The following is a 56,819-nucleotide window of genomic DNA, read 5'->3' as shown; positions in this document are numbered from 1 at the left end:
AGGCGATCGCGCCTTACGCCAGCCAGCCGGTGGTACGCCCGTCGTGGAACGACCCGGTCCAGATCAAACAGCTGCTGGACGTCGGGGCGCAAACCCTGCTGGTGCCGATGGTACAAAACGCCGATGAAGCCCGGCTGGCGGTGCACGCCACGCGTTATCCACCGACGGGGATCCGCGGCGTGGGCAGCGCGCTGGCTCGTGCCTCGCGCTGGAACCGCACGCCTGATTACCTGCAGCGCGCTAACGATGCCATGTGCGTGCTGGTGCAGATTGAAACGCGCGAGGCGCTGAAAAATCTGCCGCACATCCTCGATGTGGAAGGCGTGGACGGGGTGTTTATTGGCCCGGCGGATCTGAGCGCCGACATGGGCTTTGCCGGAAATCCGCAGCACCCGGAAGTCCAGGCCGCCATCGAGAAGGCCATTTCGCAGATCCGTGCGGCAGGCAAAGCGCCCGGCATCCTGATGGCTAACGAGCCGCTGGCAAAACGCTACCTCGAGCTTGGCGCGCTGTTTGTCGCCGTCGGGGTCGACACCACCCTGCTTGCACGCAGCGCCGAGGCGCTGGCGGCACGTTTTATCGATATCCCGGTTACGTCAGTAAATAACAATAAATCCGTCTACTAAACGTACGATGTGGAGCGCAACATGACGACCTCTACCCTGCAAACCCATGATAATAAAGCTGTAGAACACCGCGTTATTCAGAAGCTGTTTCGTCGTTTGATCGTGTTTCTCTTTATCCTGTTTGTCTTCTCGTTTCTTGACCGCATTAACATCGGCTTTGCCGGGCTGACGATGGGCAAAGATCTGGGCCTCACCTCGACCATGTTTGGCCTGGCCGCCACCCTGTTTTACGTCACCTACGTGATATGTGGGATCCCCAGCAACATCATGCTGGCGAAGGTCGGCGCCCGGCGCTGGATCGCCGGGATCATGGTGGTGTGGGGCATCGCTTCCACCTGCACCATGTTCGCCACCAGCCCGCACACGCTCTATGTGCTGCGCATGCTGGTGGGCATTGCCGAGGCCGGATTCCTGCCGGGGATCCTCGTCTATCTCACCTGGTGGTTCCCTGCTTACCACCGCGCCCGCGCCAATGCGTTGTTTATGATCGCCATGCCGGTGACCATGATGCTCGGCTCGATCCTCTCCGGTTATATTCTGGCCATGGACGGGCTGTGGGACCTGAAAGGCTGGCAATGGCTGTTCCTGCTGGAGGGGCTACCGTCCGTGGTGCTCGGCGTTGTGACGTGGTTCTACCTGAACGACACGCCGGATCAGGCCAGTTGGCTGGATGACGACGAAAAGCAGGCGCTTAAAACAATGATCGCCCGCGAGCAGGAGTCGGCCATCGCCCGCCCCGTCACTCCGCGTTCGACGCTGCGCGAAGTGTTTACCCCGGCCGTGCTGCTCTATACCCTGGCCTATTTCTGCCTCACGAACACCCTGAGCGCGATAAATATCTGGACGCCGCAGATCCTGCAGAGCTTCAACACCGGCAGCAGCAACATTGTGATTGGCCTGCTGGCGGCGATCCCGCAGTTTTGCACCATCCTCGGGATGATCTGGTGGAGCCGCCGCTCCGACAGGCTGAAAGAGCGAAAAAAGCACACCATTCTGCCGTACCTCTTTGCGGCGGCAGGATGGTTACTGGCCTCGGCGACCCACCACAGCCTGATCCAGCTGCTTGGCATCATCATGGCCTCAACCGGATCGTTTACCGCCATGGCGATCTTCTGGACCACGCCGGATCGGGTTATTAGCCTGCAGTCGCGGGCGGTCGCACTGGCGGTGATCAATGCCATCGGTAACGTCGGATCCGCCGTCAGCCCGCTGTTGATCGGCATTCTGCGTGACAGCACCGGCAGCTTCAGCTCCGGGTTGTGGTTTGTTGCCGGCTTGCTGGTGGTCGGCGCGCTGGTGCTGACACGTATCCCGATGACGCAGCGGGAGAGCCTTGAGCACGAGCCAGGTATGGCGGCGCAGAAAATCCCGTAAGGAGCGGCTATGTGCCAGAACCCGATCGCGAATATCGACATCAGCAAAGAGTACGACGAAAGTCTGGGAACGGATGATGTTCACTATCAGTCGTTCGCCCGCATGGCGGCCTTTTTTGGCCGCGACATGCAGGCTCACCGTCACGACCAGTATTTTCAGATGCACTTTCTGGATACCGGACAGATCGAACTGCAGCTCGACGATCACCGCTACTCGGTGCAGGCTCCGCTATTTGTGCTCACGCCCCCGTCGGTGCCGCACGCGTTTATTACCGAATCCGACAGCGACGGGCACGTTCTGACGGTGCGCGAGGATCTGATCTGGCCGCTGCTGGAAGTGCTCTACCCCGGCACGCGGGAAGCCTTTGGCCTGCCGGGGATCTGCCTGTCGCTGGCCGATAAGCCGGACGAACTGGCGGCGCTGAAGCACTACTGGCCGCTGATTGCCCGGGAATCGACGGAACAACTGCCCGGGCGCGAACACACGCTGGTTCTGCTAGCCCAGGCGGTGTTCACCCTGCTGCTGCGCAACGCGAAGCTCGACGATCACGCCGCCAGCGGCATGCGCGGCGAGCTGAAACTGTTCCAGCGCTTTACCCAGTTGATTGACGTCCATTTTCATGAGCACTGGACGGTACCGGAATATGCCAGCGAACTGCACCTGACCGAATCGCGTCTGACCGATATCTGCCGGCGCTTCGCCAACCGCCCGCCGAAGCGGCTGATTTTTGACCGTCAGCTGCGTGAAGCGAGGCGGATGCTGCTCTTCTCCGACAGCGCGGTCAGCGAAATCGCCTGGCAGCTGGGATTTAAAGACCCGGCCTATTTTGCCCGGTTTTTTAATCGGTTAGTGGGGTGTTCGCCGAGCGCGTATCGGGCACAAAAAGTACCGGTGTCGTCTGTTACCCCACCCCAGCCCTGACCCTCTCCCGGGTTCAGGGTGAGGGAAATCACACTCTGCGATCATATGCGAAAAGTACCAGCCGTTGTCCCAATCGTCCCTTCACGTTCACCCCCGCTCAGGCTTCAATTAAACAACAAAAACAAAACATAAATTTAACATCACTATTCCGATACGAGGTCCCTATGAAGCCTGAAGATTTCCGCGCTGATGCCAAACGTCCGTTAACCGGTGAAGAGTATTTAAAAAGCCTGCAGGATGGCCGTGAGATTTATATCTACGGCGAGCGCGTCAAAGACGTGACCACTCATCCGGCGTTTCGCAATGCGGCAGCCTCCATCGCGCAGATGTACGATGCGCTGCACAAGCCTGACATGCAGGACACGCTGTGCTGGGGCACCGATACCGGCAGCGGCGGCTACACCCATAAGTTTTTCCGCGTGGCGAAAAGCGCCGACGACCTGCGTCAACAGCGTGACGCCATCGCCGAGTGGTCGCGCCTGAGCTACGGCTGGATGGGCCGCACCCCGGACTACAAGGCGGCGTTTGGCTGCGCGCTCGGTGCCAATCCGGCGTTCTACGGCCAGTTCGAACAGAACGCCCGTAACTGGTACACCCGTATTCAGGAAACCGGGCTTTACTTCAACCACGCCATCGTTAACCCCCCCATCGACCGTCACAAACCGGCGGACGAAGTAAAAGACGTCTACATCAAGCTGGAAAAAGAGACCGACGCCGGGATCATCGTTAGCGGCGCAAAAGTGGTGGCAACCAACTCGGCGCTGACTCACTACAACATGATCGGTTTTGGCTCCGCGCAGGTCATGGGCGAAAACCCGGACTTCGCGCTGATGTTCGTTGCGCCAATGGACGCCGAAGGCGTGAAGCTGATCTCTCGCGCCTCTTACGAAATGGTGGCAGGTGCGACCGGCTCTCCATACGACTACCCGCTCTCCAGCCGTTTCGACGAAAACGACGCGATCCTGGTGATGGATCATGTGTTGATCCCCTGGGAAAACGTGCTGATCTACCGCGATTTCGATCGCTGCCGTCGCTGGACCATGGAAGGCGGTTTTGCCCGCATGTACCCGCTGCAGGCCTGCGTACGTCTGGCGGTGAAGCTCGATTTCATTACCGCGCTGCTGAAGAAATCGCTGGAGTGTACCGGCACCCTGGAGTTCCGCGGCGTGCAGGCGGATCTCGGGGAAGTGGTGGCCTGGCGCAACATGTTCTGGGCGCTGAGCGACTCCATGTGTTCTGAAGCCACACCGTGGGTGAATGGTGCGTACCTGCCGGATCACGCGGCACTGCAGACCTACCGCGTCATGGCCCCGATGGCCTATGCGAAGATCAAGAACATCATCGAGCGTAACGTCACCAGCGGCCTGATCTATCTGCCGTCCAGCGCGCGAGACCTGAACAATCCGCAGATCGACCAGTATCTGGCGAAATACGTGCGCGGCTCCAACGGCATGGATCACGTGGAACGCATTAAGATTTTGAAACTGATGTGGGATGCCATCGGCAGCGAGTTTGGTGGTCGTCACGAGCTGTATGAGATCAACTACTCCGGCAGCCAGGACGAAATCCGTCTGCAGTGTCTGCGTCAGGCACAGAGCTCTGGCAACATGGACAAAATGATGGCAATGGTCGACCGCTGCATGTCCGAGTACGACCAGCATGGCTGGACGGTGCCGCACCTGCACAATAATTCCGATATCAACATGCTGGATAAGCTGCTGAAATAACGCAGCGGGAGGTTTTAATGCATACAGAACAACGCCTGCGTTTTCGCGATGCGATGGCCAGCCTGTCGGCGGCGGTTAACGTTGTCACCACCGAGGGCGATGCAGGACGCTGCGGTATCACCGCCACCGCCGTCTGTTCAGTCACGGACACCCCGCCATCGCTGATGGTCTGCATCAATGCCAACAGCGCCATTAACCCGGTTTTCCAGGGTAACGGTAAGCTGTGCGTCAACGTGCTGAACCATGAGCAGGAGATCATGGCCCGCCACTTCGCCGGGATGACCGGCATGGCAATGGACGATCGCTTTGCCCTCTCCTGCTGGCAGAAAGGTCCGCAGGGGCAACCGGTGCTGAAGGGCGCGCTGGCAAGCCTTGAAGGCGAGATTAGCCAGGTGCAAACCATCGGCACCCATCTGGTTTATCTCGTTGAAATTAAAAACATCATTCTGAGCGAAGCGGGACACGGCCTGATCTATTTTAAACGCCGTTTCCACCCCGTCATGATGGAGGCTGAAGCCGCAGTGTGACCCCCTCCTGCGCTGGCCGTTTCCCGGCCAGCGCCAATTTCCACAAAAATTCCTAAGGTTTCCGCTTAATCACGCCGTTATATAGCCATAAGAGAAATTTTCTGTGTCTGAATACTGACAATACATGTCAGTGCGACCCGCATCATTCAGCGCATACCCTAATATACAGGAAGACCTTATGGCTAAATCGACGCGGAGCCGCTCGGCTGAACGTCTGGTCGATATTCTGGTTGAGTTACATTTAAATGGTGTGGTAAACCGCAGTGCGCTCATGGAAAAATTTAAAATTACCGAGCGCACCGTCTACCGGGATTTAAATGCGCTTTCACCTATTGTGGAACATACTGGTAACGGGCTGTATCGTCTGATCCACTCCGCACAATCTCCCGGTGGACAAGGATTACATCACACGATTGCTAACTTCCTGAATGCCGATAGCTTTTTCCCGGAAAGAAATACGGAATTCTGGCAGAAACTTGAAACACGCGTTGACGAAAATCATATTCTTATTCTTGGCAACGAAGCAGAGCACACGGTAGAACGTGATATTCGTCGCTATTTATCGAAAATCGAGAAATCGATTAAGAATCGTAATGTATGCCAGATCGTTTATAAGGGTAAAACCCGCCTGATTAATCCCTATAAACTCATTAACAATAAAAATATATGGTATTTACAAGCCACCGAGAATAGCCGGCTAAAATCCTTCTCGTTGAGTCAGATTAGCTGGTTTGATATTCAACAAAAAACCTTCACGCCGGAAGAAAATGCGCTCGGGCTGCTGGAAAAAAGCCGCGATCCGTGGGTGTCGGAAGACACTTTCGAAGTGAAAATATTCATTAAAGATACTATTTCACATTACTTTATGCGCCGCGACCTGCTGCCGGAACAGGAGCTTGTCGGTGAGCAGCACAACGGCGTCACGCTGCGCTGTCAGGCGGCACACGAGAACCAGATCCTGCCGCTGCTGTTCTACTGGCTGCCGAATATTCAAATTCTGGAGCCCAACTGGCTAAAAGAGAAGCTGCTTAAAACGCTGGAAAATTATCTGGCGGTAGAGCGCACAGCAGATAACCACGTGATCTCAATCACATAATTTCTCCCGGCGGCGGCGAGACGGAACCACTCGCCGCCCTCTTTGACCGCTCACCTGGTCCTTTCAACCGCTCATTCATTTACCTGTCTTTACACGCGCGTGGTTCTGGCACGATCGCTCCAGCATTAATCAATACCTCCTCATAACGAACCCTGACCCTTTTTCATTACATAAAAAACCAGGTCTTACTATGGATACGAAAAAACTACTGAAGCACGTGCCCTGGGCGTTACTCGGGATCCTCGGCGCTTTTTGTCTGGCGGTTGTCGCACTACGCCGGGGCGAACACGTAAGCGCCCTGTGGATCGTCGTTGCGTCTGTCTCCGTCTATCTTGTTGCTTATCGCTACTACAGCTTATACATCGCGCAGAAGGTCATGAAACTCGACCCGACGCGTGCCACTCCGGCGGTCATTAATAATGACGGCCTCAACTACGTGCCCACCAACCGCTACGTGTTGTTTGGTCACCACTTTGCCGCTATCGCCGGTGCGGGTCCGCTGGTCGGCCCGGTTCTGGCCGCGCAGATGGGCTACCTGCCTGGTACCCTGTGGCTGCTCGCGGGCGTAGTGCTGGCCGGGGCGGTGCAGGACTTTATGGTGCTGTTTATCTCTTCTCGCCGTAACGGCGCCTCTCTGGGTGAGATGGTCAAAGAGGAGATGGGCCGCGTGCCGGGGACCATCGCACTGTTCGGCTGCTTCCTGATTATGATCATCATCCTCGCGGTGCTGGCGTTAATCGTGGTGAAAGCGCTGGCCGAAAGTCCGTGGGGGGTCTTCACCGTCTGCTCTACCGTGCCGATTGCGCTGTTCATGGGTATCTACATGCGCTTTATCCGCCCGGGTCGCGTGGGTGAAGTGTCGGTGATTGGTATTGTGCTGCTGGTTGCATCCATCTACTTCGGTGGCGTGATTGCGCACGACCCGTACTGGGGCCCGGCGCTGACCTTCAAGGACACCACCATCACCTTCGCGCTGATTGGGTATGCGTTTGTCTCCGCTCTGCTGCCGGTCTGGCTGATCCTGGCACCGCGTGACTACCTGGCGACCTTCCTGAAAATCGGCGTTATCGTCGGTCTGGCGATCGGCATCCTGGTGATTAACCCGGATCTGAAAATGCCGGCAGTGACCCAGTACATCGACGGCACCGGTCCTCTGTGGAAAGGTGCGCTGTTCCCGTTCCTGTTTATCACCATTGCCTGCGGTGCGGTCTCTGGCTTCCACGCCCTGATTGCTTCCGGTACCACACCGAAGCTGCTGGCTAACGAAAAAGACGCGCGTCTGATTGGTTACGGCGCAATGCTGATGGAGTCTTTCGTGGCGATCATGGCGCTGGTTGCCGCGTCCATCATCGAACCGGGTCTCTACTTCGCGATGAACACCCCTCCGGCAGGCCTGGGCATTACCATGCCAAACCTGCATGAGATGGGCGGTGATAACGCGGCGCTGATCATGGCGCAGCTGAAAGATGCGAGCGCACATGCTGCCGCAACCGTCAGCTCCTGGGGCTTCGTGATTTCGCCTGAGCAGATCATGCAGACCGCGAAAGACATTGGCGAACCGTCAGTCCTGAACCGCGCCGGTGGCGCACCGACGCTGGCAGTGGGTATCGCACACGTGTTCCACAAAGTGCTGCCGTGGGCGGACATGGGCTTCTGGTACCACTTCGGTATTCTCTTTGAAGCGCTGTTCATCCTGACCGCGCTGGACGCCGGTACCCGTGCAGGACGCTTTATGCTGCAGGACCTGCTGGGTAACTTCGTGCCGTTCCTGAAGAAAACCGACTCTCTGGTGGCGGGTATTCTGGGAACCGCGGGCTGCGTGGGTCTGTGGGGCTACCTGCTGTATCAGGGCGTTGTCGACCCGCTGGGCGGCGTGAAGAGCCTGTGGCCGCTGTTCGGTATCTCTAACCAGATGCTGGCCGCTGTCGCCCTGGTTCTTGGCACCGTTGTACTGGTGAAGATGAAACGCACCAAATACATCTGGGTCACCGTGATCCCTGCGCTGTGGCTGCTGCTCTGCACCACCTGGGCGCTTGGTCTGAAACTGTTCAGCGCCAATCCGCAGCTGGAAGGCTTCTTCTTCATGGCTAACCAGTACAAAGAGAAAATTGCCGCAGGCGGCGCGGACCTCACTGCCCAGCAGATTGCCAACATGAACCACATCGTGGTGAACAACTACACCAACGCAGGTCTGAGCATTCTGTTCCTGGTGGTGGTGTACAGCATCATCTTCTACGGCATCAAAACCTGGCTGAACGTGCGTAACGCCGACGGTCGTACGGATAAAGAAACCCCGTATGTCCCGGTACCGGAAGGCGGCGTGAAGACCTCTTCACACCACTAATCCGCCCTCGCAACCCTCTCCCTCCGGGAGAGGGTTAGGGTGAAGGGAAACTACGCCCGGCAGCCCCTGCCGGGCTTTTTCTATCTGGAAGGCACAATGTTTGGTAACTTAGGCGAAGCGAAAAAATACCTCGGTCAGGCGGCGAAAATGCTGATTGGCATTCCGGACTATGACAACTACGTTGAGCATATGAAGACCAACCATCCGGATAAACCGTACATGACCTATACCGAATTCTTCCGCGAGCGTCAGGAAGCGCGCTACGGCGGGAGTGGAGAAGGCGGCGTACGCTGCTGCTAAAGGAGAGACCATGACCCCGATTGCCGTCACCCTGCTGACCGGTTTCCTTGGCGCCGGTAAAACCACCCTGCTGCGCCACATTCTGAACGCGCAGCACGGCTTCAAAATCGCCGTGATCGAAAACGAATTCGGCGAAGTCTCGGTCGACGATCAGCTGATTGGCGATCGCGCCACGCAGATCAAGACCCTGACTAACGGCTGCATCTGCTGCACCCGCTCGAATGAATTAGAAGATGCCCTGCTGGATCTGCTCGACAGCCGCGATCGCGGTGAAATCGATTTTGACCGCCTGGTGATTGAATGCACCGGTATGGCCGACCCCGGCCCGATTATTCAGACCTTTTTCGCCCATGAGATCCTCTGCCAGCGCTACCTGCTGGACGGCGTCATTGCGCTGGTCGATGCGGTTCATGCCGACGAACAGATGAACCAGTTCACTCTCGCCCAGTCGCAGGTGGGCTACGCCGATCGCATCCTGCTGACCAAAACCGACGTGGCGGGCGACAGCGAAAAACTGCGCGAGCGCCTGACGCGTATCAACTCGCGCGCGCCGATTTACATCGCGACGCACGGTGATATCGACCTCTCGCAGCTGTTCAACACCAACGGCTTTATGCTGGAAGAGCATGTCACCTCGACGCCGCGCTTCCACTTTATGGCAGATAAGCAAAACGACGTCTCGTCGATTGTGGTCGAGCTGGATTACCCGGTGGATATCAGCGACGTCTCCCGCGTCATGGAAAACCTGTTGCTCTCTTTTGCCGACAGGCTGTTGCGCTACAAAGGGATGCTGTGGATTGATGGCGAACCGAACCGCCTGCTGTTCCAGGGCGTACAGCGGCTGTACAGCGCGGACTGGGACAGACCATGGGGAGATGAAACGCCGCGAAGCGTCATGGTGTTTATTGGGCTACAGCTGCCGGAAGACGAGATCCGGACAGCGTTTGCAGCACTGCGCAAATAACCGTACGAACGCAGCCCTCTCCGCAGTTGAGGAGAGGGCTGTGAGATTATTTCAGCGCGTCGGGCAGCGTCACAATCCACAGTTCGCTTTCTGACGCCGGCTTCGCCAGCGGCTTCACGGCGAGGGTGGTCGCAACCGGTTTATCATCAATCGTGAGCACACCTTGCGAATTCACCCGATAATCCTTGAGCTTCTTGCCCTCGACCGGATTTTCCATCGCCACCTTCACGCCAAAGTCGTTATCGTTCGCGACCGCCAGCGTTTTGTTGTCAATCAGCGCTAACCCTTCGGCCTTTTCCTGCTGCCAGCCAAGCGCGCGCAAATCCACGACCTGGGTTTTAGCCGCCAGCGAAATGCCGCGCTGGGCCAGCGTCTTCTCGTCATCAAACTCCGGGTATTCGCCCGGCTTATCGAAGCGTGTCAGATCGCTCGCCTTGCTGAGGTCCACCTTGTAGATGAGGTTGCGCATGCCATCGTTTTTATCGCTGCCCTGCTCAATCAGCAGCAGCTGCTGGTTATCAAGCGCCACAATATCGCCGATTTTGGCGTCACTGTTTTTGCTGTAGGCCGCGCTGTCGATGGGATAACCGTACATCGCGGTTTTCCCGGTCGCCGGGTCGAAGCTCACCAGGCGGGTAAACAGCGCCTGTTTTTTGCTTTTGCCGTCGATATCCAGCGTGCTTTGCACCGCGGCAATGATACGCCCGTCCGGCATACGGGTCAGTCCTTCAAAGCCCCGGTTTGGTTGACGCCATTTAATAATATTCGGCAAGCCGCCCGCGATGGATTTCTCGCCTTCCGCCGCCTGCGGACCGTGAATCGCCAGGATCTTGCCTTTGCTGTCGACGTTAATCAGGAACGGACCGTACTCGTCGCACAGCCAGTAACCGCCTTTACCGTCCGGCGTGATACCTTCCGTATCCAGCCCGCGATTGTCGCCCTTCAGCACCTTTAACGTGTCACTGAACGCCACTTCATTGGTCGAGCCAATCACGCCGCTTTGCAGCGGCAGACCGTTGATCTCGCCTTTATCGTCATGCAGAGGGCGTGCATCGACGGCCTCCGCTTTGCCATTTTGTACGCGAATCGTCATCAGCAGCGGAGCGAAATCGGGCGTGACAAAGATTTTGGCTTCGTCTTTCCCCACTTTCGGCGAATCCGCATTCGGACCGCGATCGGTCACGGTCGCAAACGTCAGGGTATCGCCCTGTTTACCGGTAAACAGCAGGCCAGAGCCAATCCCGACCGGGAGCCCCTTCGGGAACGCACCGGCAAACGCGCCGCTGTAGCTCACGCGCGTGCCTTCGGGGAAGCTGACAACATAGTGTTCGGCCGTGGGCTGCGCCGCCAGGCCAGAGAAAGAGAGCGCACAACCGATAAGCACAGGAATAATTTTTCTTTTCATATTGTTAGTATCCAGAAAGTGAAGCCAACAACGTAAAGAACAAACGTGTCAGGAAAATGACACCGCAGAGATACGCGGGCAGGCAATTGCAGGAGCATGAACCGCCAGAAATGTAAAACTAAACCACAAAGTGTAAAATTTGAAATGTTTCTGGAAATTATTAGAAAGCCAATTAATTCATGTCAAACGGTTATCCTCTGTCTCGTTCAGTGTCTATTTAGTCAAAAAACTAAACCTGTCCTAAACGTCCAGGCAATACATATTGACCCGGCGATAACTAAACATGAAAGCAACATTTCAAAAGCCAGCCATTAACAAAAACAGCATAAAAACACGACCTTAATCACATTTGCAGTCATAAACATCGCTTGTTAAGGTGGCCTCAGATGAAATTAATGACGAGGCATAAAACATGAAAAAACTGAATGTTCTTCTTCTTTCTGCTCTGACCGTCCTGTCGGGTTCCGCGCTGGCTATGGGCGGCACGATTGAGCAAGGTAAAAACTTTACTAACCTTAATCTGGAAATGGGTAAATCCTCATCCGGCGTGTACCTTGAAAGCAACTGGCTCAAAAACACCGACGACGGCACGCAAACAGGTGGCGTTGGCGCCGGTTACAACCTGGAAGTGGGCCCGGTGATGCTGAATGCCGGTGCCAAAGCAATCTACCTTGGCCCGAAAAAAGGCGATAACGGCGTGGCATTCCCCATCGGTGGCGGTATTAACGTTGCGCTGACCGACAGCATCCACGTGTTTGGCGAAGGGTATGCCGCACCAGAAGGTCTGAACAACAGCGTGAAAAACTACGTGGAAGCCAACGGCGGTGTGAGCTGGACGCCAATCACGCCTGTGACGCTGAAAGTGGGTTATCGTCACGTAAGCGTTGACGGCAAAGACGGTCGCCCTGGCCACACGCTGATCGACGGCGCATATGTAGGCGGTGGAGTCACCTTCTGATGAAACACCGCATTACCGCGCTTTGCGTTCTGAGCATCACGCTTATGCTCACCGGTTGCGTCCAGTATAAATGGGTGAAACCGGGAGTCAGTGACGCTGAGATGAATAAAAAGCTCACGGAATGCGAAGCACAGGCCCTGATTGATCTGCCCCCGGACAATGTTGTGACCGGTTCGAGCTCGGAAAAAATGGACAAATCGAAAAAGAAAAAGGATATTTCCACGAGCTACACGGTTGAAGACGCGAATGAATATCGCCGGGATACCTTAGTCGACAGCTGCATGTTCAAAAGCGGCTGGGACAAGATTGAAGTGCAATAACCTCAAAAAAAACCTGCCGGATGGCAGGTTTTTTATTCGCGGAGTTACTTACGCACCACCACCAGCTTCTGGTTCACAAACTCTTTGATCCCCAGGTCCGACAGTTCGCGTCCGTAACCGGATCGCTTCACGCCGCCAAACGGCAGCTCTGGCGCGGTATCGGTGAGCCAGTTGATATACACCATGCCGGTCTCAATACGCGACGCCATTTTCTTCGCCCGCTCGATATCCTTGCTGAACACCGCGCCGCCCAGACCATAGTGGGAATCGTTCGCCAGTGCGACCGCTTCGTCATCATTTTTCACCACATAGATCTGCGCCACCGGGCCGAAGAACTCCTCAAAGTAGGCCGGGTTGTCGCGCGAGATATGCGTCAGGATCGTCGGCTCAAAGAAGCACCCGTCACGCTGCACCGGTTTGCCACCGTAATGCAGCGTCGCGCCGTTTTTCACCGCCTCGTTGACCTGTGTGGTCAACGTTTTCAGCGCATCCTGAGAGGACAGCGGCCCCAGGGTGGTGCTCTCGTCCAGCGGATCGCCAATCTTCACCTGCTTAAACGCCTCGGTGAATTTCGCGAGGAAGGCATCCGCAATCTTCTCATGCAGGATGAAACGCTTCGCCGCCGTACAGACCTGGCCGGCGTTATTGAGTCGGGCATTCACGCCCGTCTTCACGGCCTTCTCCAGATCGGCATCATCCAGCACCACAAAGACGTCATTACCGCCCAGCTCCAGGGTCGATTTTTTGATGTGCTTCGCCGCCTGCGCCGCGACCACGCTACCCGCTTTTTCGGAACCGGTCAGCGCGGCACCCTGTACACGATCGTCGGCGATGATGTTCGCCACCTGATCCGACGAAATAAACAGGTTGGTCCACGCCCCTTCCGGTGCACCGGCCTCGCGCACCAGATGTGCAAACGTCTCTGCACAGTGCGGCACGATGCTGGCGTGTTTGGCGATCACCGGGTTACCGGCCGCCAGGTTCGGGGCGAGGACACGCATCAGCTGGTAATAAGGGAAGTTCCACGGCTCAACGGCCATCAGCACGCCAATAGGGTGGTGCTCGACCCACGCTTCCCCGAGTTCGGAGTCGTACTTCACCGGGGCGAGGAACCGTTGGGCATTATCCGCGTAGTAGCGGGCGATTTGCGCGCACAGTTTCACTTCACCGCGGCTCTGCTCAATGAGCTTACCCATCTCCTTGCTGGCAATTCTGGCCAGATCCTCCGTACGTTCGTCGATGAGGTCCGCAAGTTTACGCAGTACCGGCAGGCGCTGGTTAATGTCGCCTTTTGCCCACTCCGAATGGTAAAGCGCATCGGCCGCCTTCAGCGCCGCTTCAACATCCGCGTCGGTATGGGAGGGATATTCTTTGATGAGCTGGTTTGTGGCAGGATTTACTGTCTGGTAAGCCATGTCGAATCTCCTTGTTTTACCGCTTAGGGTATTAAGGGTAGACAATATGACTGGCGATGGACGTAAAGTTGGGTATATCCGGAAGGTTCTTAGCGTGGTACTGCAACATGTCGCGCGGGCATGGTATAAAAAACGTTCCTGACAGGAGTCCCCCATGACCGAGACCCGACACATCCGCCAGACCTTTCATCGCGCCTGCGGCCACGAGCTGCGCAGCACGTGGCAGAGCACCCAGGCGTATAAACGTCATTGTCATCCACAGCTCTCCATTGGCGCAATCATGGAAGGCCAGACGTGCTGCACAGTCCATGACAGGGAGTATATCCTGACCCCTGGCGACATCATCGTCATCCCGGCACATGCTCCCCACAGCTGCAACCCGGTGGCGGGGCAGCCACGCAGCTACCATATGCTGTATATCGACACTGACCTTTCGCTGGCACTGCAGGTCATTCGCGACCAAGCGCTGTTTAATCATTATCTTGACGTGGTTGAGAACATGACCGCGGCCTCCCTGAACGCACTGCTTTGCGCCCTTCCCCCCTCTACAGGCCGTACAGATAAGCCCCATTCATTGAGTCAGCAGGTGCAAGAGGCGTTTCTGTCGAACCTCACCGCTCCGCCTTCCCTTGACGACCTTGCCCGGCGGTTTTCACTGCGCAAAGAGACGTTAATCCGCACCTTTAAACAGGACACCGGCCTGACGCCAGGACGCTTTCTCAACATCTCTCGCGTGGAATACGCCAAAGCGCGACTGCGTGCGGGAGATGATCTCGCCGATGTCGGTTACCAGAGCGGGTTTGCCGACCAGAGCCATTTCCATAAAACCTTCGTCAGCTACACGGCCGCCACGCCTCGCCAGTACGCGACGGGCCGATCAATATCAGACAATAATCAGGATACGTAACGCCGTAAGGTGATCTCCGTTTTTGCTCTGGAGGTCACGATGGAACTGTTCTTCCCTTCCGCTTTTCTCGCCCTGGCGCTGGCGCATTTTGTAGCCCTGTTAAGCCCCGGTCCGGATTTCTTTTTGCTGGTCGGTTACGCCGCGCGTTACCGGCTGCGCGGCAGTGCCGGGTTGTGCCTCGGTATCGCCGCGGGTAACGCGCTCTATATTGTGCTGGTGATTATCGGCTGGAGCGCCCTGCGCACGTTTTCGTGGCTGTTTACCCTTATCGAATTATCCGGCGCGCTCTACCTGCTCTGGATTGGATCGCGGCTGGCGCGCAGCCGCCCGCAGACGCTCGCGCTCAATGAGACTCATCAGCGGTGCCCCTCATTGCGTAAGCAAATCCTGCTGGGGCTCGGTTCGGCACTGTTAAACCCGAAGAATGCGCTTTTTTATCTGGCGCTCATGACGGCGCTGTTAGGGCCGGATGTCACGCTGCTTCAGCAGTCAACCTGCGGTGTCTGGATGGTAATGGTGGTGCTGGTCTGGGATTTAGCGCTGGTGTCGCTGATGGGCTTGCCCGTGGTTCAGCGGACGCTCAGCCGTTCACTCTGGCTGATTGAGCGAACCGCTGGCGTAGTGCTGATGGCGTTTGGTGGGTGGGTCGTGTGGCGTTTTTTGCATTTTCTTCCCGCCTCCCTCTATTCTTAAGCCATGGAAAAAATAGCTGAACTTAAACGCGCCAAGCTGCTGGCGCTGTCGCTGCTGCTGATTGCCGCCGCGGCGTTTATCACCACCCTGTTCCTGCCGCAAACCTTCTGGGTGCGCGGCGTAAAGGCCATTGCCGAGGCGGCGATGGTCGGCGCACTGGCGGACTGGTTTGCCGTCGTCGCGCTGTTTCGCCGGGTGCCTATCCCGTTTATCTCACGCCATACGGCGATCATTCCGCGCAACAAAGACCGCATTGGCGACAATCTGGGTCAGTTCGTGCAGGAAAAGTTTCTCGATACCCAGTCGCTGGTGGCATTGATCCGCCGCTATGAACCGGCACAGATGATTGGCACCTGGTTCAGCCAGCCCGACAACGCCCGGCGCGTCGGGCTGCATCTGATTCAGGTAATGAGCGGTTTTCTTGAACTGACCGACGACGGACGCATTCAGCGGCTGCTCAAACGGGCGGTGCACAAGGCCATCGACAAGGTCGACTTCACCGAAACCAGCGCGGTGATGCTGGAGAGCATGACCCGGAACAATCGCCATCAGGTGCTGCTGGACGCCATCATTAACCGCCTGATCGCACTTATCCAGCGTGACAGCACGCGGGACTTTATCGCCGACCAGATTGTGCACTGGCTGAAGACCGAGCATCCGCGCAAGGCCATGGTGCTGCCTACCGAGTGGCTCGGCGATCAGAGTGCGGAGATGGTGTCGAATGCGGTGAATACGCTGCTGGATGACATCAGCCACGACCGCACGCACCAGATCCGCCAGGCGTTTGACCGCGCCACGCTGAAGTTTATCGACAACCTGAAAAACGATCCGGAAATGGCCGCCAAAGCCGATAACATCAAGCACTACCTGAAGAACGACGAGGCGTTTAACCGTTATCTGGGCGAGATGTGGGCCGACCTGCGTCAGTGGCTGAAAGCGGATATGCAAAGCGAGGACTCGCGCGTCAGGCAGCGCATCGCCAACGCCGGACTGTGGTTTGGCGAAACGCTGTCGAACGATGCCAGCCTGCAGGCATCGCTGAACGAGCATCTGGAGCAGGCGGCGCACCGCGTGGCGCCGGATTTTGCCGCGTTCCTCACACGGCATATCAGCGACACGGTCAAGAGCTGGGATGCCAAAGATATGTCGCGCCAGATTGAGCTTAATATCGGCAAAGACCTGCAGTTCATCCGTGTGAACGGCACGCTGGTGGGGGGGACGATTGGCCTGATCCTGTTTTTACTCTCGCAATTGCCTGCCGTGCTCGCGCATTAATTCGCCTCAGGCGGCGCGATCACATAGCGCGTAGGGGCAAAGCGATTGAGGATCAAATGCACCAGGAAGACCATTGTCAGGGTCGCCACCAGCGCAAAGGTCACCGAGGTAATGCGATAGAGATCGCTGAACACCAGGTCGCTGTCCGGGTGCATGTTCTGCCCGAACATAATGCCGATGGTGGTGATGCTGGAAAACCCGACCCCGGCGCCGACCTTCTCCATCACGTGCAGCCGCGCGCCAAATGCCAGCCCAAGGCCGATAAGCGGCATCATCAGCAGCATATGGCTGCTGTGATCGTAAAGGATAAGCTGGACGACCAGAATGTAGAGGCAGCCCAGCACCACGCCGACCACGCGCCAGAGGGAACTCATCACCGCGCCGCGATAATGCATGGGAAACAGAATCAATACCCCGGCCATCAGCGCGGAAAGTGAGTCGCTCAGGTCGCTTACCTGGAAGATGACGAAAATCAGGGTGGCAACGGTCCCGGAAAGCAGCGACTCGTGGCGCACACGGGCGTCATCTTTTTCAATCAGCGGCGGCGGCTTGCGCGGCTCCACGTCCGGCAGCAGGTAATTCATCAGCGCGCTCAGGCACACCGCCATAACGCTCGCTTCGATATTGGAAAACAGCAACGTATGCCAGTCGGTGGTGGGATAGCTCATAAAGTTGAGCATCACGCTCTGGCAGACCACGCCCATCGAACCAAACAGAAACAGCGGTCCCTTACTCATAAAGCGAAAACGCATGACGTACAGGGCGAACACGACTAACGTCATGATCACCGGCCATTGCGACAGATAGCCGATGATAATCACCATTTCAACGCAGTTAAGTGAGGCGCTAAAGATAAATTGCTTCGCCACGTGGCGGTTAAAGACCGGTACCAGCGACAGCAGCATGATGGGGTAGACCACGAAAAACACGCCGTAGTGAGTGTTGTAAAAACTCGAAATGCTCAGCGCAATCATGCCGGCAAAGACGATGCGCAGGGTCTGGCGAAAGTCGTTTGCCGTATAGACGATGTTGCCGTGCGGGGTAAACACCCGCGCCAGAGTGTTAATAGACATAGTGCAGCAGGCTCACCAGGTGGATCTGCATCCCGGAGAAGAAGCGCGCAAACGGCCCTTCGCTGTTATAGAGCTGCACGGTGGCACGCGCACCGGTCGGAAGCTGCTTCGGCAGCGCCTCGTCCAGCGCCACGTGGATTCGCATACGCTGGGCATCACGAACCCACCGGTTGGAGGTTTCTGGCTCGGACAGCTCGCCGTTCACCGCTTCCTGTCCGGCGAGGATCCCCGCATCGCTGCTGGTCACATGCGCACGGAAGACGTGTCCCGGGAAGGCGTCAAACACCACGGCGGCATCGGTTCCCTGATGGGTATGACGCAGGCTCTTCTCGCGGAAGTCGGCCACGATATCGGCCTGATTATTCACCAGCGCCAGCGCGGCCGAGCCGGAGGAGGCGTAATAGCCCGGGCTAAGCTGCAGGTTACTGACCGTGCCGTCCGCCTGGGCGTAAACCTTCGTCCAGCCAAGATTCAGTTCCGCTTCATCCAGCGCGTTGCGGTATTTTTGCAGGGTGACGTTGCGGTGTTCTTCCCGCTCACCGCGCTGAATGCGCAGGTTACGGATGTTCGCCTGCAGCGAACTGACGGACTGCTCGCTGCTCTGCCAGGTGGTCCGGACTTTATCCAGATCCGCCTGCGACACGTTCTGCAGCGTGCTGAGTTTCTGATAACGATCGTAGGTCACCTTGTCGTTACGCGCGGTCAGCACGGCGGTTTTCAGGCTGGCCTGTGCGGCCGCGATCTGCGCATCCAGTTGTTCGTTAGAGAGACGCGCCTGCTCCAGCGCGATTTGCGCTGCTTCCACTTTATTGCGAAACGGCGTCTCATCCAGTTCAAACAGCAGGTCGCCTCGCTTCACCTGGCTGTTGTTGTGTACATGGACAGCCGCCACGTAGCCGGAGACGCGCGGAGAAACCGGTGTCACCACGCGCATGACGGTGGAGTCCGGCGTCAGCGGGATCCAGATGTCCGCGACGACAAAGTAGACAAACATCAGCAGGAAAGAGGCAATACTTACCCTTACCCAGCGGGCAAACTTTTGTTCAGGAGTCATTATTTTTCGGTCTTGTTATCTTCTTCGCGGATTTTCCGCAAATTGCAGGCGATCTGATTCAATGTGGCGCTGAAAATATCGAGATGCTCCAGCGCGATGTTTTGCGATACGCGCGCCTGAAATGTCTCGATCACCCGGGAGAGCGTCCTGAGTACGGCGTTCCCCTCCGGCGTCAGCGTGAGTAGCCGGATACGCTTGTCATAAGGCGATACGGTGCGTAACAGGTAACCCTGTTTTTCCAGCTGTGTCAGCGTGCGCATCAGCGGCGGCAGTTCAATACCCTGCACCTCCGCCAGTTCACTCACCGAGACGTTATCCCCAAGCTGTTGAAGCTGCATCATCACCGTCCAGCTCGACTGGGTTAACCCGGTCTCGAGAATGGCGTCGTCAATCACGGCGCGCCACTGACGCACGATCATGGCCATCCGCATCCCCATCGGTCTGCGGCTAAACAGTTCTTCTTCACGCATGGGATATCCTCTCGTAACACGCGGTCAAGATAATAGTTACCAGGGTAAGTATCAAGAAACGAGAGGCAAAAGAGCAGGAATTGCGAAAGACGAATGCCCTCTCCCGGTGGGAAAGGGCATCAAACCGCCGAGAATTTAGCGGCTAAAACGTTTTTTAATGGCAACGTTTCCCGACGCGGTGACCACCACGTCCCGATATCCCGCCACCTGCTGGATCCAGCCGTTGCTGTCCAGGTACGCGAGGAGCGCCGCGCCCGCCTCGCCCCCAAGGTGAAACCGCCGCTCGCTCCAGTCAAGACAGGCACAGCAGGCCTTACGGCGCGGATTGGCGCTTAATGAAATACCGAGCGTCAGGAACTGTTCGCGTCCATACACGGTCAGGGCTGATCCGTCCGTCTCCAGCCAGCCCTGCGCCTGCATAAAATCATAGATTTGAACGGCCACCGTCCCTGCCAGATGGTCGTAACAGGTGCGGGCTTCACGCAGGGCTTTCGGGGCGGAGGTTTCCGGCGGGGTGATGCGGCTCCACGACAGCCCCATCATCTGCTCGACCAGTTCCGCCACATCGTGTCCTGCCAGGCGGTAATAGCGATGCCGCCCCTGTGACAGACAGGTAATCAGCTTTCCGTCCAGCAGACGGGTCAGGTGCCCGCTGGCGGTGGAGGGGGCGACATCCGCCGCCGCGCTCAGCTCGGTGGCGGTCCATGCCCTGCCATCCATCAGCGCACAGAGCATTTTCACACGCGACGGATCCGCCATGGCGGCGGCCACTGCCGCCATGGCCTGCTCCAGCAGCGCGCTGTTGTCAGGGGGTAAACGGGTCTTAAGCATGGACTGCCCATGGTCTGGTGATCTCTGCCGCCAGCTTATCATTATCCGTCAGCAGAATGAGGTGATTCGCATGGTCGCTGTACTGGGTCAGTACAGACACACCGTGAGCCGCTAACGCCGCGGCAATCTCGCCCAGCTCACCGGGGCGCGCCTGCTGCAATTTTCTGATCAGCGGTTTACGGACTGATCGGACGTTAAACCCGCCCTCAAGCAGCACGCGATGGGCTTTTTCGCCCTCTTCCACCAGGAAATGGGCTTCGGTACCAAACACACCGCCGCCCTCCAGCCCCACACCATTACACCCCAGCAGCTGGCCAAATCGCGCCAGTTCCCCTGGCGTAGCGTCGAAAATCACATGAACGTCATACATCCGCATGCCCTCCGGTTTCTGAGGCGTATTCCCGCACCACCTGCGCCACCCGAATGCGGTAGTAGGTAAAGATGGCCTCCCGCCCCTCCCTCTGCGCCGCCTGATGAAAGACGTTCTGCTTCCAGCGGCGGACCGCTTCTTCATCCCGCCACCAGGAGAGGGAGAGAATTTTGCCGTCGGTGGTCAGGCTCTGAAAACGCTCGATATCAATAAACCCGTCGATATCCGCCAGCAGGGGCTTGAGTTCGGCTGCGAGCTGCAGGTAACGCGCCTGGTGGGCAGGCGCGGCCTGGGCTTCGAAAAGGACTGCAATCATGGTTGTCTCTCCGTTGTGAGGGTGCGGAGAGCATGCAGGAAAGAAAATGCGGATGCTTCGGTGAAGGGCGAACTATTGTCGCCCGCTTCCCGGGAGGGCGACAAACGGTTATCCCAGAATCGACTTCGGCTCCATAAACGCGCGGATCCCCCACTCGCCCATCTCACGCCCCACGCCGGAGTGCCTGAACCCGCCAAACGGCGCTTTAGGCTCATGGGCCAGCGTGTTCACCAGCACGCGGCCCGCGACAATCTGCTGCGCCACGCGACGCGCACGTTCGACATCCCTGCCCAGCACCATCGCACTCAGGCCATACTCGGTGTCGTTGGCAATAGCGACGGCTTCGGCCTCGTCCTGATAAGCGATCACACACAGTACCGGGCCGAAGATCTCTTCCCGGGCAATCGCCATCTGGTTAGTGACGTCAGCAAACAGCGTCGGGCGCACAAACCAGCCGTCCTGCGTGCCTTCCGGACGCCCTTCGCCCCCCACCAGCAGGTTTGCCCCCTCGTCGAGACCTTTACGGATATAGCCCTGCACCCGCAGCCACTGTTTTTCACTGACCATCGGGCCAATTTCTGTCGCGTTATCCCGCGGATCGCCAGATTTCACGGCCGCGACGGCCTGCGCCAGCGCAGTTTCGATTTCCGCCTTACGCGACTGCGGTACCAGAATGCGCGTTCCGGCCACGCACGCCTGCCCGCTGTTCATAAACCCGGCCTGCACCACCAGCGGGATAGCCTGCGCCAAATCGACATCATCAAGCAGGATCGTCGGCGATTTACCGCCTAACTCCAGCGTCACCCGCTTAACACTCTGCGCCGCGTTGCGCAGTATCGCTTTGCCAGTAACGGTCGAACCAGTAAACGAAATTTTCGCCACGTCCGGATGGCGGCTGATGGTCTCACCGACCGTATCGCCCCGTCCGGTGACAATGTTAAACACGCCCGGCGGTAACCCGGCATCGCGCAGCGCCTCGGTGACAATGCGGGTTTGCAATGCGCTCATCTCGCTCGGTTTAATCACCGCCGTGCAGCCCGCCGCGAGCGCAGCCGCCAGTTTGCCGCAGATAAACCCCGCGTCGCTGTTCCACGGGGTAATAAGCCCGGCGACACCAAGCGGCGTCATCTGCACCGTTGCCGCCCCCGCCGTGGTCACAAACTCAAAGGCTTCCAGCGCTTCGATGGCCTGGGCAATGACATCTGCCGGGTAGCGGGCCATCCACGCCGAGCGCGAGGCTGGCGCGCCGTACTCTTCAATCACCGCGTCCAGCAGCGCGTCATGACGGGCGGCCACGGCGATATGCATGCGTTTCAGCGCGGCAATGCGTTCCTGTCGGGGGGTTTGCGACCATGCCGGAAATGCCGCTTTCGCGGCCGCGATGGCATGCTCAGCGTCTACCTCATCGGCCAGGCGAACCTGGCCAATCACCCGCGCCGTCGCCGGATTGTATAAATCAAAACGTTCAGTGCCGTGCGGGGTAACAAATTCGCCGTTGATAAAGATCTGTTCGATGTGGTGCATATAAACCTCCTCAGGCTGTATGGACACAGTCTGGCACGGCTTCTCCGTTGCGATAATCCACGCTATGCTGCAAGGGTTGTTTCGATTTTCAGGATAATCTATGCATCGTTCGGGTCTGACAGAGCTGGAAGTGGTCATGGCGGTGGTGCGGCGCGGCAGTTTTCGCGGTGCGGCACAGGAGCTGGGCATGTCCGCCACGGCGGTAAGTAACGCTATCGCCGGGCTGGAGAGCCGCCTGGAGACGCGCCTGTTTAACCGCACGACCCGCAGCGTGGCGCTTACCGACGCCGGGCAGCGCTACGTGGCGCGTATCGGCCCGGCCCTGCAGGCGATACGCCAGGCCAGCGAAGAGATCCACAGTGATACCGGCGAACCTGCCGGCACCCTGCGCTTAAACGTACCGAACCACATCGGTGCGCTCTTTCTGGATCAATTGCTGATCGACTTTATGATCCGCTACCCGAAAATGCGCGTCGAGACGCTAAGCGAAGCACGAATGATCGACATCGTCGCGGAAGGTTACGACGCCGGGATCCGTCTTGAAGAATCCGTGCCGCAGGACATGATCGCCGTGCCACTGACCGGTGAGATCCGCCAGCTTGTCACCGCCACGCCGGATTACTTTGCCCGCCACGGCACGCCGCACTCGCCGGAGGATCTGCTCTTACATCAGGGGATCGGTATGCGCATGGCGCACGGTGGGATCTACCGCTGGGAGCTGGCGCGTCGCGGGGAACAGTACGCCCTGGCGGTACCGCCGCGCTTTGCCACGTCCGATCTCTTCGCCTCGATCCGGGCCGTGAAGGCGGGATTAGGGATAGGGTTTTTACCGGAACTGTATATCCGGGAAGAGCTTGAAAGCGGGGAACTGGTGAGCGTGTTAAACGACTGGACGCAGCCGTTTGCCGGGCTGCGTTTGTACTATCCGGGGCATCGCCACGTCCCGCCAGGGTTACGGGCGCTGGTGGCGATGATCCGTGAGCGCGGGGTTATTCGAGGTTAGCTTTATTCAGCCCGTAAGCCGCGTCCAGCGAGCCCGGCGCCATGCGGGACGTGATCCCCAGACGGTTCCAGGCGTTGATCGCCACAATGGCAAAGTTCAGCTCTGAAATCTCCACGTCCGAGAAGTGCTCCGCCACGCTGCGATAGAGCGCATCGCTCACGCCATGCACGCTAATTTGCGTCAGCGCTTCGGCGAAGGCCAGCGCCGCTTTCTCACGGGCGCTGAACAGCGGGGACTCGCGCCATGCCGCCAGATGGTACAGGCGCAGCTCGCGTTCTCCGGCGATTTTGGCCTCTTTCGAGTGCATATCCAGGCAGAAGGTACAGCCGTTCAGCTGTGAGACACGAATGTCGATCAGGTGCTTCAGCGCCGGGTCGAGAGAGGTTTTCGCCACTTCCATGCTCAGGTTGGACAGCGCGTTGGCGAGGGCAGGTGTGATCTTATGATGGTTTACGCGAGTGCTCATTGTCTTTCCTCTTTTTTGTGCGGCATATGTCATGCGATGAGGACAATGTACGCGGATAATGACATAGTAAAAAGACACAAAAATCGTCAAACGAGGTAGGACATGAAACCGGGCTATCACGCTATTTATACCCGCTATCGCGACAACATCACGCGTGGCGTGCTAAAGCCTGGCGACAAAGTCCCCGCCATTCGCGTGCTGGCGGAAGAGCTGAAGGTGGCGCGCAAAACCGTTGAAACCGCTTACGCCATCCTGACGGGCGAAGGGTATCTGGTAAGCCAGGGGGCACGCGGCACGCGGGTCAATCCGGACCTGTTACTGCCCGCGCAGCACGCCCCTGCGGAGCAGACCACCGGCACGCTTCCGGCCTCGCTGATCGGCCAGCGCGAACGGGCAGGTTTTCTGCGCCCCGGCATTCCCTCCCTCGACAGCTTTCCCTATAAAAAATGGCTGCTGCTTTCAGGCCAGGCGACGCGCGCCATGCGCCAGGAAGAGATGCTGAATCCGCCCGTGCTGGGCTGGTATCCGCTGCGCCAGGCGATTGCCAGCTACCTTAATATTTCACGCGGGCTCGCCTGCACTGCCGAGCAGGTGCTGATCACCAGCGGCTACAGCGGTAGCCTGCGCCTGATCCTCGATACGCTGGCCAGCCGCAGCGACAAGGTGGTGTTTGAAGATCCGGGCTACTTTATGGGCCAGCAGTTGCTCAAGCGGATCGTGCCGCGCCTGCACACCGTGCCGGTCGATCGCGCCGGGATCGATACGGAATACCTGCTGCGCCACCATCGCGATGCCCGCTTCGCCATCGTCACCCCGTCGCACCAGAGCCCGCTGGCAGTCACCCTCTCTCTGCCGCGTAAACAACAGCTTCTCGACTGGGCGAGTCAGAACGAGGCCTGGATTATTGAGGATGACTACGACGGGGAATTTCACTACACCCGCAAGGTGCTGCCGTCGCTAAAAAGCCTCGACCGGCACGACCGGGTCATTTTTATGGGCACCTTCAGCAAAACCATTATGCCGTCGCTGCGCATGGGCTACGTGGTGATGCCCGCCAGCACCCTCGGGGCGTTTACCGATTGCGCGGACATCGTCACCAGCGGCCAGCCGGTGCTGACGCAAAAGATCCTCACCGCCTTTCTCAACGAAGGCCATTTTTTCCGACATCTTAAGAAGATGCGGGCCCTGTATCAGACCCGGCGGGAGTGGATGATTAAGGCTTTGCAGGAGGTGTATGGCGACCTGTTTTTCACCGAGCAAAACGACGGTGGGATGCACATCGTGGCATTCCTTTCGAAGGGGAGTAGTGACCGGGAAATCGCGCACTGCTGGCAAGCGCAGCAGCTGCAGGTCAACGCACTCTCGGAGTGGTATCGCGGCTCCGGCAAGCGTTACGGACTGGTGATGGGCTATAACAACGTGCGCACGTATCAGGAGGCGGTGGCATTACTTGAAAGGCCAAAACAAGAAACGCTGGAATTACTACTCTGAAATCAGATAGCTATCCACGCCATAAAAGAACGTGATAAAGATACAATCTTGAGCCTTTTTTATATTTCTAAGGAAAAGAAAATGAAAGCCATTCTGGGATTTGACTACTTATTAACGCCACGCGTGCTGGTCTTCTTCTACTGGATCGTCATGCTGGTGATTTTGATTGCCGGCGTGTATTCCATGTTTACCGACCATCTGATCACCGGATTTATCGGGATGATTTTCAGCCTGATCGGCTGTCGCGTGACGTTCGAACTGATCATGGTCGCGTTTAAGAATAACGAATATCTGCGCCGCATCGCTGAAAACACCGCGGTGAAATCAGTCGAATAATCTCTCCGTTGCGCCGGGTAGGGGTTTCTCCTTACCCGGCCAGCGCCGACCCTGCCCGCTTACACATCATAGCGCGACAACCCGACATCCTTGAGCTGCTCGTCACTCATCTTGCTCAGGATGCGACGGGTGCGGTGAATACGGTACCAGTTGCGTAGCGTTTTGCCGATCCAGACAAAGACAATAAACGGACGTTTTGAACGGTTCTCGTAAAATTCCATGATGCTCTCCTCACTGTGCCAGTAGCGTTATCATCGTGGAATTCAGGTCGTACAATACAGATTCAAAAACATCTTTTGTTTAACATACAGATCCGCTAAAAGTGTATCTGCATGCCGTTTTTTGCGGCAATCTGTACTGGTTTTACAATCTGTATGGTGAAAACAAAGGATACAGCATGACGCGCTACCAACATCTCGCCAATCTTCTGGCGGAACGCATTCAACAAGGGCTGTATCGTAGCGGTGAACGTCTGCCGTCGGTGCGCGCGCTGAGCCAGGAGCATGGCGTTAGCATCAGCACCATACAGCAGGCCTACCAGATCCTCGAAAATCTGCAGCTGATCACGCCTCAGCCACGCTCCGGCTATTTTGTCTCGCAACGTAAGGCCATGCCGCCCGTACCGGCAATGACGCGTCCGGTGCAGCGTCCGGTAGACGTCACCCAGTGGGATGAAGTGATGATGCTGCTGGATGCCCGTGCCGACAAAGAGATGATCTCCTTTGGCGGCGGCTCGCCGGACGTCAATCAACCGAGCCTGAAACCGCTGTGGCGCGAAATGAGCCGCATCGCGCAGCACAACCCGGGCGAGATGCTGAGCTATGACGTGCTCGACGGTCGGCTCGAGCTGCGCGAGCAGATCGCACGGCTGATGCTGGACGGCGGCTCTACCGTGGCCGCGAATGAGATTGTCATCACCAATGGCTGCCACGGCGCGCTGTCGATTGCCCTGCTCTCGATATGCAAACCGGGCGATATTGTGGCCGTGGAATCCCCGTCGTTTCACGGCACCATGCAGATGCTGCGCGGGTTCAACATCAAAGCCATCGAAATTCCCACCGATCCCGAAACCGGGATCAGCATTGAAGCGTTAGAGCTGGCGCTGGAGCAGTGGCCCATTAAAGCGGTGATCCTGGTGCCCAACTGCAATAACCCGCTGGGTTTTATCATGCCGGAAGCGCGGAAGAAGCAGGTGCTGGCTCTTGCCCAGCGGCACGATATCGTGATCGTGGAGGATGATATTTACGGCGAGCTGGCGGCGGAATACCCGCGCCCGCGCACCATTCACTCCATGGACATTGATGGCCGCGTGCTCCTGTGCAGCTCGTTTACCAAGACCGTGGCCCCGGGCCTGCGCGTCGGCTGGATTGTGCCGGGACGCTATTACGACCGGGTGATGCACATGAAATACGCCGCAGGCGGCTTTAACGTGCCGGGAACGCAGATGGCGGTGGCGGCGTTTATTCGCGACGGCCATTATCATCGTCACGTTCGCCGCATGCGCCAGATTTATCAGCAGAATATGGAAACCTATACCTGCTGGGTGCGGCAGTATTTCCCGGCGGAGATCTGCGTGACGCGCCCGCAGGGCAGTTTTTTGCTGTGGGTGGAGTTACCGGAAAACGTCGACATGGTGTGCGTCAGCAAGCAGCTGTGCCGACTGAAGATCCAGGCGGCAGCCGGGTCGCTGTTCTCTGCGTCCGGCAAGTACCGCAACTGCCTGCGGATCAACGTTGCGTTACCGCCAACGGAGAAGCATCGCGAGGCGCTGAAGAAGATGGGTGAGGCAATTGTGATTGCGATGGAGGCGTAGTGCGGCCTGATGCCCTCCACCGCCAGGCCGGGCAAGGCGTCACCGCCGCCCGGCACTGTCACTGACTTAAAACGTCCATGAAACGCTGCCAACGATACTGCGTTCCGCGCCGAAATAGCAGTAGGAGAGCGAGTTACACGCCGCCACATAGCGTTTATCGGTCAGATTATTGACGTTCAGCTGCGCGCTCATGCCCGTGAGCCCCACCTTCGACAGGTCATACCCCACCACCATATCCACCAGCGTATACGACGGCAGCGTATGGGTGTTCTGGCGATCGCTGGTAATGCCGTTGACGTAACGAACGCCGGAGCCGACGGTCAGGCCGTCCAGCGGGCCCGTTTTCACGTCGTAGCTGAGCCAGGCACTGGCCATATTCCGCGGCGCATAGACGGCGCGCTTGCCCTCCTCTTCCGGGCTGCTCTTCTTGTAGCGAATGTCGGTATAGGTGTACGCCGCCTGCATGCGCAGGCTGTCGGTCAGTTGACCCACCGCTTCCAGCTCAACGCCCTCGGACTCGATCTCACCGATGGAACGGTACGGATCGGTCGGCTCCTCTTTGGTGGCGATATTCTTCTGGTTGATGCGGAACACCGAGGCGCTGAACTGGCTGTTCATCCCCTCGGGTTCATACTTCACGCCCGCTTCCCACTGCTTGCCTTTCATCGGGTCCAGAATGTTACCCTGCTCATCGGCGAAGCTGGTCGGCGTAAAGGCCGTGGAGTAGCTGACGTACGGCGCGACACCGTTATCAAACAGATACAGCAACGCCGCGCGGCTGCTGACGTTGTTCTTATCCAGGTCGCTGCGGGTATGGTTAACGTTATCAACGTTCGACACGCTTACCTGGTCATAACGCCCGCCCAGCGTCAGGCGCCAGCGGTCAATGGACATCTGATCCTGCAAGTAGTACCCGGTCTGGCGCAGCTTATGTTTTTCCTTGCTGTACTGGGTGATGTAATCCGGTTTCGCACCGTAAACCGGGTGGAACGCGTCAATGGGCGGGAAACCGCCGTAGTAGCCGGTCACGTTATTGGTTCGGTCCTGATAATCCAGGCCGATGAGCACGCGGTGGTTAACTGCCCCGGTATCGAAACTGCCGTCGACCTGGTTATCCAGCGTGATGGCATTCATCTTCTCGTCAGAACCGGAATAGCCGCGGTTGAGCTCGGTATCGTTCAGCCAGCCCGCGGCATATACCTGATTCAGCTCCACTTTGGTGTGCAGATAGCGCAGCTTCTGGCGCACCGTCCAGCCGCTGTCGAACATATGCTCAATGTTGTAGCCCACCATGTTTTCCCGACGATCGTACTTGTCGTAATCATCCTCACCTTCAAAGAAGGTGTTGGTGATTTTCTTACCGTTATGCGGCACCACGGTGCCGTCATAAGGCAGGCCGGAGTGGCTCCCCCCTTCCGGATCGCGGTGCAGATAGGCCATCAGATCCAGACGCGTGTTATCAGTGATGCGCCAGGTCAGGCTCGGCATCAGCGCGTAGCGCTCTTCCTTCAGCGGATCAAACTGGGAATCGGCATAGCGGGCCATCCCGCTGAGGCGCACCGCCACGCGGTCGTTATCATCGACCGGACCGGTAACGTCGAACATCGCCCCGCGCTGGTTATTGTTCCCGGCAAATAGCTTAATCTCCCCGCCCGGATCGAACGACGGCTTGCGGGAGGTCAGCGCCACGATACCGCCCGGCGATGAACGGCCGTACAGCACGGAGGCCGGGCCACGCACCACCTCGATATTGTCGAGGAACCAGGGGTCCACCACCAGCGAGCTGTGAGAGTTGGTGTCTCCCATCATCTTCAGGCCGTCGAGGTAGACGTTATCCAGACTGCCGTCGGAGAAACCGCGCAGCACCATGTAGTCGAAGCGGTTTGACGCGCCAATCTGGTTGCTGTAAACCCCCGGCGTGTAACTCACCGCCTGGCGCACGCTGGTCGCGCCCTGCTCTTCAAACTGCTCGCGGGTAACGATAGAGACCGACTGCGGAGTCTCTATATCCGGCGTTTCAAGCTTGGTGGCAGCAGATTGCATCTGTGACGTGACCACAACGGTGTCCGTTTTTTGGGCATCCTGCGCCAGTAAAGGAAAAGCGACGCTACCGGTAACCCATCCCACCAGCAGTGCCAGACGTGATTTAGCAAACATAACCCTCTCCAAAGGTATTTCTTATTGTTAATAAGAATTATTACCTTTTTGAGAGGGCAAACAGCTATGCGCGCCGCCAGGATACGTATGCGCGGTGCTAAAGCGCACGGGTTGCGTTCGCGCGAAGAGAGAAAGTAGGTTAGCGGCGTTTGCACATGTCGCCCGGTGCAATACCGTAATGGCGACGAAACGCGGTAGCGAAATTGGTGGCGTGCTGATAGCCACACATCCACGCCGCCTGCTGCACGCTATAGCCTTCAAGCAGATAGCGACGCGCCAGCGCGAGCCGACATTCACGCAGGTAATCGAAAAGGGTGCAGCCGTAGCGTTGACGAAACTTGCTGCGGAGGCTGCTCGGGCTCATGGCGGCGAGGGCGGCCAGCTGCGCAAGAGTATGATCCTGCTCCGGAGACTGTTCCAGCCTGCTGCGCACGCGTTCAAGACGCGCATGCTCAGGCCGGCACGGGAAGGATTGCTGGCGCTGCGCCAAACCCTGGCCCAGAAGCTGATACATCAGCCCTTCCAGCAACAGCTGACGGGATAATGCGCTTAGACCCTGCTGCTGAGCATGCTGGATCCCCGCAAGGACAAACTCAGGAACGTGCCAGACCAGAGTGGGCGCATTCAGGCTTTGCCATTCCTGGAGCAGTGACTCAAGCAGGGCCTCACGCCTGGCATCGTGTGGGAATAGACCAAACGAGAGCGTTTTCAGCGTGCTGTCGGCATCGTGACGCGCGCACATTATCTGCTCTTCACTCAGGCGGGAGCTGAAGGCCATGCCGGATCGTACGACATATTCAACGCCATTAAGCACGATCGTGACGCCCCCTTCCAGCACCACCAGCATATAAAGTGGGCTGCTATGGCGAGAGGTGGTTTCGTAAGGTTGTAAAACGCGAACGTTGGAGTGGGTCAGTGAAATGCCGGATGAAAGCGTCATCTCTTCCACATTCCCCTGCAGCACGGCGCGGTTGTTGACCTGCGCATCTTTTAACTGCGGGAACCGGTAGTCGATGCCGTAGCGCTCACCGAATATCTGAAAATCCTCAACAAAAAACAGGCGTTTCGCTGATCTATTTTCACGCTGGAGCATATGACGGTGCCTGCATCGGGGAAAAGACAAACGAAACAGTACCATTCATTGGTGGTGGCAGCAATCACTGGGCATAAAACGTATTACGCTCCGGTCTGAGCCGGAGCGAAGAAATATATTTCAGTTAAAGAGATATATTTATGCTTGCTGCCATTCAGCAAAAACCTCTTTATGGTTTTTGGTCAGGACAACTTTATTATCATCCACTTTGTCCACCCAGCCGAGCGGTATAAAGTGGTGCTTCCCACCGGATTCCGGATCGCTTTTCGCAAGCTTGATGCGCTCACCATCCAGATGGTCCACAACACCGACGTGTGTTCCGCAGCTGGCGACAACCTGAGCGTGATCCATAATTGCGTTTTTATCTACCATAATAATTCTCCCGTTTTGGTTATTTGGCCGTTGCACGGAATTAACTGTAGCGCATAAATTTGGCTTACGGGCGCTTATTAGCATTTTGAAACATCATTGACACAACAGGATATTATGGCTACCGCGAGGCATAGTGAAGCATAATGAAAAAATAAGAATAAGATGAATTATTCTCGCAGTTTATTTTTTATTTCATAATTACATTATCGCAACCAACGAGGAGGCATTAATGACGATTCGTAATATTCGTAATAATCGTACAGAAATTTCACTGGCTCTTGGTGAAGCGGTTTTAGACATTGTGCAAAAAGGCCACGAGCTGTCGCGTGAAAATCTGGCGCAGGCGATGAAAACAAAAGCAGAGAAGGAGCGCGACGATGAGCGGCTCCTGAATTACTGGAAAGCCTGTAATATGCTGGTCTGAACGAGGCGGCGTTTAGCCTGGCTAAACGCCGCCAGCCGTTACTCGTCGAAGAACCAGTAGCCCTGGTTAATCAGTCCGGTCAGTTCGTCAATAAACGCCGGATTGTTCAGCGCCTCGCCCAGCTCAGCCTGGCCGAGTTCCGTGTAGCGACACAGCACGTCCGCAGCCTTCGCATCTACCGTTTCCAGCAGTTCGCTGTTGATGAAGACGCTGCCGTTGATATTCAACACGCGCAGACCGCTCAGGCGAGACAGCGTTTCGCCACCCTGCAATGCATCAAGCACTTCTTCTGCCGTGTACGGCGGTTCCGCGGTGGCAATATCCAGCTCATGGCGCGGCGTCGAGACAAAGCTACCGAACCATTTCGTGAAATCATCAGGCTTGCTGATCATGTCGATCATCATCTGGCGAATACGATCCAGCTCGTACTGTTCCACGCGTCCAGGGTGTTCGCGGCAGGTCAGATCCGGATCGCTGTAGTGCTCGCCGCCCAGATCGTTTTCCAGCGCGTAATCGGCAAAGCTGCTGATCAGATCGCGACCGTTCGGCCCGCGGAAACCGACGGAGTAGTTGAGCGCCGTTTCGTGGGTAAAGCCGTCGTGCGGGAAGCCTGGTGGAATGTAGAGGATATCGCCCGGGGCCAGATCTTCGTCGATGATCGGCTCAAACGGATCAACGTGCAGCAGTGCCGGATGCGGGCAGAACTGGCGCATTGGCAGCTTGTCACCCACGCGCCAGCGGCGGCTTCCCATCCCCTGAATGATAAACACATCGTACTGATCGATATGCGGGCCCACGCCGCCGCCAGGGACAGAGAAGGAGATCATCAGGTCATCCAGACGCCAGTCTGGCAAGACGCGGAACGGGCGCACCAGCTCCGCTGCAGGCATGTGCCAGTGGTTCACCGCCTGCGCCAGCAGCGACCAGCCGGTTTCGCCCAGGCCATCGAAGTGCTCAAACGGACCATTGCTGGCCTGCCATTTACCGTTGGAATGGCTGACCAGACGGCTATCGACTTCAGGCTCCATCGCCAGCCCTGCCAGTTCGTCCGGGGTAATCGGGTCGACAAAATTGGGGAAGGCATTTTTCAGCACTACGGGTTGTTTCTGCCAGTATTTTTCAAGAAATTCCGGCCAGTTCAGGTTCAGTTGATACGCCATGGGTAGCACCAGTGAGAGGGTAAACAGGCGCGATTATAGGGGAGACGGTCAAGGGGGAACTTGTCATGGGTCAAACGAGAGGAGAAGGCCGGCGCAAACGTCCGGCCCTGAGGGATCAATCCAGCTTCAGATCGTCATAATGCGTAATCAGTTTACCCACAATGCCGTAGTCCAGCGCTTCTGCCGGAGACATCCAGAAGTTGCGGTCGGTGTCTTTTTTCACTTTTTCCAGCGGCTGGCCGGTGGCGTCAGCGATCAGCTTGTTCACGCGATCCAGCATGCGGATGATCTCGCGCGCTTCAATCTCAATATCCGTCGCCTGACCACGCACGCCACCCAGCGGCTGGTGGATCATAAAGCGGGTGTTGGGCAGAGAGTAGCGGTGCTCTTTTTTCGCCGCCAGGAAGATGGTGATCCCGGCGCTCGCCACCCAGCCGGTACCGATGATGTGTACGTCCGGACGGATGAACTTGATGAAGTCATGGATGGTATCACCCGCTTCCACGTGGCCACCCTGGCTGTTGATGTACAGCTTGATCGGATCGTTGCTCACGCTTTGCAGCAGGATAAGCTGGGTAATGACTTTTTGCGCCAGTTCCTGGTTGATCTCACCGGAGATAACAATCGAGCGGGACTCGAGCAGTTTTTGCTGCAGCGCGCCCGCGCCGTTTGACCCTTCCGCTTTATCCTTATCGCCTTCTTTCAGTGTGTAGTGCATTGTTATGTCCTCAGCATTTAGCGCTCAAAACCAGAGTGTAGCCTGTTTTACCGGTCAAAGTCCTCAGGCGCACATAATGCGAACATCCTGCGCCGCAAACGCGTCGATCACGTCCTGTTTAATATTCGCGTCCACCACCAGCACATCAATGTCGCGGCTCTTTGCCACGACAAAGCGCGCCACGCCGGGAAGCTTGTCAGCAGTCAACGCCACGATGGTCTGGTTGCTCTGGGCGATCACCGCTTTTTTGAACGCACAGTCGGCAAAATCAAAGCCGGTCAGCCCCATCTCAGGATCCATCGCACAGCCACCGATAAAGGCCTGATCAAAGATAATCCCCTCAAGCTGGCTTGCAGCCGTGGCACCCACCGTCGCGCCGGACGCCCGCTGGAGCTGCCCGCCAGTGATGATCACCTCACACAGCGGATGTTGCAGCAGCGCGGTCGCGATGGCCGGGGAGTTGGTCACCACCGTCACGCTGAGTTCGGCAGGAAGGGCTTTCGCCAGCGCCAGATTGGTGGTGCCCGTATCCATAAAGATACAGCCACCTGCCTTGATCAGCGTTGCCGCTTTCTGCGCGATTGTGGCTTTTTGTGCACTGTTTTCCTGCTCGCGGCGGCTAAATGTCCCCGCATCCGGCAGCTGAAGTACCGCGCCACCGTAGACCTTTTTACAGAAGCCCTCTTTGCTAAGCTCATGTAAATCACGGCGAATGGTGTGCTCGGAGACCTTCATTTGTGTCGCCAGTTCGGTGCACACCACCCTTCCGCTCTCCTGAAGGATCTGACGGATCAGCGCTTGTCGTTGCTCCGGAAAAGCAGCATAATCGAGCATTATAAGTCCTTTAAAATAACAAAACCGAGCATCAAAGCGCATAATGTTGCACTGCGCGTGCTCTGTCAATCAGCACTCACCGCGAGGATAACAATGAACATTGCCCATGTTGCACTCTGGACCCGACACCTTGATGCACAGGTACAGTTCTGGGAAACGGTTTTTGGCGGACGCCGTAATGAACGCTACCTCAGTAAAAATCGCCCGGGCTTTGCGTCACATTTTATTACCCTGGATGGCGGGCCAACCCTTGAACTGATGACGGTGCCGGACCTGCCCGACGCCCCGGCTCATCCGGAGTTTATTGGCTGGGCGCATATCGCCATTCACGTCGGCAGCCAGGCTGATGTGGACCGTATGGCGGCGCAGGCGCAATCAAACGGCACCCTGCTCAGCGCCCCCCGCATGACCGGGGATGGGTTTTATGAAGCGGTGATTGCGGACCCGGACGGCAACCGGATTGAGCTCACAGGAGAGTAAAAGACATAACGCCTGCTATGCAGGCGTTAAGGTTTAATTCACCGTGGCCGGGCGCGCCAGATTTTCCTCGCCCTCACGTTGCTGCGCTTTCTCGTGCTGACGCTCCGCCAGCAACCGGCAAATCTCCGCATGCTTCTCCTCGGTAAAGGTAAAGCGCGACATAAACCCAAGCCGGATCAGCGAGCCGATGGCGGGCAGCAGACAGATACCAAAGAACAGCCCCGACAGCACGCCGTCACTCTGGGTTTGCGCCTGCGGGACATAGCCGATCATCGTCAGAAACACGCCGATTAGCCCACCGCCGACCGCCACCGACATCTTGCCGGTAAAGGTCTGTCCGGAGAAGGTGATCGCCGCACAGCGCTTGTGGGTGTGGTACTCCGCATACTCGATGGTGTCGGCAATCATCGACGAGGTGAGAATGTTGGACATCATCACGAACAGCGTACTCAGGCCAAGCAGGATAAACAGCATCGCCGTCTGCTGATAGCCCACAAACCACATCACCACGCGTACCGCGACATCCAGCCCGCAGAGGATCATAAACAGCTTCCGCTTCTGCATCCTGCGCGTCAGCATCGGGGCGACGAGACACACCACCGCCGCCATAATCCCCATCACGCCGATCGCCATCTGCAGACTGCCGTCACCCATATTGTTGATAAAGAAGTAGATGTAGAGGCCGCCGGCCACGTTATGGAACACGCAGAAGAAGAACGACAGCAGCACGATAAACAGCGGCTTGTTCTGGCGCAGGTTATGGAAGGTGTCACGTATTGTCACCTTTTCCGGACTCGGCGGCACACGCTCCTTAATCTGCATAAAGCCGTTGAGCATCAGCGGCAGGCCGACCAGCATCATCACCAGCGCCGCCATAAAATAGCCTTTGTCGTTGCTGTACTGGGCGAAGAACGCCGCCAGTTTCGGAAAGAAAATATTGGCGCAGGCTATCCCGGCGTTAACCCCCAGCATGGCCGCCGTCACCGCGCGGGTGCGCTGCCCGGAGTCGTTAGTCATCACCGACGACATCGACCAGAACGGGATATCAGAGATGGCGTACAGCGTTCCCCACAGAATGTACGTCACCCCGGCGTAGAGAATTTTGGTGGTCATGTCCGCTTCGATTTTATAGAACGACAGCAGCGTGACGCCGGTAATGAGTAACGGGGCGATCAGCAAAAAGTGGCGAAACTTGCCGAACCGGGTGTTAATGGTGTCCATTATGCTGGCAAATAGCGGGTCGTGAACCGCATCCCACGCGCGGGCAATCAGGAAGATGGTACTCGCCGCCAGCGCCGAAATCCCCAGCACGTCGGTGTAAAAATAGTTAATAAACGAACCCACTAAACCAAAGCTAAAACACTGACCTAATCCATAACCAAAATAAGACCACAACTCGCGAGACGGTATTTTCATTGTCATTGCCATAGTGCGTACCTGGTTGCCCGGCGGCAGGCCGCCGGGTCGATATTATTAGCCCTGCGCTTTCGGGGCGATCTTACGGAGCTTCTTCATTAAGGCCATTTCTCTGCGCGAGAACGGGATACCGTTCTCCTCAAAGACGTCGTGGAACCAGAGGCGGCAGTAATCCGTAGACTCCTTCATCACCACCGGCCACGGCAGCCACGTCTGGGTTTTACCGCGCACTAGCCCCCACTGATACGGCGCGACCTTCGCCGTGTACATCAGCGGAAGCTGCTCCTCGAGGGTGCTGCCCACGTGGCGGGCCAGCCATTCGGTGCAGAAGATTGGCCGCCCAAGCGCCTGCAGCTGCTGGATAATCGCGGTCATACGTCCGGTGTTGGTGTAAGCGTGGAAGCTCACCACGTCGGATAGCGCCAGCGCGCTTTGATCCAGCGGATGCTGATAAAACGTCTCGTCCTCCTCTTCCGCCGGCAGACGCCACGCGCAGACGGTGAGCGGCTGAGTAGGATCCTCTTCACGCACCCACCGGAACGCCAGCTTCATCAGCTCATGCGCGCAGGCCTCCAGCTTCGCGTCGTACTGCACCTCCTGCGTACCGGTCGCAAAAATGCCGCGGTTGCCCGGCTCGTTATACAGATCCCACAGCAGCACGCGCTCATCGTCGCGGAACTGGCGGATAACGTCGCGGATATAGCGCTCAATCTGCGGCCAGCAGTCGGGATTGCAGACTTTATCGCGCCCCGGGCTCGCTGCCGCCTGGCTGTTGTGCTTGCCCGGCACCGGCGGCTTTTGCGGCCCCAGATACGGTTCATCGCCGGAGAAACCGCAGTCGTCCATCAGGGTCAGCATGGTGCTGAACCCGTGGCTGTCGGCCATCGCCAGAAACGCGTCGATGCGCGCCATCAGGCCGTCGCGGTCGTGTTCCCAGACAATAAACGGCAGGTTGATGCGCAGGGTGTTGTAGCCCGCCTCCGCCGCCCAGCCCAGTTCACGATCGATGGTATCGGCATCGAAGGTCTCTTCCTGCCAGATATCGGTCCAGTTCACCGCCGTCGACGGTAAATAGTTAAACCCACACAGCCAACCTTTTTGCTGATACCACGCCTGTGCCTGCTCCCTGCTCCACTGCTCTTTCATTACGCGTCCTCTTACTGATAATATTTAGCTAATAAATATTAGCTGCAGGATAAATGCGCAATTCATGACGCTCCGAAAAGCGACAGCCTTCACAAAGTTCATGCAGGCGCGAATAAGAAACGTGATCGACGGCGCGTAAGCGAACAGTTAGGGTATGATGCGGTGTCGCGAGAGGGAGAGGACGGATGAAGCGAAAAACAAAAGTCACGATGAACGATATTGCGCGGGCGGCGGGGGTGTCGCAGGCGACGGTATCGCTGGTTCTCAACCAGTCCCGTAACATCAAGCTCAGCGACGAGACCCGCCAGCGGGTGATCGGCGTGGCGACCGAGCTCGGTTATGACCGCCTGCCTGCCATTCACGCCCCGCGCAACCAGGAGGAAATCGCCCTGCTGGTAAGTTCCCTGCAAAGCTTTGATCCCTTTATCGATGCCATCAGTCAGGCGCGGGAAGCCGCATGGCGCAACGAAGCGCTGCTGACGGTGTACGACTACGGTGATGACGTAGAGCTGGCGCTGAACATTATCCGCCAGCTGGAGAAGCGCAACTGCGTGGGGATTATCCTCGCCTCCCCCGTTACCACGCTTGTCGACATGACCGCTTTTCAGGACTGCACCCGCATTCCACTGGTGCTGCTCAATCAGCGCGACCCCGGCTCGCCGCTGCTGCCGTCGTTTATCCCGGACGACTACGCCAACGCCTTCCAGGTGACTAAACACCTGATCGCCTGCGGTGCAACGCGTATCGCTCACATCACCGGCGAGAGCTGGATGGAGGCCTCCCGCCAGCGGCTGGCCGGCTATCAGGCCGCCTTACAGCAGGCCGGTTTAGCCTGTGACGAGAGTCTGGTGCGCCAGACCAACTGGCAGTTCAGCGAATCCTTTACCGCCACCACCTCTCTGCTGGCGCTGGACGAACGCCCGGACGCCATCTTCTGCGCCAGCGACTGGCTGGCGATCGGCTGCTATCAGGCGCTGGCGGTAAACGGCGTGCGCATCCCGCAGGATATGCTGCTGGCGGGCTATGACGACCAGAAGATCTCCGAGCAACTCACCCCACCGCTGACCAGTATCCAGCTCCCCTACAGCGAACTGGGACGGCTGGCGGTGGAGTACCTGTGCAATCAGGAAGATGCCGCCACCCACGTGACGCTGGCGGGCAGGCTGAAGGTACGGACATCAAGCCTCGTCTGAGGTGAAGACCATTCCGGCATAGGGTTTCTCCCGGCACGCCGCCAGCCGCGCGGCGAGGCTGCCCACGTGCAGTTCCAGCTTGTGCCCGTCCGGGTCGAGAAAATAGAACGATGCCCCCTCGCTTTTGTTTTGCTTCCAGACGGTAACGCCCGCCTGCTCCAGCTTGTGCGAGAATGGCTCAAAATCTTCCGCCGCAACGGTAAACGCGTAATGGGTATAGTCGCTCTCCTGCGGCGGCACGTAACCGCGCGCCTCGTCATAGGACAGGCAGACCCACAGATCGCCGCAGGTAAGATAGGCCCCGGTATTCCAGCGGGCGTGCAGCGTCAGCCCCAGCAACTCGTGCCAGAAGGTAACGCTTTTTTGCAGGTCGCTGACCGCGAGGGTCAGATGGTTGAGTGATTGCAGCATGACGTGCCCTTTTGTTTTTTGCGCCAGACGTGGTACGGTAACTTCATGAACATAAACCACGCCGTGCTCACCGTAAACCGCTGGTGGCTGCCTTCTTAAAGGCGGCACGGAGTAGTTTTCCCCATTTTCAGATAGCCGCCGAAAGGCGGCTTTCACATTTCTAAGACCCCTTTCGGCAATTGCACATTAAGGAGTCTTTATGAACGTTCAAACCATCCTCACCGGCGACCGCCCAACCGGCCCGCTGCACCTGGGTCATTTCGTCGGTTCGCTGCGCCAGCGCGTGGCGCTACAGCAGACGCATAACCAGTATGTCTTGATTGCCGACCTGCAGGGGCTGACCGACAACGGCAGCAACCCGCAAAAAATCCGCGACAACATCCCTGAAGTGCTCGCCGACTACCTCGCCGCCGGCATCGACCCGAACCTGACGACACTCTGCCTGCAGTCCGCCCTGCCCGCTCTCGCCGAGCTGACAATGTTGTATATGAACATCGTCACCGTCGCCCGCGTCGAGCGTAACCCGACGGTGAAAAATGAGATTGCGCAGAAAGGCTTTGCCCGCTCGCTGCCGGTCGGTTTTATGGCCTACCCCATCAGCCAGGCGGCGGACATCACTGCGTTCAAAGCCGAGTGCGTCCCCGTCGGCGACGACCAGCTGCCGATGATTGAACAGACCAATGAGATTGTGCACAAGATGAATAGCCTGTTGCCTGCCCCGGTGCTGTGCCACTGCAAAGCGATGCTCAGCGACACCGGCCGCCTGCCCGGCATCGACGGCAGCGCCAAGATGTCGAAATCACTGGGCAACACCCTGCACCTTTCTGCCAGTGAAGAGACGATTCACCGTGCGGTCAGCGCCATGTACACCGATCCGAACCACCTGAAGGTGAGCGACCCGGGGCAGATTGAGGGAAACGTGGTGTTTACATACCTCGACGCGTTTCATCCGGACAAAGCCAAAGTGGCAGCGATGAAGGCGCATTATCAGGCGGGCGGACTGGGTGACCGGGCATGCAAGAACGAGCTGGAGGCGTGCCTGCAGGAGCTGATTGCACCGATGCGGGAACGGAGGGCGATGTACATGCAGGATAAAGGGGAGCTGATGGCGATGCTGAAGCGCGGGACCGAACGGGCGCAGGGGGTGACGCAGGGGACGCTGAGGGAGGTGAAGGTTGGGCTGGGGGTGCCGGTGTTTTGAACTCGCGATTACAGTCGTCTTCTCCTCAGTCGGCGCCGCATCTGTGGCCTTCACAACCAGAACCACCGCACTCTCGCAGCAGTGGCGGCGGTAGTAAGTCTGGAGGGATAGCGTCAGGGGATATCTCTACCGATGCGGCTAGCCGCCCTGCTCAATGGTCTGGACGGCGCTGATATCCAGGATGAGAACAAAACATGTTCTCATCCTGTTTAGCCCTTTTTCACCTCGTAATCCGGTAGCGAGAATCGAGTGATAAAGTTATTAAGTGCGTTGGTATCAGGTAGCGCGGTCAGCGCCCCTTTGCGCGTTGTCGCGAGGGCACCGCAGGCGCTGGCCTGAGCAATGGACTGGTGGAGTTGTTCAACATTCTGCGGCATCCCGCGATGTGCAATCCAGGCCAGCAACCCTGCGACAAACGCGTCGCCAGCCCCGGTTGTATCAACACTGTTGACGGTATAACCGTCGAAATGAATAACGCTGTCGCGCCACAGCACCATGGCACCTTGCTCACCGTAGGTCACGACTTTGAGTTGCGCGGGCAGAGCGTTGAGGGCGTTAAGCGCATGGGAAAAATCGTGAGAGCCGGTCATCCAGTGCCACTCTTCTTCCGAGAGTTTAAGAATGTCGGCATGGGCGGCAAAATGGCGCACCGTCTCGAGCATTTCATGCTTATCGGGCCACATTTGCTCCCGTAAATTCACGTCGAAACTCAGTAATCCCCCACGCTGTTTTACATGGTTAATGGCAGTGACGAGCGTATGACGACACGTTTCGGCGACCAGGGCCAGAGAGCAGAAGTGCAGAATATCGTCGCTAAAACCGGGCAGCGCATCGGGTGTTAAAAATTGATCCGCGGAAGGGTTGGTTAAAAAGGTAAATCCACGCTCGCCAGCGCGGCCCAGAGAGACCAATACCGTGCTGGTTCTGTGCTGATTATCCCACTGCAGACTTTCGGTTGAAACGCCTGCGTCAGACAGCGTTTTCTTCAGAAAATAACCAAAGTCATCATCACCGACCCGGCCAATAAAACCACTCTGGCAGCCCAAACGCGCAGCGCCAATTGCCACATTGAACGGGGCTCCTCCTGCGCAGGCCTGATATTGCATGTCTGAAAGCGGTAGAAGATCCACCACTGCATCGCCAAGAGTCCAGATATTCATGACATTTCCTCAATGATAATTAACTTTTTAAATGTGACCTGCGGGAAGGTCACTTTTTTAATAGTGCTTAAGCGTGAACAGGTGCCATGGATTATCCAGGCATACGGGTTAAAAGTTATAATCCAGCATCAGCTTATATTCGGTGGTAATAGCCTCACCGTGGGTCACCCAGCTTCCGTCCTGTTTTATCAACGAGCCAGTAACTTCTCCGGACACGGTAAAACGAGAGGTCAAAGGATAATTTGCCGATACCTTCAGAAAGCGGTTGCGGGTATTCTGGAAGACTTCGCCATCTTCAGGCTGCGCATTGTATTTCTTATAATGGCCATACCCACCGCTGAGCGTTGTGGATAATTTCCCCCAGTTGCGCCAGACGCCGACAGACGTGGTCCAGCTTTTTTCGTCAATATCGCCCCACTGCGCCCTGTCTAAAATGGCAGAGGCAAATTGCTGGCGGAACCAGACGCCGGTGGTGTTATTAATAATATATTGCACGCCAGGCTCAATCTGAAATGAACGCACGTCGCGGTCATTTTGCGATCCACCGCTGCGGCGGTGATCGATCTGCTGATACAAATAGTTAAAGAATGAGAAATTGTCCGTAACCCGAAGATCGGTAAAGAACTTAACGCGGCCTTGCCAGCGGTCCTCGATTGAGGCGCTTCCACCCATGACATCCCAGCCATAGCGCAGACGTTTGTAAAAATATTCATGGCCGATGATCAACTGAGTCCACTGGTTTTGGCTGAGGTAAGACTGATCCTCCCACGTCCCGTTATAGTGGGTGGTTCTGCCCTCAGAGAAAGCCAGATACCAACCGGGTAACGCATCGTGTCGCATCACGCCTTGTACAAACGTCAGTGAATCATTCCCGTTGTGGAAATGGCTGTTACGCCAGTTATTGTCCTCAATGGCATATTTCATCTTCAGTTGGCCATGAACGCGGCCACCGGCAGGATTGGAGGAGCGGGCTGAGGTCCACATAACCTCTTCATCCAGATAGGACCACGGGTCCACGGCAACAACCTTTCCCGAGGGGTCCTTCATGATGCTCATGCTCGCATTCGCCAGCGCGGGAAACAGAAGAGCAAAAATAACAGACAGGGCATGATAGTTTTTCATAATAATATCCCGTTAAATCATTTCTTTTATTTTCAACGTTGCGTGAAAATGGTCGTTTTGAGGCAGGCTAATACTCCACGGCTTCTCCTGCATGGAATACATCCGGGTACTGAATGCCGCTTTATTGTTTATATAAAAGACAGCAATTGAGTTTTGAATGAGAACGCGTAACTCAATTTTTTCCCCGATCGGAACATCCACCCAAGATTCCGCGTTAGCCTGATGAATCGACGCGAGCGGCGCGTTGAAAAAATAGACTTTTCCTTTGCTCTTATTGAATACAACGTTCAGCATCGCATCACTGACTCTGTCGTCAGTCAGACCAAAGCTCATCACCATTCCGGCAGAAGGAACATCGATGGTTGCGCTCAACTCACCGCGTTCAGGCAAGGCCGGGTACAGCGCCGACTGTAAGGGGCCGAACGACGCGGCCGTTTTAAGCATTTTAGTGCTCGTTAAGGTGGTCACCGGACCAGGATTCTCACTGATGACCTTCTGAAGCTCCTGGGGCAGGATGCTGTTGAGCTGGCCCTGATCATCTGCGGTGAGCTCATGAGCAACCAGATTCCCTGCCCAGTCAATGTTGCCGCTGTCACGGTTACCGGCTTTCGTCGGGATCCAGCCGAAAACAAACAGCCGATCGTTTTTGAGTACCAGTTTACCCGCGTAAAAACCCGAGCCGTCGACCACATAATTGCCCAGTTTCCGCCACGGCCCCTCAGGATTATCCGCAACCCGGTATTGTGTCAGGCGTAACGGCCATTGGTCGCTAAAGCTGAGATACCAGCGTCCGTTGAAGTAAACCAGTGTCGGGCATTCGAGGTTGGCATTGCTGGTGATGGTGTCGTTATCAAAAAATACGCCGCGATCTTCCCAGTGCGTTAAATCCGTTGAACTGTACCGGGCAATAACCCCACGACCGTTACTGCGGGTAGTAATTAACATCCAGTATTCTTTCTTTTCCTCAACCCAAACGACGTGAGGGTCCCGGAAATCATTACCCCGATAGTTACCGCCGGGTAAAATGGTGTCCTGCGGGTGTTTCACCCAGTGAAGGCGGTCCTTACTGGTCGCGTGCATAATAGACTCAACCGGGAACACATTTTCATTGTGTGCGGTGTACCAGGCATGCCAGGTATCGCCGACTTTAATAATCGAACCGGTTCCCAATAACAGTTCAGGATCGTCAACATCGTTAACGTAGGGGATCACTTCGGAATGGTTCTGATAATCATACAAGTTGGCACTCGACAAGAGATGAAAAGCATGTACCCCCAGATCGCTGCCGCCGCGGACATCATTAAGATAATAAATATCAAATTTGCCATCGTTAAACACGGGCATAGGGTCGCCCACAAATGAACCGTCAACCCGCGGGAAAAAGCCATTAATATGGGTGATACTTTTATTCTGTAATGTTTCTTTCGAAGGCTGCGACCAGGCAGGATTATTGCCGAGCGAAAGCGCAAGCAGCGCGACAGATGCCGCGACTATTAATTTTTTCATGCTACACCTGAATGTCAGAAGTTATAATTCACGCCAACCACGGTAAACGGATTCCATGAGTGACCGGTCGATGTCCAAAGCCCGGTTTCTTTCGTAAATTGTGCTTTGAATTCACCGTATAATCGCACTTCACCAAATACCGGATAACTCAGCGTGCCACCGATAAACTTATACCGACCGTCATAGAAAACTTCGCTGGCATTGCTGGCGTTATCTATTTTATCCTGGCCAAATCCAACATACAGGGAGGTTAATAATGGATACCAGTTTCGCCAGAGTCCGGCCGTGACTTTCCATTCTTCTTCGACAATATCGCCCCAGCTCTGACGCTCCTGGCGATTATGGTAATAATAAGGTCGCAAATAGAGTCCGAGATCCGGATTCACGCGGTATTGAATGGCTGGCTCAATTTCGAAAATGTACTGCTCCAGATCGCCATTCCCCGGTTCGTTACCCAGAGGCTGATATTCGCCATACGCGTATCCGGCCAGGCTCCATTTGTTGGACAGTCGCAGGTCCTGCCAGACCTTGAACCGGTTTTTCCAGCGTTTCGTTGCCGTTTCGGATCCGACCATAACTTCCGTACCGATATTACCTCGCCAGGTTTCGAAAATATGGCCCACAAAAAATTCATTGATGGTATTGGTGCCTTGATAGTCCTGATTACTGAACTGTCCTTTATAACTGTCTTCTCTGGCATTCCAGAAACCGAAATACCAGTTAGGCAATTCATCGTGCCTTAAAAAAGCCTGAATGGTGGCGAGCTTAAACTTGCCGCTGTTTTTCTTATTATTGCTCCAGCGAACATCGTCAATTTCTATCTGAGACCCGATGTTTCCATGCAGGCCACCCACTTCCATATTACGACCGATACTGTTCCAGTGAACCGGCGGATCTTCCTGCCTTAAACGCAACAAACTGACGTCTTCGGGGTTATCCCCTTCAGGACGCTTTTTCACTTCCGCTTTTTTATTCTCCGTTTGCGCCGATAACGTCACGGGCTTTGACGAGGTCGTGTGTTCAGGTTTTTGACCTGCAGCAACCGGAGAAGACGAAGCACTAAGGGACGATTGTTCATTGCCTTTATTAGCTGATGATACACTCGTACCGTTGGTGTCTGATTCATCCTGAAAATAGCTTTGATAGTTTCCTGTAACGTCTTCAGCAATGGCAGGAAATGCCGCTAATGTCACCATTAATGCCAGCGTCTGTTTTCCTGGAACAAATATGTTTTTATCTTTCGCGGTAATGCAATTTTGAGGTATTACGCTTTCATCCATTTTGCTCTCTCATTATTCCAGACAATAACATGCCAGCCAGAGACTGGCAGAAATAAAAACTCACCCTGCAAGAAACAGGTCGGAACGGAGAATTATTTATCTAAAGACCAGTATCCCGCATCGTATAATGAGGCCACACCCTGATTTGCAAACAATGAAATATCGCGCTCGCCCGGCTGCGGATAAATACGACTGCTTAAGCAAGCGTCACCATCGTTAACAAAAACTTCCACCGATGAGCGGTCAATAAAAATTCGCAGTGACAGAACGCTGTCCGCTGGTAGCGGAATACTGCGCGTGCCTTCCAGCGAATATTCCGGATAGCGGCGCTCCACCACCAGACGCCCGGCCTGATCGTCGACGTAAATTCTCAGCCCGTCGCCCAACGCGATACCAAACTGTTCAGCCGTCGATGCGCTCAAATCCCATGCCAGCTGTACTTCGACCGCATCGGCATCTGCCGCGACAAAGACATTCTGATTGTTCAGGCAGCGGACGGGCGTGGGATAATAGCTGCCACGCAGCGCGGTCACTTCGGCAGCCGGTTTCATTCTCACCCGGCCATCGACAAGGCTTAATTCGCGCGGAAGCGAGAGCATTCCGGCCCAGCCATCCTGCTGTTCAGGCATCGGTGATTCCCACATATCCAGCCACCCGATGACAATGCGTCGGCCATCCGGGGTCACGAAACTCTGCGGGGCATAAAAGTCGTGGCCGTGGTCCAGCTCAGTAAATTGTCCGCTGTGGGTGAACGGTTGACCTGGCTGCCAGTCCCCAAGTAAATAGCCACTCTGGAACAGGTTGCGATAGTGATACCCTTCCGCCGCCATGCCCTGCGGCGAGAACATCAGGACACGCTTCTCTCCCAGGGTGAAGAAATCCGGGCATTCCCACATAAAGCCCTTGCCTTCATCAGCCTCGGCGAAAATACCTTCGTCATGCCATTCGCGGAGATCGGTGGAACGGTACAGGCGCACCTGGCCGGTATTTTCCACGCGGGAGCCGACAACCATGTACCAGAACTCACCTTCGCGCCACACCTTCGGATCGCGAAAGTGATGCAGTCCGGGCGGTGTATCAATCACCCTGTCGTGCCGTTCAAAATGGATGCCGTCACGACTGGTCGCCAGACACTGCACCTGGTAGAGGTTGGCGTCTGTGTCCGACGGGCCGTGAAATTTATGTCCGGTGTAGATGAGCGCCAGCGTATCGCCGTCTACCACGGCGGAGCCGGAGAAACAGCCGTCTTTGTCCGCCGGGCCTTCTGGTGCTAGCGCGACGGGCAGATGTTCCCAATGCACCAGATCTTTGCTTCGGGCGTGCCCCCAGTGCATCGGACCCCATTTCGGGGAGTAGGGATGATGTTGATAAAAGGCGTGATACCAGCCGTCAAACCATACCAGGCCATTAGGATCATTCATCCAGCCTGCGCGAGGGGCGAGGTGATAGCGCGGATACCAGCGCGGATTAATCCCGGATTGTGCTTTTTCAAGCACCTGTTCAGCCTGTTCTAATAAGGATGTCATCGTCTTTACTCTCAGTACATTACACAGCGTTTTGCTGCAGAAAAGATGGCTCAGATGAGGATTTAGTTGAGCGCAAAAGGAAAATGGAAATAAACGTGGTGCTGAACACCATGATGCCCATGATCAGATAGGATTGGGCGAAGCCAAATCTCTCATAGCTAAAGCCTGCCAGCGGGGACAAGACGGTGCCAATGACGGAGCTGGTGCAGGCAAATCCCACCAGATAAATGGTGGAGGAGAGACGTTTGTCGAAATTCAGGCTGTTGTATTTAAATATGGCGACTAACAATATTGGCAGTTCGACCGCGTGAAGCAGTTTGGTAATGGAGATAAGCAAGGGGCCTTCCACCAGCCCGGAAGCAATCATGCGCAGCGCCATCACCATACCTGCGAATATCAGGCCATTTTTAGCGCCAATGCGATTAACCAGCCACGGCGCACAAAACATACCCGCGGCCTCGAGAAAGACCTGGAAAGAGTTTAAATAGCCAAACATCTCGTTCCCTTCTCGTAATGTCGGGAACTGTGACGAGAAATAGACCGGGAATTGCTGATCGTATACGCCGTAAATGCAGGTTCCGACCACGAAGAATATCAGCGCCCAGAAGCGCGGCAGAGTCAGCAGACGCAGGGCGTCTTCCAGAGAAACTTTTTTAGCGCCAATTTCGAGTTTCTCCATGCTTGCCGGTGCGGCCACCTTTAAGCGGGCCAGCAGACAGAAGAAGATTAACCCCGAGCATGAAGCCACCAGGAAGTTAAGGTCAGGGTTGATATTAAACAGTAACCCGGCAAAAAACGTGGCGACCGCCCAGCCCAGAGACCCCCACATGCGTGCCCGCCCAAACTCAAAGGTACTCTGACGCGCAACGCGCTCGGTATAGGACTCCAGAACGCCGATACCGCCATTAAACGTCAGCCCGATAAATAAGCCCCCGAATACGCTGCCCAGCAGAATATTAACGCTCAGCAAGTAGCTAAAAAGCAAATAAGCCGGGCCGGAGAGGATCAACAACGCGGTGATAAACCATAACAAATGTTTGCGCAGACCGAGTCGGTCCTGGATAAAGCCATAACAGACCTGCGCGAAGAGCGCGGAGACGGATAAAACGGAAAAAATAATGCCGGTTTCCGATGCCTTTAGCCCCACTTCCTGGTGAAGCCAGATTGAGAGAAGTGAACTTGATGAGGACCAGGTCACAAAGAAAAAGAACAGCAGAGCGCTGAGCAGCATGTAACTTCGAGTAGGCCGTTTTTTCATCTACGTAATCTCGCAAGAAGGATATGCTAAGATGGTAACGTTAACATTTCAGGCGTACACTCGGTTTTGATGTGATACTCGATGTTAATCACAAAAGTTAACGTTAACATTAATGTGTTGAGATCGCGCTCAAACTTTTAAGCGTGACTTGCGTAACCCTGGGTGTCGGTGCCTAGAATAGGACATTCGCATTGGCTCACAACACCTTACCGGGTCGAATGCATTCAGATAATGGAAAGCTATGGCGTCTTTAAAAGATGTGGCCAAACTGGCCAATGTATCGCTCATGACGGTTTCCCGGGTGCTCAATGACCCGAAACGCGTAAAGCCTGAAACCCTGTCCCGGGTGCAGGAGGCGATCCTGCAGTTAAATTACGTGCCTGACCTCTCAGCCCGGCAGATTCGTCGTGTCGGCTCCCGGAACAAAACCATCGGCGTACTGGCGCTGGATACCGTCACCACCCCTTTTTCGGTAGAAATCACGCTATCTATCGAAGAAACCGCACGGGCGTACGGCTGGAACAGCTTCGTGGTGAATATGTTTACCGATGATAACCCTGACGATATTGTCGACCTGCTGCTCGCCCACCGGCCCGGGGGGATCATTTTCACCACCATGGGGCTGCGTGAAGTGAGCATCCCGCCCCGACTACTGGAGCACCCTTGCGTTCTGGCCAACTGCGAGAACATGGGAGAACCGGTTGCCAGCTATATACCTGACGATGAACAAGGCCAGTATACGGCCGTACAGGCCTTGCTGGCGGCGGGATACAGCCGCCCTCTCTGCCTGCATTTACCTGTCAACCATCTGGCGACGCGTCGCCGCCGTCAGGGGCTTGATCGCGCCTGCCGTGAAGCCGGTATCGATCCTGATACGCTTGAACACTGCTATATGCAATTTGGCGATGAGCACTACCGGGATATTCCGGAGATGCTGCTGGCGCATATCGTTCAGGGGAAACCGCAATTTGATTCGGTCATCTGTGGTAACGACCGTATTGCCTTTATGGTGTATCAGACGCTGTTAACGCAGGGTATCCGAATCCCACAGGATATTGCCGTTCTTGGCTACGATAATCTTGTCGGCATCGGAAATTTGTTTTTACCCCCGCTATCCACGGTCCAGCTGCCGCATTATGAGATTGGGCGCTTAAGTACCCTGCACATTATCAATGGCGACACCCACCGGGATAAGGTGCTGGTCGAGAGCCCCTGGCTCAGGCGCGAATCCTGTTGAGCAAGAGAGGCCGTATACCGACGACCTTTTGACAGTCACCTGGGGACATTATGCAAAACGAATTTTACTGGATAAACGAACCTGCCGAATGGCATAGCGAGAACAACACGTTATCGGTCGTGACCGACGACCACACCGATTTCTGGCGCCATACGTGGTACGGATTCGAGCGTTTCTCGGGCCACATCTACGCGACTGACGCGGCAGGTGATTTCACGTTTCAGACTAACATACGTGCTGATTTCAGTACGCTCTATGACCAGGCGGGGATCATGCTGATGTCGGACGAGCAACACTGGCTCAAGGCCGGGATTGAATACAATGATGGCGCGCCGGCCATTGGCAGCGTACTGACGTTACAGGCCTCCGACTGGGCAACCGGTATCTTCCCGGGTAACCCCCGGAAGTTCTGGCTTCGCCTGACCCGCAAGGGAGACGCGTTGCGGTTACAGTACTCAGCAGACGGGCTGTCGTGGCCTTTGCTGCGTTTATGCCATTTCCCGTCGGGGCCAGTGAAAGTCGGTGTCATGTGCTGCACGCCTGAACGCAGCGGCTTAGCCGTCGAGTTTAGTGATTTCAGTCTCGCTCCGGCCATGGATAAAGCGCTGCACGATCTCAGCTGATTTACATCGCGCCATCCGGTTCTACGATCCGTTGATGGCGCTGCCTGAGCTTCCACCTGGATCACACTTTTCCCACCCGACCATTCCCTTAAAATAAACAGGTGATATTATTCACCCCGTAAATACCTCTCAACTCAACCCGAGGCTTTGATGCTGGAGAATGTCATCATCCGATAATCAGCTCCCCGACCTTTCAGGCCGGACTGATTATCAATGCGCCGAAATCGAATGCGGACACCGCGGTGTGTTTGCACGTTTTGCACATGATGATTAAACAGGTTTTCCAGTATGAATTTATCCCGTCAGGAACAACGTACCTTACACGTTCTCGCCAAAGGTGGACGTATTGCGCACGTCCGCGATAGCTCAGGCCGCGTCACCGCCGTTGAATGCTACAGCCGCGAAGGGCTGTTGCTCGCCGACTGCACGCTCGCCGTCTTCAAAAAACTCAAAACCAAAAAGCTGATCAAGTCCGTCAACGGTCAGCCCTACCGCATTAACACGACCGGGCTGAACAGCGTTCGTGCCCAGCCAGATAATCGCTAAGGAGAGGATGATGGATATCCCACGTATTTTTACCGTCAGCGAAAGCGAACACCGCATTCATAACCCGTTCACCCCGGAAAAGTACGCCACGCTGGGCCGCGTGTTACGCATGAAGCCAGGCACGCGCATTCTCGATCTCGGCAGCGGCTCGGGGGAGATGCTCTGCACCTGGGCGCGCGATCACGGCATTACCGGCACCGGCATCGACATGAGCCGACTTTTCACCGAACAGGCAAGGCGCCGTGCTGACGAACTCGGCGTCAGCGATCACGTACGTTTTATTCATGACGACGCGGCCGGATACGTCGCAGATGAAAAATGTGATGTGGCGGCCTGCGTGGGCGCCACCTGGATTGCCGGCGGCGTCGCCGGAACAATGGCGCTGCTGGCAAAAAGCCTCCGGCCTGGCGGGATGATACTCATCGGTGAACCCTACTGGCGTCAGGTTCCTGCGAGCGATGAGATAGCCCAGGCCTGCGGCGTCTCGTCCATCGCTGACTTTCTCACCCTGCCCGACCTGGTCGCCTCGTTCGACGCACAGGGCTATGACCTGGTGGAAATGGTCCTGGCAGACCAGGAAGGCTGGGACAGATACGAAGCGGCGAAATGGATGATCCTGCGTCGCTGGCTGGCGGAAAACCCTGACGATGACTTTGCACAAGAAGTTCGCGCGGAGCTGACAATTGCGCCCAAACGCCACGTCACCTACACACGAGAGTACTTTGGCTGGGGGGTGTTTGCGTTGATTGCCCGATAGCCTGAAACAGGCGGTATAGCCTTAACGACTATACCGCCTTCACGCATCAGATATTAAGGCGGCTCAGGATAATATGAACGCGGATTCCGTCACGTTTACCCGCGTTTAATCACCGGGATATCGCCCGTATCATTTAACGCCCCCGGGAATGTTTTTAACCACTGAGAGACTTTTTGTTTATTGATATTCACCACACTCATCCCTTCCAGGCATCCCCATAATTCTCTTGTATGCTGCGGCGTGATCACAATACAGTCTTTCATCACCCGGATTTTAACCGGCATACCGCTGATAAACCCTGCCCGGGTTAACCAGTCTCCCCCCAGCGGAAGATATTTATTATCTATCCGGGCATAGAGTTCGCAGCAGGCGGAGCTTGCTTCCGGCGTTTCTGCGCGGGCGTGAACAGGCGCGGCACTGGTCTGGTTGCCGTGAAGTCGGCGGGTGCTGTTTTTGCGTACCAGCTCGCGGTTTTCAATCATGCCGGTGAAAGCATCTGATTCTGTTTTGCAAACCGTAAACTCTGGCATAAAATTCGGCGCAGCCATTTTCAACTCCTTGTAAGTTGGTAGTGGTTAGCGGTATGGGGGTGTTGCAGCACCTTCATATCGCGAATTCTCTCTTTAAATTTCTCTGATACTTCCTTTGCCGTTCGGAGTAATTTCTGATGTGTATTATACAGGGCTGAATATAAATACAGCGTTTTTTGGTGGGGTAAATTTAAAAAATGCGAGTGGGATTCAGAAATCATGCGGTAGTTGGTTGGCATTTTTTTAGATATAAAAATTCTGGGATAGCAATGAAAGAGCTAACATCAATTATTTGAGAAAGGCGCCCAAGGCGCCTTTATGGCTTAGTCGAAGAATATACTTTGTATCATAAACGATAATCTATTAATTAAAGCAGAAACGATTTTATGCCAATGAGGCTAATTGCCGTCATCAATAAACAAAAGGATTGACGGGATGACAAACGGGACAAACACCCCTGCCGGGCTAGAGTGCAAAGTACAAATGCAATGATAAGCACACCATAAGCGGAAGGTGAGGCATTTTTTAGTTCTGTCAGGAGATTTAAATCCATACTGTCAAACCTCCTTACCAAAACTAAATTCAATACGTTGCAGGGTTGGGTTGATACGCCCTCCCATTGCAAGCAGTTCTTCAACCAATTTTTCAATCGGCCCGTCAGTTAATTCATTACCATTAAGACTGTATCTTGTGTAATGAAATTGCTTACCATTTACTCCGCTGATCGCTTTTTCAATCAAACCTTCATTATGAACTCTTCCAAATGACAAGCGGCCTACATAGCCGGATAGTTCCAACGTCTGTAAGAGATAGCTAGCAAATCCAATAAAATATGGTACAAACCATTCCCTACGAAATAATGCATCGAGTCGATCAATTGTGGGGAAAAAGTAGCTATCCAGTTCCGTGCAATCATAATTTAGCTCGGCTCCATTAACCTCTAAGTAACCATACATACGCAGGCCAAACCACGGGAAATATAGATGTGGATTAATTCTGCTGGCTTTGCCTTTTTCGCCTATTGTCTTAGCCAATAAAATTAGGCAACGGTCCGCTCTTCGTAAACCTTTAGACCAGGATACAGGTACGGCTGTTCCCCAATACTCTTCGTCATAAATATAGCGGTAAAGCAAAATGAGATCATGCTGGTTAAGCTGAGCGATGCGATTGCTCACCACAGCTTCGGTTAGTGTTCCCGGCATCGCATTGAGAGCTGAAAGCTCTGCCAACTCCGCAACAGATATGTTGTTTCTATGCAATTGCAGAGATTCTCGCACTTCTGCTATTTTATTCTCGGCGATAATATCTGTCGTTTGACTATGCCGGGCGGTCAGATCACTCCAGCTTTTGAAATGGTAAAACCAGGCAACCATTTCCTGAGCATGACCAAGAGGAACATTACAGTGATTTCTGAGAAAACGAGCATGTTTGCGTAGCTGTTCTTTCTCTGGAGGCGGGAGATCAATGACATCATCATTGAATGCTAATTCTGAGAGCATATCATTTCCTTTATGTAATACCCTGCGGCCTGTAAACACAGAGCTGGAAAAGAGTGCTCTGGTAAAGCTAGATGTTAGATATGCGCGATGGCAAATTTGTCTACAGGCTGACCGGTCTGCGCGAACCTTATTAATACATTAGAAAATTTTGGCATTCTGTGTCAATAGGCATTTTTAGCTTGTACATGTGGTATGAAAGAGGCACCGAGCGTAGACCAATAACGCAGCGCTCACCATCCCTGAGCGCCAGACAACTTTAGCGAAGAACAAAGGCCAAGCTGTCGGCGTAGCAGACGACGCCAACAAGCGGGTGGACGATCTCAGCAAACCAACTAGCGGGGATACGCAATGAAACGGATGATGCTGTCCGGCTCCCTGCTGCTTGCATCACAGCGACAGTTTACCTGGCTTCAGGTTACTCGCCGCAGATTAACCGCAGCGATCCGTTACTCTGGCGTATAGCGCTGTACGCTACGATTTCCTGCGTGGGCTGGCGTCTGTATGACCAATTCCCACCGTATCGCCCGGCGACTCGCCGCATCGCACAGTGGTTTATCGTGCTGGAGGTGTTCAGGTGGCGACCTGCAGCTAGCTGGAATATTTTCGACTTGGTGGTCAATAACGGGCTATGGAATGCTATCAGTGCTACCGGGTTATTCGCCCGGCCACTGCTCTGATTAAGCTGCTGGCGCTGTGGCTACAGGCCAGAAGTCAGGGAGCGGATGAGGGTAACAAAGCTGCGCTGCCCCTAATATGGACCGAGCACCTGATGTACACCTCGTTACTGGTAATTATGTTCACCTGCGTGCCACTGCTGAACATCGACCTCGATACCATCAAATACGACACCACGCGCTCAAAGCAGTGCGGAATGTCAGTACCACAACCCGCCAATATCGGCTATCAACCGATTATAAACTCGCTGGGCGGTAAAACCGCCGCCGTCTTGGTCTGGTCTGGTCTGGTCTGGTCTGGTCTGGTGGTACTTTATTCATGTGTTCAGCAAAAACATCACCAGCGCAACGGTCGCTACCCTCCCCTGCCAGCCAGACCTACGTCAGATCCGCTTTGAGGTGCAGCACATCCACATTAAGGATCCAGCACTGGCTCAGGAGTTACGTGATTTTGTCGGGGAGTGTTATGCCCCTTCCCGCGCCCGCCTGAAATTTCGCGCCGGAGAGTTGGACAATGACACCAGTGATGATAAGGCCTGGGTGGGATCATCGTACTTTCTCATCACGGCTGGTTATTACGATACCGACCATGCGCTTTCACCACACAGCACCTGGCCGTACTGCGCTCGCTGGTCAGTGAACGCAATATGCAGGTATAGCAGAACGGGCGTGTTTATCCCGGTTACGGCGGCAATGTTGATGGTACCGTCCCCAATGCCGCCACCCGGCAGGCATCTAATGCCGGAAATATCCTCGGTAGCATAGCGGCGTTTCCGGCATTCGACAGCGTGCGCCAAGCGCTACCGATGGTGCAGGCACTACTGCAAATGGCGCTGGTGATCTGTATTCCGCTGATAACGCTCTGTTCGGCGCGGGATATAAAGGTGGTGATGACGCTGACGTTTGTACAGTTCGCGCTATTCTTCCTCACCTTCTGGTGGGAACTGGCTCGATAGCTGGCTGCTGGATGTGCTCTATAATAGCGATACCTACAGTAGCTGGAATCTGGCCGGGATCAAGAATACGCAGGATGATGTGATTATTAATTTGGTGATGAGGTCGATGTTTCTGGTGTTGCCGATGTTCTGGCTAGGGGCAATGGCGTGGGCTGGAGTGAGGGTTGATGTGGCGGTGAATGGCGCTCTGGCGGGTGGGGTTAAGGTGGCGCAGGACAGTGGGGGGAAGGTATGGGGGAAAATAACATAAAGCAGTCCTCAGCCCAAAATATTAATATGTTTTACAATACACATACAATGACATATTTCAAGCCTATACGTAATTATAATTTCAAAAAATACAGCCTCACTATATCAAAACAGAAAACATTCATCCTCAACATATAAAAAGACATTGTTAAAGCGAGAATAAATTAATTATAATGAACTACACATCATATTTTTAGAGGTTTTACAATGCCAGATAATAACATATTGAAAGAATTTTTCAAGTCTCTAAATGAACAGGAAAAGCCATTTCTTCAGCTTTTAAAAGATGATCGGCTAGGTATGATTTTACGTTCAGCTGTAAACGAACTAAATTTAATGTATTATAAAAATCATAGCGAATACAACGCGACATTTAGTCAGGAAGAATATTATTATATATTTAAACTGGGAGTTTCTCGATTAATTAAATTAGCACTTGAAGCGAGAACCTCGTTTGAAACCCCTGCTATAATGTTTCTACAACGCTCAGAAATAAGCGCTGAAACACATAATATTGTAAGAGGCTTAGGAATGGTTGAACATGGCAGAAGAGTTGCGCAGTCAGTTTATTCCGGCCATACTAAAATAGATAAAACAGGGGGGAATGAGTTTAAAATAATCATACCATCAACACTTGTGGATGAAGAAAGCCATGAAAAACACATATCTAATCATTATAAAGATCAATACAGACAAAATTTCATTGAAATTTATAAGTCAAAATTCATGGAAAAATTCAAAGTAGATGTCGACAATAAGTTGTTTGATTTGGTTTATCCATATGAAACTCATTTTATAGGGTACGAATCCGCACCTATTCTAGATGAATTCTTTTTTGGGCTCACCTATTCAGAGCTTTTCACTCAAGATGGATTTGACACTTTTCACTATTCCGTAAAATTTGGAGGAATAGAGTTTCAAAAATATAAATTAGCTATCGGATTTATAATGTCGGTAATTGAAAAACATTTAAGGTTTTCAGAAAAACTCACAATAAAAGATTCCACAATAAAGTTAGAGAATATTCTAACAGTTTCAGCAAATACAGACGAATTTATAGAAAGCATGTGTGATGCAATTAATTACTTTGGATCATTACAAAAAGGATACACTCAGCTTGAATTAAAAGACGCACGTAAAATTTTTGAAGTGATTTCTTATAACAGAAGAAATATCAAATTATTAGACAACCCCGGAGCGGAGCTACCGATGCTGATTCAAAGCTCTGATGAAAGTTTTTTCTTCTGTATTGCAGCAAGATATAGCTCACCGTTACAATACCTTCATGACTCCTTAAGATTCCATTTTAGTAAGGATTATGATAAGCAGCAACAATCACGAGAAAAAGTATTACAAAGAGCAATAAAAGGTACTTTGAACAAAAATTTCAGCAACTTACAATACCAAGAAAATATAAAGATAAAAGAGAATGGTAAAACATTAACTGATATAGACTTGGTTGTTGTCGAAAAAAACACAGGGATAGTTTTTCTTTGTCAATTAAAACATCAAGAACTTTATGGTGCTGATCTACACGCGAAATATGTTCGAACCACCAGATTAAAAAAACAAGCATCGGATTGGCTTACTTCGATTAACAATTGGTTAAACAGAATAACGGAAATAGAACTTAGAAAGTCGTTGCAAATCACCAAGCATGTACCAAAATTAAAAATATATAAATTATTCATA

Annotated in this window: 55 protein-coding genes and 2 pseudogenes (2 of these 57 running past the window's edge); 29 read left to right on the top strand and 28 right to left on the bottom strand. The window is 55.1% G+C overall.

Translation table 11 applies throughout. From position 1 onward, the window contains the following. The 9 genes from hpaI to yjiA all read left to right on the top strand — a co-directional run. Positions 1–626, top strand: partial view of a 4-hydroxy-2-oxoheptanedioate aldolase gene (gene hpaI, locus AM379_RS10865; RefSeq protein WP_106503703.1) — the 3' portion only. It extends 172 nt beyond the left edge of the window; 626 of the gene's 798 nt are visible here — the last part of the coding sequence; its start codon lies off the left edge, out of view; its stop codon occupies positions 624–626. A gap of 21 nt (positions 627–647) precedes the next feature. After that, positions 648–2,000, top strand: a complete 1,353-nt coding sequence (hpaX, locus tag AM379_RS10860; RefSeq protein WP_050737531.1) for a 4-hydroxyphenylacetate permease — start codon at positions 648–650, stop codon at positions 1,998–2,000. Between the two features lie 9 nt (positions 2,001–2,009). Beyond that, positions 2,010–2,921 (top strand): 4-hydroxyphenylacetate catabolism regulatory protein HpaA, encoded by a 912-nt coding sequence (hpaA, locus tag AM379_RS10855; protein WP_014168485.1) that lies wholly within the window; start codon positions 2,010–2,012, stop codon positions 2,919–2,921. A 164-nt stretch (positions 2,922–3,085) separates the two neighbouring features. Further along, positions 3,086–4,648, top strand: coding sequence for a 4-hydroxyphenylacetate 3-monooxygenase, oxygenase component (gene hpaB, locus AM379_RS10850; protein WP_014168483.1), 1,563 nt, complete (start codon positions 3,086–3,088; stop codon positions 4,646–4,648). Positions 4,649–4,665: 17 nt separating this feature from the next. Further along, on the top strand, positions 4,666–5,175 hold the full coding sequence (locus tag AM379_RS10845) for a 4-hydroxyphenylacetate 3-monooxygenase reductase subunit (protein ID WP_106503702.1): 510 nt from the start codon (positions 4,666–4,668) through the stop codon (positions 5,173–5,175). A gap of 178 nt (positions 5,176–5,353) precedes the next feature. Then, positions 5,354–6,271: a helix-turn-helix transcriptional regulator gene (locus AM379_RS10840; RefSeq protein ID WP_047366576.1), complete on the top strand. Its 918-nt coding sequence runs from the start codon at positions 5,354–5,356 to the stop codon at positions 6,269–6,271. A 190-nt stretch (positions 6,272–6,461) separates the two neighbouring features. Next, a complete protein-coding gene (locus tag AM379_RS10835; RefSeq protein WP_014168479.1) occupies positions 6,462–8,615 on the top strand; it encodes a carbon starvation CstA family protein in 2,154 nt (717 codons plus the stop codon). Between the two features lie 96 nt (positions 8,616–8,711). Next, positions 8,712–8,915, top strand: a complete 204-nt coding sequence (locus AM379_RS10830; protein WP_003856610.1) for a YbdD/YjiX family protein — start codon at positions 8,712–8,714, stop codon at positions 8,913–8,915. 10 nt (positions 8,916–8,925) lie between these two features. Continuing rightward, positions 8,926–9,879 carry a GTPase gene (gene yjiA, locus AM379_RS10825; protein WP_020885316.1) on the top strand — a complete coding sequence of 318 codons (954 nt, stop codon included), beginning with the start codon at positions 8,926–8,928 and terminating at the stop codon, positions 9,877–9,879. A 46-nt stretch (positions 9,880–9,925) separates the two neighbouring features. Here the strand turns inward: yjiA and AM379_RS10820 are convergent, their stop codons facing one another. Then, positions 9,926–11,284, bottom strand: coding sequence for an esterase-like activity of phytase family protein (locus AM379_RS10820; protein ID WP_158701852.1), 1,359 nt, complete (start codon positions 11,282–11,284; stop codon positions 9,926–9,928). A gap of 412 nt (positions 11,285–11,696) precedes the next feature. Here AM379_RS10820 and AM379_RS10815 point away from each other — a divergent pair, with 412 nt between their 5' ends. Continuing rightward, the gene (locus AM379_RS10815) at positions 11,697–12,242 is read left to right on the top strand and encodes a YfaZ family outer membrane protein (RefSeq protein WP_014168475.1); all 546 of its coding nucleotides are present in this window, start codon (positions 11,697–11,699) and stop codon (positions 12,240–12,242) included. Further along, positions 12,242–12,562: a hypothetical protein gene (locus AM379_RS10810; protein WP_014168474.1), complete on the top strand. Its 321-nt coding sequence runs from the start codon at positions 12,242–12,244 to the stop codon at positions 12,560–12,562. The genes AM379_RS10815 and AM379_RS10810 overlap by 1 nt, the downstream gene beginning before the upstream one ends. 44 nt (positions 12,563–12,606) lie before the next feature. On the opposite strand, the gene AM379_RS10805 is transcribed toward AM379_RS10810, so the two are convergent. Continuing rightward, the gene (locus AM379_RS10805; protein WP_041162414.1) at positions 12,607–13,977 is read right to left on the bottom strand and encodes an NAD-dependent succinate-semialdehyde dehydrogenase; all 1,371 of its coding nucleotides are present in this window, start codon (positions 13,975–13,977) and stop codon (positions 12,607–12,609) included. 154 nt (positions 13,978–14,131) lie between these two features. On the opposite strand from AM379_RS10805, the gene AM379_RS10800 reads away from it, so the two are divergent. From AM379_RS10800 to AM379_RS10790, 3 genes are read left to right on the top strand one after another with little or no spacing between them, the layout of a single operon-like run. Next, the gene (locus AM379_RS10800; protein ID WP_106503700.1) at positions 14,132–14,884 is read left to right on the top strand and encodes an AraC family transcriptional regulator; all 753 of its coding nucleotides are present in this window, start codon (positions 14,132–14,134) and stop codon (positions 14,882–14,884) included. A gap of 39 nt (positions 14,885–14,923) precedes the next feature. Beyond that, positions 14,924–15,577, top strand: coding sequence for a LysE family translocator (locus AM379_RS10795; RefSeq protein WP_020885321.1), 654 nt, complete (start codon positions 14,924–14,926; stop codon positions 15,575–15,577). Positions 15,578–15,580: 3 nt separating this feature from the next. Then, positions 15,581–16,852 carry a DUF445 domain-containing protein gene (locus AM379_RS10790; protein WP_014168469.1) on the top strand — a complete coding sequence of 424 codons (1,272 nt, stop codon included), beginning with the start codon at positions 15,581–15,583 and terminating at the stop codon, positions 16,850–16,852. On the opposite strand, the gene AM379_RS10785 is transcribed toward AM379_RS10790, so the two are convergent. The 7 genes from AM379_RS10785 to AM379_RS10755 form a co-directional block, all read right to left on the bottom strand. Then, the gene (locus tag AM379_RS10785) at positions 16,849–17,925 is read right to left on the bottom strand and encodes a DUF2955 domain-containing protein (protein ID WP_040018548.1); all 1,077 of its coding nucleotides are present in this window, start codon (positions 17,923–17,925) and stop codon (positions 16,849–16,851) included. The two genes, AM379_RS10790 and AM379_RS10785, sit on opposite strands and share 4 nt — an antisense overlap. Further along, the gene (locus AM379_RS10780; protein WP_106503699.1) at positions 17,915–18,982 is read right to left on the bottom strand and encodes an HlyD family secretion protein; all 1,068 of its coding nucleotides are present in this window, start codon (positions 18,980–18,982) and stop codon (positions 17,915–17,917) included. Before AM379_RS10780 ends, AM379_RS10785 begins: the two co-directional genes overlap by 11 nt. Next, the gene (locus AM379_RS10775) at positions 18,979–19,449 is read right to left on the bottom strand and encodes a MarR family winged helix-turn-helix transcriptional regulator (RefSeq protein ID WP_106503698.1); all 471 of its coding nucleotides are present in this window, start codon (positions 19,447–19,449) and stop codon (positions 18,979–18,981) included. Before AM379_RS10775 ends, AM379_RS10780 begins: the two co-directional genes overlap by 4 nt. Before the next feature lie 135 nt (positions 19,450–19,584). Next, positions 19,585–20,280, bottom strand: a complete 696-nt coding sequence (locus AM379_RS10770; RefSeq protein WP_106503697.1) for an ArsR/SmtB family transcription factor — start codon at positions 20,278–20,280, stop codon at positions 19,585–19,587. Beyond that, positions 20,273–20,650 (bottom strand): amino acid-binding protein, encoded by a 378-nt coding sequence (locus AM379_RS10765; protein WP_106503696.1) that lies wholly within the window; start codon positions 20,648–20,650, stop codon positions 20,273–20,275. Before AM379_RS10765 ends, AM379_RS10770 begins: the two co-directional genes overlap by 8 nt. Next, positions 20,643–20,966, bottom strand: a complete 324-nt coding sequence (locus AM379_RS10760; protein WP_014168463.1) for an antibiotic biosynthesis monooxygenase family protein — start codon at positions 20,964–20,966, stop codon at positions 20,643–20,645. Before AM379_RS10760 ends, AM379_RS10765 begins: the two co-directional genes overlap by 8 nt. 108 nt (positions 20,967–21,074) lie before the next feature. Continuing rightward, positions 21,075–22,490 (bottom strand): aldehyde dehydrogenase family protein, encoded by a 1,416-nt coding sequence (locus AM379_RS10755; protein ID WP_106503695.1) that lies wholly within the window; start codon positions 22,488–22,490, stop codon positions 21,075–21,077. 100 nt (positions 22,491–22,590) lie between these two features. On the opposite strand from AM379_RS10755, the gene AM379_RS10750 reads away from it, so the two are divergent. Next, positions 22,591–23,493 (top strand): LysR family transcriptional regulator, encoded by a 903-nt coding sequence (locus AM379_RS10750; protein ID WP_047356931.1) that lies wholly within the window; start codon positions 22,591–22,593, stop codon positions 23,491–23,493. Here the strand turns inward: AM379_RS10750 and AM379_RS10745 are convergent. Next, positions 23,480–23,959, bottom strand: a complete 480-nt coding sequence (locus tag AM379_RS10745) for a carboxymuconolactone decarboxylase family protein (RefSeq protein ID WP_032679560.1) — start codon at positions 23,957–23,959, stop codon at positions 23,480–23,482. The two genes, AM379_RS10750 and AM379_RS10745, sit on opposite strands and share 14 nt — an antisense overlap. 102 nt (positions 23,960–24,061) lie before the next feature. On the opposite strand from AM379_RS10745, the gene pdxR reads away from it, so the two are divergent. Next, positions 24,062–25,450 (top strand): MocR-like pyridoxine biosynthesis transcription factor PdxR, encoded by a 1,389-nt coding sequence (pdxR, locus tag AM379_RS10740; protein WP_049023618.1) that lies wholly within the window; start codon positions 24,062–24,064, stop codon positions 25,448–25,450. Between the two features lie 81 nt (positions 25,451–25,531). Beyond that, on the top strand, positions 25,532–25,786 hold the full coding sequence (locus AM379_RS10735; RefSeq protein ID WP_020885330.1) for a DUF4282 domain-containing protein: 255 nt from the start codon (positions 25,532–25,534) through the stop codon (positions 25,784–25,786). A gap of 59 nt (positions 25,787–25,845) precedes the next feature. On the opposite strand, the gene AM379_RS10730 is transcribed toward AM379_RS10735, so the two are convergent. Next, entirely contained in the window at positions 25,846–26,007 is a 162-nt protein-coding gene (locus tag AM379_RS10730; protein ID WP_014168457.1) for a DUF1127 domain-containing protein, read from the bottom strand. Between the two features lie 176 nt (positions 26,008–26,183). On the opposite strand from AM379_RS10730, the gene AM379_RS10725 reads away from it, so the two are divergent. After that, a complete protein-coding gene (locus AM379_RS10725) occupies positions 26,184–27,599 on the top strand; it encodes an aminotransferase-like domain-containing protein (RefSeq protein WP_020885331.1) in 1,416 nt (471 codons plus the stop codon). A 66-nt stretch (positions 27,600–27,665) separates the two neighbouring features. Here AM379_RS10725 and foxA read toward each other — a convergent pair whose 3' ends face one another. The 3 genes from foxA to AM379_RS10710 all read right to left on the bottom strand — a co-directional run bounded on the left by foxA (position 27,666) and on the right by AM379_RS10710 (position 31,221). Beyond that, the gene (gene foxA / locus AM379_RS10720) at positions 27,666–29,774 is read right to left on the bottom strand and encodes a ferrioxamine B receptor FoxA (RefSeq protein ID WP_106503694.1); all 2,109 of its coding nucleotides are present in this window, start codon (positions 29,772–29,774) and stop codon (positions 27,666–27,668) included. Positions 29,775–29,895: 121 nt separating this feature from the next. Next, positions 29,896–30,849 carry a helix-turn-helix transcriptional regulator gene (locus AM379_RS10715; protein WP_032679557.1) on the bottom strand — a complete coding sequence of 318 codons (954 nt, stop codon included), beginning with the start codon at positions 30,847–30,849 and terminating at the stop codon, positions 29,896–29,898. Positions 30,850–30,987: 138 nt separating this feature from the next. Next, positions 30,988–31,221, bottom strand: coding sequence for a DUF2171 domain-containing protein (locus AM379_RS10710; RefSeq protein ID WP_020885334.1), 234 nt, complete (start codon positions 31,219–31,221; stop codon positions 30,988–30,990). Positions 31,222–31,450: 229 nt separating this feature from the next. Between AM379_RS10710 and AM379_RS10705 the strand changes: the two genes are divergently transcribed. Further along, positions 31,451–31,645, top strand: coding sequence for a DUF2767 family protein (locus AM379_RS10705; protein ID WP_020885335.1), 195 nt, complete (start codon positions 31,451–31,453; stop codon positions 31,643–31,645). A 38-nt stretch (positions 31,646–31,683) separates the two neighbouring features. Here AM379_RS10705 and AM379_RS10700 read toward each other — a convergent pair whose 3' ends face one another. The 3 genes from AM379_RS10700 to AM379_RS10690 form a co-directional block, all read right to left on the bottom strand. After that, complete coding sequence (locus AM379_RS10700; protein ID WP_032679556.1) at positions 31,684–32,805, bottom strand: ribosomal protein uL16 3-hydroxylase; 1,122 nt, start codon at positions 32,803–32,805, stop codon at positions 31,684–31,686. Positions 32,806–32,920: 115 nt separating this feature from the next. Then, on the bottom strand, positions 32,921–33,523 hold the full coding sequence (locus AM379_RS10695; protein ID WP_014168451.1) for an ATP-dependent Clp protease proteolytic subunit: 603 nt from the start codon (positions 33,521–33,523) through the stop codon (positions 32,921–32,923). Between the two features lie 63 nt (positions 33,524–33,586). Further along, positions 33,587–34,357 carry a DeoR/GlpR family DNA-binding transcription regulator gene (locus tag AM379_RS10690; protein ID WP_032679555.1) on the bottom strand — a complete coding sequence of 257 codons (771 nt, stop codon included), beginning with the start codon at positions 34,355–34,357 and terminating at the stop codon, positions 33,587–33,589. Positions 34,358–34,450: 93 nt separating this feature from the next. Here AM379_RS10690 and AM379_RS10685 point away from each other — a divergent pair, with 93 nt between their 5' ends. Beyond that, positions 34,451–34,837 (top strand): VOC family protein, encoded by a 387-nt coding sequence (locus AM379_RS10685; RefSeq protein WP_020885338.1) that lies wholly within the window; start codon positions 34,451–34,453, stop codon positions 34,835–34,837. 33 nt (positions 34,838–34,870) lie between these two features. Here the strand turns inward: AM379_RS10685 and AM379_RS10680 are convergent, their stop codons facing one another. Continuing rightward, on the bottom strand, positions 34,871–36,265 hold the full coding sequence (locus AM379_RS10680; RefSeq protein ID WP_020885339.1) for an MFS transporter: 1,395 nt from the start codon (positions 36,263–36,265) through the stop codon (positions 34,871–34,873). A gap of 45 nt (positions 36,266–36,310) precedes the next feature. After that, positions 36,311–37,399 (bottom strand): cellulase family glycosylhydrolase, encoded by a 1,089-nt coding sequence (locus AM379_RS10675; RefSeq protein WP_106503693.1) that lies wholly within the window; start codon positions 37,397–37,399, stop codon positions 36,311–36,313. A 185-nt stretch (positions 37,400–37,584) separates the two neighbouring features. Between AM379_RS10675 and AM379_RS10670 the strand changes: the two genes are divergently transcribed. Further along, complete coding sequence (locus AM379_RS10670) at positions 37,585–38,592, top strand: LacI family DNA-binding transcriptional regulator (protein ID WP_014168446.1); 1,008 nt, start codon at positions 37,585–37,587, stop codon at positions 38,590–38,592. Here the strand turns inward: AM379_RS10670 and AM379_RS10665 are convergent. Beyond that, positions 38,578–39,003, bottom strand: coding sequence for a fosfomycin resistance glutathione transferase FosA2 (locus tag AM379_RS10665; protein ID WP_025205684.1), 426 nt, complete (start codon positions 39,001–39,003; stop codon positions 38,578–38,580). The two genes, AM379_RS10670 and AM379_RS10665, sit on opposite strands and share 15 nt — an antisense overlap. Before the next feature lie 199 nt (positions 39,004–39,202). Between AM379_RS10665 and trpS the strand changes: the two genes are divergently transcribed. Then, entirely contained in the window at positions 39,203–40,204 is a 1,002-nt protein-coding gene (gene trpS, locus AM379_RS10660; protein WP_106503692.1) for a tryptophan--tRNA ligase, read from the top strand. 209 nt (positions 40,205–40,413) lie between these two features. Here the strand turns inward: trpS and AM379_RS10655 are convergent, their stop codons facing one another. From AM379_RS10655 to AM379_RS10630, 6 genes are all read right to left on the bottom strand, one after another. Then, positions 40,414–41,364 (bottom strand): aminoimidazole riboside kinase, encoded by a 951-nt coding sequence (locus AM379_RS10655; RefSeq protein ID WP_106503691.1) that lies wholly within the window; start codon positions 41,362–41,364, stop codon positions 40,414–40,416. A gap of 108 nt (positions 41,365–41,472) precedes the next feature. Continuing rightward, a complete protein-coding gene (locus AM379_RS10650; protein WP_063925699.1) occupies positions 41,473–42,486 on the bottom strand; it encodes an OmpG porin family protein in 1,014 nt (337 codons plus the stop codon). A gap of 12 nt (positions 42,487–42,498) precedes the next feature. Beyond that, the gene (locus AM379_RS10645) at positions 42,499–43,992 is read right to left on the bottom strand and encodes a glycoside hydrolase family 32 protein (RefSeq protein WP_106503690.1); all 1,494 of its coding nucleotides are present in this window, start codon (positions 43,990–43,992) and stop codon (positions 42,499–42,501) included. 14 nt (positions 43,993–44,006) lie between these two features. After that, positions 44,007–45,272, bottom strand: coding sequence for an OmpG porin family protein (locus AM379_RS10640; protein ID WP_106503689.1), 1,266 nt, complete (start codon positions 45,270–45,272; stop codon positions 44,007–44,009). A gap of 92 nt (positions 45,273–45,364) precedes the next feature. Beyond that, complete coding sequence (locus AM379_RS10635) at positions 45,365–46,798, bottom strand: glycoside hydrolase family 32 protein (RefSeq protein ID WP_106503688.1); 1,434 nt, start codon at positions 46,796–46,798, stop codon at positions 45,365–45,367. A gap of 19 nt (positions 46,799–46,817) precedes the next feature. Continuing rightward, on the bottom strand, positions 46,818–48,056 hold the full coding sequence (locus AM379_RS10630; RefSeq protein WP_014168436.1) for an MFS transporter: 1,239 nt from the start codon (positions 48,054–48,056) through the stop codon (positions 46,818–46,820). A 241-nt stretch (positions 48,057–48,297) separates the two neighbouring features. On the opposite strand from AM379_RS10630, the gene AM379_RS10625 reads away from it, so the two are divergent. The 4 genes from AM379_RS10625 to AM379_RS10605 all read left to right on the top strand — a co-directional run bounded on the left by AM379_RS10625 (position 48,298) and on the right by AM379_RS10605 (position 51,219). Beyond that, positions 48,298–49,293, top strand: coding sequence for a LacI family DNA-binding transcriptional regulator (locus AM379_RS10625; RefSeq protein WP_106503687.1), 996 nt, complete (start codon positions 48,298–48,300; stop codon positions 49,291–49,293). A 50-nt stretch (positions 49,294–49,343) separates the two neighbouring features. After that, complete coding sequence (locus AM379_RS10620; RefSeq protein ID WP_063156978.1) at positions 49,344–49,916, top strand: DUF1349 domain-containing protein; 573 nt, start codon at positions 49,344–49,346, stop codon at positions 49,914–49,916. Positions 49,917–50,204: 288 nt separating this feature from the next. Next, positions 50,205–50,462 carry a YjhX family toxin gene (locus AM379_RS10610; RefSeq protein ID WP_014168433.1) on the top strand — a complete coding sequence of 86 codons (258 nt, stop codon included), beginning with the start codon at positions 50,205–50,207 and terminating at the stop codon, positions 50,460–50,462. A 10-nt stretch (positions 50,463–50,472) separates the two neighbouring features. Then, complete coding sequence (locus AM379_RS10605; protein ID WP_106503686.1) at positions 50,473–51,219, top strand: SAM-dependent methyltransferase; 747 nt, start codon at positions 50,473–50,475, stop codon at positions 51,217–51,219. A 95-nt stretch (positions 51,220–51,314) separates the two neighbouring features. Here AM379_RS10605 and AM379_RS10600 read toward each other — a convergent pair whose 3' ends face one another. Then, on the bottom strand, positions 51,315–51,767 hold the full coding sequence (locus AM379_RS10600) for a SymE family type I addiction module toxin (RefSeq protein ID WP_106503685.1): 453 nt from the start codon (positions 51,765–51,767) through the stop codon (positions 51,315–51,317). A gap of 539 nt (positions 51,768–52,306) precedes the next feature. Next, entirely contained in the window at positions 52,307–53,248 is a 942-nt protein-coding gene (locus AM379_RS10595; RefSeq protein WP_032681757.1) for a hypothetical protein, read from the bottom strand. 348 nt (positions 53,249–53,596) lie between these two features. On the opposite strand from AM379_RS10595, the pseudogene AM379_RS24330 reads away from it, so the two are divergent. The 3 genes and pseudogenes from AM379_RS24330 to AM379_RS10575 form a co-directional block, all read left to right on the top strand. Beyond that, a pseudogene (locus tag AM379_RS24330) lies at positions 53,597–53,817 on the top strand (hypothetical protein); the annotation flags it as partial. Next, positions 53,815–55,128 (top strand): annotated as a pseudogene (locus tag AM379_RS10580) (conjugal transfer protein TraG N-terminal domain-containing protein). The pseudogenes AM379_RS24330 and AM379_RS10580, both read left to right, overlap by 3 nt. 206 nt (positions 55,129–55,334) lie before the next feature. Continuing rightward, positions 55,335–56,819, top strand: partial view of a hypothetical protein gene (locus AM379_RS10575; RefSeq protein ID WP_106503684.1) — the 5' portion only. Its footprint extends 246 nt past the window's final position; the window shows 1,485 of its 1,731 coding nt (coding positions 1–1,485); its start codon is at positions 55,335–55,337; its stop codon lies beyond the right edge, outside the window.

Source organism: Enterobacter cloacae complex sp. FDA-CDC-AR_0132, assembly GCF_003010695.1.
GTDB lineage: Bacteria > Pseudomonadota > Gammaproteobacteria > Enterobacterales > Enterobacteriaceae > Enterobacter > Enterobacter ludwigii.
Note: the sequence above shows the minus strand (reverse complement) of the source record. Positions and strands in the feature narration are given on the sequence as shown.

Bases quoted from the DNA above. Each gene is read 5' to 3' on its own strand.
- AM379_RS10845 (WP_106503702.1), top strand. From the start codon at position 4,666: ATGCATACAGAACAACGCCTGCGTTTTCGCGATGCGATGGCCAGCCTG.
- AM379_RS10675 (WP_106503693.1), bottom strand. From the start codon at position 37,399: ATGAAAGAGCAGTGGAGCAGGGAGCAGGCACAGGCGTGGTATCAGCAA.
- AM379_RS10670 (WP_014168446.1), top strand. From the start codon at position 37,585: ATGAAGCGAAAAACAAAAGTCACGATGAACGATATTGCGCGGGCGGCG.
- hpaX (WP_050737531.1), top strand. From the start codon at position 648: ATGACGACCTCTACCCTGCAAACCCATGATAATAAAGCTGTAGAACAC.
- AM379_RS10685 (WP_020885338.1), top strand. From the start codon at position 34,451: ATGAACATTGCCCATGTTGCACTCTGGACCCGACACCTTGATGCACAG.
- AM379_RS10665 (WP_025205684.1), bottom strand. From the start codon at position 39,003: ATGCTGCAATCACTCAACCATCTGACCCTCGCGGTCAGCGACCTGCAA.
- AM379_RS10635 (WP_106503688.1), bottom strand. From the start codon at position 46,798: ATGACATCCTTATTAGAACAGGCTGAACAGGTGCTTGAAAAAGCACAA.
- AM379_RS10770 (WP_106503697.1), bottom strand. From the start codon at position 20,280: ATGCTTAAGACCCGTTTACCCCCTGACAACAGCGCGCTGCTGGAGCAG.
- AM379_RS10820 (WP_158701852.1), bottom strand. From the start codon at position 11,284: ATGAAAAGAAAAATTATTCCTGTGCTTATCGGTTGTGCGCTCTCTTTC.
- AM379_RS10700 (WP_032679556.1), bottom strand. From the start codon at position 32,805: ATGGCGTATCAACTGAACCTGAACTGGCCGGAATTTCTTGAAAAATAC.
- yjiA (WP_020885316.1), top strand. From the start codon at position 8,926: ATGACCCCGATTGCCGTCACCCTGCTGACCGGTTTCCTTGGCGCCGGT.
- AM379_RS10610 (WP_014168433.1), top strand. From the start codon at position 50,205: ATGAATTTATCCCGTCAGGAACAACGTACCTTACACGTTCTCGCCAAA.
- AM379_RS10650 (WP_063925699.1), bottom strand. From the start codon at position 42,486: ATGAAAAACTATCATGCCCTGTCTGTTATTTTTGCTCTTCTGTTTCCC.
- AM379_RS10705 (WP_020885335.1), top strand. From the start codon at position 31,451: ATGACGATTCGTAATATTCGTAATAATCGTACAGAAATTTCACTGGCT.
- trpS (WP_106503692.1), top strand. From the start codon at position 39,203: ATGAACGTTCAAACCATCCTCACCGGCGACCGCCCAACCGGCCCGCTG.
- AM379_RS10680 (WP_020885339.1), bottom strand. From the start codon at position 36,265: ATGGCAATGACAATGAAAATACCGTCTCGCGAGTTGTGGTCTTATTTT.
- AM379_RS10775 (WP_106503698.1), bottom strand. From the start codon at position 19,449: ATGCGTGAAGAAGAACTGTTTAGCCGCAGACCGATGGGGATGCGGATG.
- AM379_RS10630 (WP_014168436.1), bottom strand. From the start codon at position 48,056: ATGAAAAAACGGCCTACTCGAAGTTACATGCTGCTCAGCGCTCTGCTG.
- AM379_RS10695 (WP_014168451.1), bottom strand. From the start codon at position 33,523: ATGCACTACACACTGAAAGAAGGCGATAAGGATAAAGCGGAAGGGTCA.
- AM379_RS10805 (WP_041162414.1), bottom strand. From the start codon at position 13,977: ATGGCTTACCAGACAGTAAATCCTGCCACAAACCAGCTCATCAAAGAA.
- AM379_RS10715 (WP_032679557.1), bottom strand. From the start codon at position 30,849: ATGCTCCAGCGTGAAAATAGATCAGCGAAACGCCTGTTTTTTGTTGAG.
- AM379_RS10840 (WP_047366576.1), top strand. From the start codon at position 5,354: ATGGCTAAATCGACGCGGAGCCGCTCGGCTGAACGTCTGGTCGATATT.
- AM379_RS10755 (WP_106503695.1), bottom strand. From the start codon at position 22,490: ATGCACCACATCGAACAGATCTTTATCAACGGCGAATTTGTTACCCCG.
- AM379_RS10790 (WP_014168469.1), top strand. From the start codon at position 15,581: ATGGAAAAAATAGCTGAACTTAAACGCGCCAAGCTGCTGGCGCTGTCG.
- AM379_RS10730 (WP_014168457.1), bottom strand. From the start codon at position 26,007: ATGGAATTTTACGAGAACCGTTCAAAACGTCCGTTTATTGTCTTTGTC.
- AM379_RS10655 (WP_106503691.1), bottom strand. From the start codon at position 41,364: ATGAATATCTGGACTCTTGGCGATGCAGTGGTGGATCTTCTACCGCTT.
- AM379_RS10795 (WP_020885321.1), top strand. From the start codon at position 14,924: ATGGAACTGTTCTTCCCTTCCGCTTTTCTCGCCCTGGCGCTGGCGCAT.
- AM379_RS10625 (WP_106503687.1), top strand. From the start codon at position 48,298: ATGGCGTCTTTAAAAGATGTGGCCAAACTGGCCAATGTATCGCTCATG.
- AM379_RS10760 (WP_014168463.1), bottom strand. From the start codon at position 20,966: ATGATTGCAGTCCTTTTCGAAGCCCAGGCCGCGCCTGCCCACCAGGCG.
- AM379_RS10600 (WP_106503685.1), bottom strand. From the start codon at position 51,767: ATGGCTGCGCCGAATTTTATGCCAGAGTTTACGGTTTGCAAAACAGAA.
- pdxR (WP_049023618.1), top strand. From the start codon at position 24,062: ATGAAACCGGGCTATCACGCTATTTATACCCGCTATCGCGACAACATC.
- AM379_RS10810 (WP_014168474.1), top strand. From the start codon at position 12,242: ATGAAACACCGCATTACCGCGCTTTGCGTTCTGAGCATCACGCTTATG.
- AM379_RS10710 (WP_020885334.1), bottom strand. From the start codon at position 31,221: ATGGTAGATAAAAACGCAATTATGGATCACGCTCAGGTTGTCGCCAGC.
- AM379_RS10815 (WP_014168475.1), top strand. From the start codon at position 11,697: ATGAAAAAACTGAATGTTCTTCTTCTTTCTGCTCTGACCGTCCTGTCG.
- AM379_RS10690 (WP_032679555.1), bottom strand. From the start codon at position 34,357: ATGCTCGATTATGCTGCTTTTCCGGAGCAACGACAAGCGCTGATCCGT.
- AM379_RS10735 (WP_020885330.1), top strand. From the start codon at position 25,532: ATGAAAGCCATTCTGGGATTTGACTACTTATTAACGCCACGCGTGCTG.
- AM379_RS10595 (WP_032681757.1), bottom strand. From the start codon at position 53,248: ATGCTCTCAGAATTAGCATTCAATGATGATGTCATTGATCTCCCGCCT.
- AM379_RS10750 (WP_047356931.1), top strand. From the start codon at position 22,591: ATGCATCGTTCGGGTCTGACAGAGCTGGAAGTGGTCATGGCGGTGGTG.
- AM379_RS10605 (WP_106503686.1), top strand. From the start codon at position 50,473: ATGGATATCCCACGTATTTTTACCGTCAGCGAAAGCGAACACCGCATT.
- AM379_RS10830 (WP_003856610.1), top strand. From the start codon at position 8,712: ATGTTTGGTAACTTAGGCGAAGCGAAAAAATACCTCGGTCAGGCGGCG.
- hpaA (WP_014168485.1), top strand. From the start codon at position 2,010: ATGTGCCAGAACCCGATCGCGAATATCGACATCAGCAAAGAGTACGAC.
- AM379_RS10765 (WP_106503696.1), bottom strand. From the start codon at position 20,650: ATGTATGACGTTCATGTGATTTTCGACGCTACGCCAGGGGAACTGGCG.
- AM379_RS10835 (WP_014168479.1), top strand. From the start codon at position 6,462: ATGGATACGAAAAAACTACTGAAGCACGTGCCCTGGGCGTTACTCGGG.
- AM379_RS10725 (WP_020885331.1), top strand. From the start codon at position 26,184: ATGACGCGCTACCAACATCTCGCCAATCTTCTGGCGGAACGCATTCAA.
- AM379_RS10620 (WP_063156978.1), top strand. From the start codon at position 49,344: ATGCAAAACGAATTTTACTGGATAAACGAACCTGCCGAATGGCATAGC.
- AM379_RS10640 (WP_106503689.1), bottom strand. From the start codon at position 45,272: ATGGATGAAAGCGTAATACCTCAAAATTGCATTACCGCGAAAGATAAA.
- AM379_RS10800 (WP_106503700.1), top strand. From the start codon at position 14,132: ATGACCGAGACCCGACACATCCGCCAGACCTTTCATCGCGCCTGCGGC.
- AM379_RS10745 (WP_032679560.1), bottom strand. From the start codon at position 23,959: ATGAGCACTCGCGTAAACCATCATAAGATCACACCTGCCCTCGCCAAC.
- hpaB (WP_014168483.1), top strand. From the start codon at position 3,086: ATGAAGCCTGAAGATTTCCGCGCTGATGCCAAACGTCCGTTAACCGGT.
- AM379_RS10645 (WP_106503690.1), bottom strand. From the start codon at position 43,992: ATGAAAAAATTAATAGTCGCGGCATCTGTCGCGCTGCTTGCGCTTTCG.
- AM379_RS10785 (WP_040018548.1), bottom strand. From the start codon at position 17,925: ATGTCTATTAACACTCTGGCGCGGGTGTTTACCCCGCACGGCAACATC.